A 57,671-nucleotide genomic window follows, 5' to 3' on the forward strand; every position below is an offset into this window, starting at 1 on the left:
AAAGCGTCTGCCTCTGCAAGAGCTACTGCACTTGAAGATCGAATAGCTGATTTAAGAAGATCAAACGAAAACTTAATTCAAAGTAACAAAGACCTGACTATTTTAACTTCAAAAGGTGCTTCAAATGTTGAAAAGACATTGGAAAGCATGAAGGAAAAAGACTTGAAAATATCGCGCTTACAAGACGCTATGAATAAAAAAGATAGTGTCATGTTAGCTTTAGTAACCAGTTTAAAGAAAGAAGTTGGTATCAACGACCCAGACATTGAAGTTAATGTTGAGAAAGGTGTTGTATTTATATCTATTGCAGACAAATTATTATTTAAGAGCGGTAGCTATGTTGTAAATGATCGTGCTAAAGAAGTATTGGGCAAAGTGGCTAAAGTTGTTAAGAGCAAGCCTGATTTTGAATGTATGGTTGAAGCGCATACCGATCCTGTACCTTATAACAAGCCACCTTTAATTGACAACTGGGATTTAAGTGTTAAACGTGCCACATCAGTGGTTCGTGTTTTGGAAGAATTAGGTGTTAATTCGGGCAAACTAATCGCTGCAGGTCGCTCACAATACGTGCCAATCGAGTCTAATGATACAGCTGAAGGTAGAGCCGCCAATAGACGAACACGAATCGTCATACTTCCAAAGATTGATGAATTCTATGATATGATCGAAAAGGAAATGAAAAACCTTGAAGCTGCTGGAAATTAATTCAGAAATTATAAAACATTTAAAGCTCAACCTATCGGTTGGGCTTTTTTTTTAGAAAATTTCCAAACTACCTTTCCCTTCTCTGATAATGGTCGGTACATCTTCGGATAAATCAATAATGGTTGATGCCACATTATCACCGTAACCAGCATCTATAACCAAATCCACAAGATTATCCCATTTTTCATAAATCAGTTCAGGGTCTGTTGTATACTCTAAAACATCATCTTCATCATGAATGGATGTTGAAATGATGGGGTTTCCCAATTGCTTTACTATTTCCAGTGCAATAGCATTCCCCGGAACACGAATTCCAACAGTCTTTTTCTTTTTAAAAACCGATGGTAACGTTTTAGCACCTGGTAAAATAAAGGTGTAAGGACCTGGCAACGCTCTTTTCAGAATTTTAAATGTAGAATTATCTATTTGCTTAACATAATCACTCAAGTTACTTAAGTCATGGCACACAAAAGAAAAATTTGCTTTTTCTAGCTTGACACCTTTTATTTGAGCTATCCGCTCTAAAGCTTTGACATTGGTAATATCACATCCCAATCCATAGACCGTATCCGTTGGATAAATAATCAATCCGCCACGTTTTAAAACCTCAACGACTTTTTTTATTTCCCTCGGATTTGGGTTTTCTTCATAAATCTTAATAAACTCTGCCATTGACAATTCTTTTAAGTGATTCGATACAAATTAAATATTTTTGGTTCAATTGATCGGTTATTTAGAAATAAAAATAAATACTGACTAAAAAAACCTGAATTTTATGTAACATTTACCGTCATTTTGAGTCTTTATAATATGCCAAGACTCTTGTTTTTCTTATTACTTGTTTTCTTTTCTTGTTTTTTAAGGGCCAATAATGTCATTAAGAAAAAGGCTATTATTTTTACAAAGTCCGAAAAAATTAATGAGCATACTACCCGAATACCATTCAAACTGGTTGACCACCTGATTGTTGTGGAAGCCGAAATTCATGGGCAGAAAGGAAACTTTATTATAGATACTGGATCCGAAGCCATGATTTTGAATAAAGTTCACTTTAATAATTTAAACAAACATCAAAAAAAAGATAACCAGTCCTATGGTATTTTAGAAGCAGTTGACAATCCTTACGAAAAACAAATCAAGGATTTTGTTCTTGAGAATTTCAAATTGGAATCTATAAATTCTGATGTCATTGATTTGTCTCATATCGAGCACAGTAAAAAAGTAAAGCTTTTAGGTATTATTGGTTTTTCAGTTCTCAAAGAATATGAAGTTTTTATAGATCTCTATCTAAATCAAATAACATTATCAAAAGTAGATCGAGATGGAAATAAGCTAGATAAAGATGTTTATTTAGAAGAAATAGTCGACAGTCTCAATTTTACCCTCAAAAACCATACAATCATCCTCTATGGCGATGTTAATAACCAAAAAGTAAAATTCGGATTGGATACGGCAGCGGAATTCAATCAAATAAGCAAAAATCTCAATAAAGAGATTTTAAAAAACTTTATACCTAAAAAACGATTAACTTTAGTTGGTGCTGGTAATCGAAAAATTGAAGTCATGGCTGGAAAAATGCATAGAGTTCGCTTAAGTGAAACACTATTCTTTGGACCTATGAATACAGTTTTGACAAATTTTAGTCAAATGAATAAAGCATTTGGTACAGATTTAGATGGTATATTGGGGTATGAATTTTTCAAAACAAAACGAACAATTATTAACTATCATAAAGAAATGCTTTATTTTATAGAGTATCCAATTACACAACATTGAGAAAAGGTTTAATACATATTGTACTTGGTTTCTTTTTTTGTTTTTCCTTTCTAGGTTTCTCCCAAGAACAAACAATTAAAGGATATCGCATTGATGGTGATGATGTGGTATTTACTTTTGATAAGCGGGATTATGAAAAAATAACGTCCGACAAACATCAATTTACTGATGATTTTGAAGACTTTAAAATACATGATGTCATTGTTTCCGGTCAGTTTAATAACTGGACTCGCGACGATTGGAAAATGGAGCGTATCAATGAAAATATTTTCGAATTACGGAAGAAAATAACGGATTTCACCGATGAATTTTCATGGGAATTTAAGTTTTTGATTAACGGTAAATTTTGGGCTGAACCTAATAACGAAATTGCAAATATTGTACCTGCCAAAACTGAAGAGGGGATTGAACTTCCTGTCTTTAATCTCAAACTTTATACAGCATACCAAGATCAAAATGGAAATGCCTGTTTTAGGCTGAAAGGTTTTAAAGATGCTGAAAAAGTTATTATTGCCGGTTCCTTTAATAAATGGGATGAAGATTATTTTAAAATGAATAAAACAGAAAATGGCTGGGAATTATCGCTACAAATTAATCCGGGAATCTATGAGTATCGCTACATTGTCGATGGAGAATGGATAGAAGACCCTGGTAATCCGAATAAAGTAGAAAATGAATATGGAGAATTTAATTCAGTCATCGATATTACCAAACTCGTCACTATTAATCTGAAAGGATTTACAGAAGCCCGAAAAGTCATTCTTTCGGGCAGTTTTAATGACTGGTCTGAAAACTCTTATAAAATGAAAAAGACAGACTCTGGTTGGACTTATAACTTATGGCTTTCAGGCGGGAAGCATCATTATAAGTTTATAATTGACAATGAATGGTTTGTTGATCCCTATAATCCAATAAAAGAATATGATGGCCGAGGCAACATCAATTCGGTTATTATGGTGAAATAAGTATTAACTGATCACTTTTAATTTGGCAAAGCGTAATAATAGTTTTTTTACACCCCCATTATCAAACTTAATTTCAGCTTTAGTATCGCCTCCAGCACCCTCAATTTTTATGACCTCTCCCTTTCCAAATCGCATATGTTCGACAATATTTCCAACGGCCAGCTTATTGTCAAACAAATTGGTATTGCTATTTGTTTGAGTCACCGGCTTTAGATTTTTAGGTGTTGTAACTGTTTTATTCTCTAATTTTTCAACAGGTTTACCCTTCTTTTTGAATGATGGTTGAACCGGTTTTTTAAATCTAATTTTATTGGGTTCAATATCTCCGAAAATATCAGCATCAAGCATGGGGTTAAACCGACGTTCCTCAATAGGGGTAATAACATCAAGATATTGGTCGTCAATTTCTTCAATAAAGCGACTAGGTTCAGAGTCAATTAATTTACCCCAGCGATATCGTGATAAGGCATAGGTCAAATACGCTTGTTTTTCTGCTCTTGTAAGTGCTACATAGAATAGCCTTCGCTCCTCCTCCAGTTCACTTCTCGTATTCATGCTCATAGCACTTGGAAACAGGTCTTCTTCCAACCCTACGATATATACATATGGAAACTCTAGCCCTTTTGCCAAATGAATCGTCATAAGTGCCACATTATTACTGTCTCCTTTATCGGCATCTAAATCGGTTGCCAAAGCCACATCTTCTAAAAATTCGGCTAGTGACGCTGTTGCATCCGCTAATTCTTTCTGACCTTCCACAAAATCCTTAATACCATTGAGTAACTCCTCAATATTTTCCATTCGTGCAACACCTTCAGGTGTGGCATCTTTATTAAATTCTCGGATAAGACCACTAGCTTTGACCACATGGTCGGCTAATTCAAAAGCATTAGCCGTTTGATTCAAGACCTGAAAACTCTTGATTAAAGTCACAAAATCTTGGAGTTTATTACGCGTGCCGGAATTGATATTGATTTCAAGTTTGTCAATATGTTCCATGACCTCAAAAATCGAGCGATTATAACCATTTGCAGCCACAATTAATTTGTCAATGGTAGTTTGACCGATACCTCGAGCTGGGAAATTGATAACACGCTTCAAAGCTTCTTCATCCGCTGGATTGATTATTAATCGTAAGTAAGACAAAACATCCTTGATTTCCTTGCGTTGATAAAACGACAGTCCACCATAAATTCGATATGGGATATCACGTTTTCGCAAAGCATCCTCAATAGCACGCGATTGTGCATTGGTGCGATATAAAACGGCAAAATCACTATTTTGTAATTGATTCTGCATTTTGTTTTCAAAAATTGAACTTGCTACATATCTTCCTTCATCACCATCCGTCAACGACCTGTTAACAATAATTTTGTTTCCTTCATCATTAGCAGTCCATACAACTTTATCTAATTTAGTTTGATTCTTGTCAATAATTGAATTGGCCGCATTCACAATGTTTTTGGTAGATCGGTAGTTTTGTTCAAGCCTAAATACTTTGACATCATCATAATCCCGTTGAAAATTCAAAATATTATTGATATTAGCACCACGGAAGGCATAGATACTTTGCGCATCATCTCCTACGACGCAAATATTCTGAAACCTATCAGACAAAGCTCTGACTATCAAATATTGTGAATGATTGGTATCCTGGTACTCATCCACCAAAATATATCGGAACTTATCCTGGTATTTCGCTAAAACATCAGGAAAACGGGTCAATAACTCATTGGTTTTTAGCAACAAGTCATCAAAATCCATAACTCCTGCCTTAAAACAGCGGTCTACATAGTTTTTGTAGATTTCACCCATTTTAGGTCGACGTGCCATGGCATCAGCCTCTATTAGTTCTGGATTTTGAAAATAAGCCTTAACGGTAATTAGGCTATTCTTATAGGAAGAAATGCGAGAACGAATTTGCTTGTATTTGTAAACATCTTTATCAAGATTCATTTCCTTGATAATGGACGCTATCAATTTATCAGAATCTTGAGTATCATAAATAGTGAAGTTGCTGGGATAACCCAGTCGATCTGCTTCAAATCGCAAAATTTTAGCAAACACCGAGTGAAAGGTGCCCATCCATAGATTTTTAGCCTCACTCTCTCCTACAATGGTTGCAATACGGGCTTTCATTTCACGCGCCGCTTTATTGGTAAATGTTAATGCCAAAATATTGAAGGCATCTACGCCCTGACTCATCAAATAGGCAATTCTATAGGTCAATACCCGAGTTTTGCCTGAACCTGCACCTGCAATTACAATCATGGGACCTTCCTTCTGTAAAGTAGGTGCCAATTGCGCATCATTTAGCTGGCTTAAATACTTCTCCAAACTTCAAATCTTTTAAAGTGTGAAAATAACCATTGCAAAACTTTTAACTCTATTGAATTATGAATAATTATAAACAATTTACGGGTTTAAACTCTAATGAAATTTAAATATCTTTACTTCAAAAATTTTTATAAATGAGTACTTTTTTCGAATTTCTGTGGCGTATTAATTGGTGGATGTGGATTTTAATTGTCCTCATCTTGGTAGCATTAAGAGATATTTTTATTCAGAAAAAGCACACGATAAGCCATAATTTTCCAATAGTCGGACACATTCGCTATTTATTTGAAAGCATTGGCCCAGAAATTAGGCAATATTTTGTTGCTAATAATCGCGAGGAACTTCCCTTTAACAGAATTGAAAGAGGCTGGATTTATGCTTCTGCCAAAAAAGAAAACAATTATGAAGGTTTCGGAACGGATAGGGACATTTATGCACACCAGCATATTTTTATCAATAATGCCATGATGCCTTACAAAATTGATAAAAATCATCCCAATGCTATAGACAAAAACTTTTTACCATGTGCCAAAGTTATGGGGCTTTACAATAAACGTAAAAAACCATTTCGCCCAGCTTCCGTTATTAATGTATCTGCTATGAGTTTTGGCTCGCTCTCTGCCAAAGCTGTTGAATCGCTTAATAAAGGCGTTAAAATTGCTCATGCTTACCATAATACAGGCGAAGGCGGTTTATCTCCTTACCATAGCCATGGCGGCGATGTGATTTTCCATTTCGGTACAGGCTACTTTGGTGTACGTGATGAAGAAGGGAACTTTTCAATGGACAAACTGGTGAAATTGGTTGAAAAAAATCCATTTATTAAAGCCATAGAAATTAAACTATCGCAGGGTGCTAAACCTGGAAAAGGCGGTGTTTTACCAGCAGCAAAAATCACAAAGGAAATTGCCGATATCAGACATGTCCCGCTCGGGAAAGATGTTTTGTCACCTCCCAACCATTCAGCATTTTCAAACGTTCCCGAAATGATGGAATTCATTGAATCTATTGCAGAACACACTGGTTTACCAGTTGGTATCAAAGCTGCAATTGGCAAACTGGATCAATGGGAAGAATTGGCAGATTTAATGATTAAAACTGGTAAAGGACCTGATTTTATAACGGTTGATGGTGGCGAAGGTGGTACAGGTGCAGCACCTCCGAGTTTTGCGGATCATGTTTCCCTACCTTGGGTTTATGGCTTTAGTGATCTTTATAAGGTATTTCAACGGAAGCAACTTACCGAGCGTATCGTCTTTATTGGAAGTGGAAAACTGGGTTTTCCAGCTAAAGCGGCTATGGCTTTTGCTATGGGCGCAGATTGTATTAATGTTGCTCGAGAAGCCATGATGAGCATTGGCTGTATTCAGGCACAAGTCTGCCATACCAATCGTTGTCCAAGCGGCGTTGCTACTCAAAATAAATGGTTACAAAGCGGTATCAATATCCCTTTAAAATCTGAACGGTTAGCCCAGTATTTTAAAACCTTCCGGAAAGAATTTATTGAGATAACCCATGCTGCTGGTTATGAACACCCATGTCAGTTTAAAATGAAGGACATCGATGTGAATGTAGATGACCACAACTTATCGGAAAATTTAAATAGAACCTACATGTACGAAAAAACAGAAGTTCCTTTTTCAAATATGAACTCTCTAAAAACATGCCCATATTTAGGTGGTAACTATTAAAAATGCTTCAAATTATCCTACAATAATAATTTGAAGCATCATTAACTAACACTCAAATAAAATATCTTTACTCCTTAATAATTTTTTTAATAGTACTTCCTGATTCAGAAATCAGTTTCAAGAAATAAACACCATCTGAAAGTTGTGAAAGATCAATGGATTTATTGCTTTGAATTAATTCTCCATTTAATATAATTTGTCCGTTGACACTTACTAAATTAAATTTCAAATCCTGATCCGTTAAAATTGTCACGATATCAGTTACTGGATTCGGAAACAATGAAATATCGCTAAAATCAACATTTTCTACTGATAAACTAGCACAATCTATACTGTATTCAGTCTGCTCGTCAATTAAAGTCCAACGTTGGGTACTATATTCTGGATCATCTACCTTTACACAAGTTAAAACAGCATTGTTATAAGCACTAAAATCCCTAATCGCTGTATTATTTCCGTTGGCAACATCTAAAAATTCGAGGTCATTATTCTCACATAGCAACCGTCTCAATTGGCTATTATTTGACAAGTCTAAACTTGTAATCTGATTATTGATACAGTTAAAGTAATTCAAAATACTATTTTGAGTCACATCCAAAGTTGTTAAAAAATTATTACCAACCGATAAATGTGTAATGGATACATTGTTAGTAATATCAAGTTCCTGAAGTAAATTGTTATATCCGTATAACTGCCTTAAGTAAATGTTTTCAGAAAGGTCTATATCACTTATTTGATTATCATAGAAGGATAAGTTGTTCAAATTCGTATTTCCCGTAACGTTTAATTCAGTTAATTGATTTTGTCCACATGACAGACTTAAAAGCTCTCGGTTTTCTTCTACAATTAAAGTAGTCAAACGGTTCATATTACAATTTAAAATTTCTAAAGCTGTATTACTTTGTAGATCCAAACTAGACAATTGATTATTGTTACAGCTGAATTCTTTCAACGAGGTATTTTGACTCAAATCAATACTCTGCAAAAGGTTGTACGACAAATCCAATATTTCAAGCGAACCATTAGAGCCAACATTTATTTCCGAAATCAAATTGTTTTTACAAATAACCTCCTCTAAAAAAGGGTTGTTGCTTACATCAATTTGATATATTTCATTGGCACTACAATTGAATTTCGTTAAAAGTATATTATTACTTAAGTCTATTTGCTGAAGGGCGTTATTGTAGCAATCTAATTCATCTAATAAACCAAGATTGGACAAATCTAACTCGGCTATATTATTGGAATGACATATCAAACTCGTTAAATTAGAATTAACTGGAAAGTCAATGGTTTCAAGTTGATTACTATAACATTTAACTTGAATTAAATTGTTATTTGAAGTTAAATCCAATTCGGTTAAATTGTTGCTGCTGCAATTTAAATAAATCAATGAACTAAAATCTGCAATGCCAGTAAGATCATTTATTCCACGACCACTAATATTGAGATAATTAACACTGGTAATGTTTTGCGACAGTACTTGTCCATCCAATGGATAAGAATCATATCCCAATTGAATTAAAGCCGTTTCAAACTGACTATCTGGAATGGCCGTAAACTGTGAAAAACCATTCATGCATGAAAGCATCATTACAACCAGACAAAAATAGTATAGTCGTAATTTCATATAAGTAGCTACGCTACGATTTAGGTTGGTCTTATTTTTCATTAGATTTGGGGTTACTAATTTTAAAATATTCAGACTTTAGAGTGCTAATATAAAAAAAACAATTCTATGAAATGCATATTTTTCCGATAAAATGCATTTTTATTTTTTATTTATCTGTTTTTCAATACTTTACAAAAGCATGTTTTTTCCGAAATTTTCTTCTTTTACAAAGTTTATAGATGATTTTGTTTAGTTTGCAAAACACATTATGTTTGCTATTGAAATATCAAACAATGGAAACAGAACAAATAATTGGTTTATTTTTATATGCTATTCCTGCACTTATAACAGGTCTGATTGCATATTATTTTTTTAAGGAACACACCAAAAATGAAGATGGCAGACGCCGTTTTCTATTGCAAAAAGAGATGCAAGTCAATGCTATGCCATTACGATTGCAAGCTTATGAACGTATGGCACTTTTTTTAGAACGAATTACACCTTCAAAATTACTTATTAGAGTTCATCCAAATTCTTCTGATAAAGATAGTTATGAGTCTTTACTTATACAAACAATTGAACAGGAGTTTGAACACAATCTATCACAACAAATCTACTTAAGTGACGAATGTTGGAACATTATTACAGCCGCTAAAAATGCTACCATTCAGCTCATTCGAAAAGCAGGACTTTTAGAAAAAACCGACTCTGCCAATAAACTACGAGAGGTTGTGTTAACAGAAATGATGGAGAAGCGCGCACCTAGCGATGCCGCTTTATCGTTTATAAAACAAGAAGTCAGCGAGATGTGGTAGCTCCACCATGCTTGCGTTTAGCATAGTCATAGCCTTGCTCCCACCATTTGACCATTAAGCGCCTGCTAAAAATCAATGAGTTTTCGGTTAGAGCAGTCGGTGTATAGTATAAATTAAGTTTAACACCTCTATTTTTTGCAGCCAATTGACCTATAATAATATCATTACGCTCTACCTGATCCAAAAGATGGCCGAATAAATTCAGCATGAGCGAAAATGGATTTTTACCCAATACCTTATTACGCTCCATATTTTCAGCTTCCAATACAACAGCATCCACTTCGGTAGCACCACGCTTGATAGCCTCCCTGATAGGCACTACACAACCCAATCCTCCATCAGCATATTCATAGCCGTTGACTTTGGCTATGGACATAAACGGAATATAATTACAAGAAATCCATATCCAATTGCAAAATTCCTCATAAGTGCAATCCTGAATCGATTTATACTCCACACTATTTTTAGACAGGTTCGATACAGTTACCACCAAATCGTGTTTGGTAGATTTTATCTGCTCATATTCTTCCCTAGTAAAATTCTTTTTAATGTTGCGCCTCAACGCTTTGCTTTCACCGAAGGTTCTTTTTAAACGAACAAACTGCCAAAGTGAATTAACAAAATCAATGGAAACATATTCGCGATCTCCTTTCTTTCGTTGCACAAATGGACTCACACTAAAAATATCATGTTGTTGTACATTGGTAAAAATATCGTAGAGTTTAGGGATATTGTTCACTGCCAAATGCGGTACCAACAAACTCCCAGTTGAAGTACCCAAAAACATATCATACCGCTTTCCTTGTTCTTCCATTAAATATTGGGCTACACCGCCTGCGTAAGCCCCTTTACTTCCTCCTCCAGATATCACTAGTGCTCTCATATTATGTTGTCATCTCTAATGGACTTGTTTTCTGGTTTTTATATTTGGCATAATCAAAGCCACTAGACCACCACTTGGTCATTTTTTCTTTATCAAAAATTAATGAATTTGTAGTCAATACGGTCGGCGTGTAATAAAAATCAATGATTGCTTCATGATTAGTGGCCACAAATTTACCAATTCTAATATTCTGGCTTTCAATTCTATCCAACATAAACGCAAACATATTGGTCAACAATGAAAACGCATTGAGCGATGGCATTCGGTTTAGCTGCGTTACTTCAGTCTGAAGAATAACCGCATCTACATGCGTTGCGCCACGTTTTATTGCTTCTTCTATGGGCACCATTGAACCTAAACCACCATCAGCATATTCACAACCATTTTTCTTAACCAAAGTCATAAAGGGCGTATAATTACAAGATATCCATATCCATTCGCAAAACTCCTCATACTCAAAGTCATTAATAGACTTATATTCCACTTGATTTAAAGAGAGATTGGAAACCGTTACCACAACATCTCTTGCACTGTTTTTTAGTTCTGCAAAAGCCTCTTCAGAAAAACTATTTATTATTAAACGCTTTAAACTATGACTTTCACCAAAAGTTTTTCGGCCTTTTAGAATGTTTCGCAACACATTAAAATGATTGATACCTATAGTTTCTAGTTCTTTTTTCTTTTTGATAATGAACGGACAACTATCAAAAATATCATCTTGGGTCACACTGGTATAAATTTGTTTGATAGTTTCTACTTGATTTAAAGCTAAATGTGACACTAACAAACTTCCTGTTGAAGTTCCGATAAACAAATCATATTTATGCTTCTGCTCCTCAATGAGATATTGCGCCACACCTCCTGCAAAAGCTCCCTTGCTACCACCTCCAGAAATCACTAATGCACGCATATTACGATTTGTTTTTTATGTTTTGAATTTTCTGGGCATAGCCATCATCATTGGATAGTTTATCCAACAATCTATTAGCAAACTGTTTGAATTGCCAACTGTGATGATGACTAGCTTCAACCAAATGCTCCAATGCCTGTTCTGGAAACAACCCAATGGCATCTAAATAAGAAAATGCCCCCATACGCACCTCAAAACCATAGTCAGGAGCAGTATAATTGACCAACTCATTAAAAAAAGCTTGTTTGTTGTCTTCAAAATAATCTGGTGTTGAAATAGCCAAAACCAGCCAGAGCAAACGCACATTCTTATCATTTAAACCAATTACTCTCTTTGTTTTATTTAGATATTTTGAACGTTCCTCTGGAAAGTTATTCCAAAGATTGTAGAGCGCATACTCAATAGTTACATAAGATTTATCATCTAAAAGTGATTCGTATACTGTTTTTAAAGAAATGGGTATATTCACAACATGCTTCGCAATAGCTTGCCTGACCTTTAACCCTTCTTGAAATACATCTACAGTAACACGCTCCGGAACCTGGGCTATAACTTTAGATTTAGCTTCATCAGACAATGGAGCCTCCATAAAATAATCGCATTTAGATGTTTTAGCTTCACAATCAGCCATGAGGTATTCTTGAATAAAAACTGAATTCTCCAAGCTTGCCATAGCCTGGTTATATGGAAAAGACTTAGCCTCAAGCCATTCAGAAGTAAAACCACCTAACGGTTTTTCGTACAGACCTTCTACTTCCTCAATAAAATTAGCGGTTTCCACATTTTTAAATTGATATTTATTTAAATAGTTCTTCACCGCTTGCCTAAAGACCTCTTCTCCAACAAGTTCTTTAAGAGCATGTAAAACCCAAGCACCACGTTTGTAAAATGTTGTGCTACTGGATTTCGGATCCAACAATGCAGTACCTGCACCACGATTGTCTTGATCCAATAATTCCTGTGCATATTCATACAAGCGCCAGTAGTAATAATTATCACCAAATACCTGCCTTTCAGCCAATAGCGCATAGTAAGTCGCAAAACCTTCCTGCAGCCAATGGTGCGTTCCAGATGTTTCCGTTACCAAATCACCAAACCATTGATGTGCCAATTCGTGGGCATTCACATTGACATAGTTTTTGTCATTAAACCCAATAGAATCTACCACAAATCCATCTGAAAATATGGTAGCACTGGTATTTTCCATACCTGCATATAAAAAATCATGAACAGGAACCTGCTTGTAGTTTTGCCACGGGTAAGCCACACCAATTTCTTCTTCCAAAAAATCAAACATCTGTTTGGTATAACGGTACGTAGGCTCTACTTTTAGGGAATCTTCTGGGTAATAATACATTTCAAGTGGAATACCGCTTTTAGAAGTCTCAACCCGCTTATCATACTTTCCAATTGCTAAAGCAATTAAATAGCTTGACATGGGTTTTTTCATATCATAATACCAAGTTTCCAGCCTTTCATCAGTTGCCTGCGACTTATGAGTTAAAACACCATTAGAAATTACCTCATAACCTTTTAATGTCGAGATACTAATATCGAATTCGACTTTTTCATTCATATCATCAAAACTGGGCAACCAATTACTCGTGTACTTGCCCTGCCCTTGGGTCCAAATTTGATTAGGTGCTTCATTATCCCAACCTACAAAATACAAGGCTTTTTTGGGCACTGTTTTATAACTCAAAATCAGCTCATAGGGTTTTCCTTTTAAAAATGAATTCTTAATCCAAATTTTATCCTTATCATTCACATAATCAATGGTATCCAATTGTTTTGAAGGCAATGTCATTAAGACAAGCGGCTTGGTTATTTGCATGTTTTTTGCATCAATGTAAATTGAGTCAACACGTTTTAAAATATCAAATTGAAAACGAACAGTGCCTTCAACAGATTTTTCAACCGTATCCAATTTTACCAAAGCCTTACAATGCTTAAAGTCAACATAATCAGTCTGTTGTGCCAACGAAAGTTCAAAAAAGAAAAGTAAGAGTAGACTTAATACGGGTTTCATAAGGTCTGTTTACGCAAAGATTAGTCCAAAATACAAAAAATTGCATTTCTCGAATTCCATGAAATGGCTTAATTTCGCTTTTATGAGTGTGAATCTGCAAACTCCCATAGATTATCTTAAAGGCGTTGGCCCCAATCGTGCGGAATTACTTCGTAAAGAGCTTGGCATACACACCTATCAGGATTTAATAAATCTCTTTCCCAATCGGTATTTAGACCGTACCACCTACTACAAGATAAATCAATTACAACAGAACAGCGCTGAAGTTCAGGTAATTGGTCAAATTATTAAGTTTGAAGAGGTAGCCCAAAAGCGAGGCAAACGTTTAGTAGCCACTTTTCAAGATGACACAGGGACTATGGAGCTGGTTTGGTTTCGTGGCCACAAGTGGATTCGAGAAAACCTCAAGCGCAACACTCCTTATGTGGTTTTTGGTAAAACCAACTGGTTTAATGGCAAGTTTTCAATGCCACATCCTGACATGGAATTGCTTAAGGACCATGAAAAAAGTCTGCAATCTGCCATGCAGCCCATTTACCCTTCCACAGAAAAACTAACCAACAAAGGTATTAGCAATCGTGTACTTATTAAAATCATTCAGCAGTTGTTTACCGAGACCAAAGGGCAGTTTACGGAAACCTTATCACCTGAACTTCTAGAGAATCTTCATTTGGTTTCCAAAAGTCAAGCGCTTTTTAATGTGCATTTTCCGCAAAACCAAGAGCTTTTAACCAAAGCACAATACCGATTAAAATTTGAAGAATTATTTTACATCCAACTACAACTTATTTTAAAAAACCTCATTCATAAATCCAAAATCAAAGGCCTTCCTTTTCATCATGTGGGTGATTATTTTAATACCTTTTTTAATACCCATTTACCCTTTGAATTGACCCAAGCTCAGAAACGTGTGCTTAAGGAAATTCGAACCGATTTAGGTAGTCAGGCACAAATGAATCGCTTGCTACAGGGCGATGTAGGTTCCGGGAAGACCATAGTTGCCTTCATGTCAATGCTCATGGCACTTGACAACGGTTTTCAAGCCTGTTTAATGGCTCCGACTGAAATTTTGTCAGTCCAGCACTATAACGGATTAATTGAATGGTGTAATAAATTGAATATCAGTATAAAAATATTAACTGGTTCAAGTAATACTTCAGAAAGAAAAGAAATTCATGAAAATCTTGAAAATGGTCAATTACAGATCTTAATTGGCACTCACGCCCTCTTGGAAGATACTGTAAAATTCAAAAATTTAGGACTTGCTATTATCGACGAGCAGCATCGTTTTGGAGTAGCTCAAAGAAGCAAGTTATGGCACAAAGGTCCAAATCAAAATCCTGAAAAAGCTCTTGCTCAAAATGCCGTTCCGCCACACATTTTAATCATGACCGCAACTCCTATTCCAAGAACTTTAGCCATGTCGGTTTATGGCGATTTGGACATTTCTTTGATTGATGAGTTACCTCCAGGACGACAAGCCATTAAAACAGTCCATCGATATGACAAAAACAGACTGAAGGTTTTTAGGTTCATACGCGATGAAATAGAAAAAGGTCGGCAGATTTACGTTGTGTATCCACTCATTCAGGAAAGCGAAAAAATGGATTATAAAGATTTAATGGATGGCTATGCCAGTATTGAAAGGGACTTTCCAAAGCCAAAATACCAAATATCGATAGTGCATGGAAAAATGAAAGCGGCTGATAAAGACTACGAAATGCAACGTTTTGTAAAAGGCGAAACCCAAATTATGGTAGCTACAACCGTAATTGAAGTAGGTGTAAATGTTCCCAATGCCTCTGTAATGGTCATCGAAAGTGCCGAGCGCTTTGGCCTCTCTCAACTTCATCAGTTGCGTGGTCGTGTTGGTCGTGGCGCTGAGCAGAGCTATTGCATATTAATGACCAGCCATAAACTGAGTAACGATAGTAAAACCCGATTAGAAACCATGGTACGCACCAATGACGGTTTTGAAATTGCCGAAGTAGATTTAAAACTCCGTGGCCCAGGCGACATTATGGGTACCCAGCAAAGTGGCGTCCTCAATCTCAAGATAGCGGATTTAATAAAAGATAATGATATATTAAAATCTGCACGATATTATGCGAAACAAATCTTGAATAACGACCCATCATTATCTTCACCAAGTAACAAAGCTATCTTGAATACTTACAGACAAATGGCCAAATACCGGAATATCTGGAATTATATCAGTTAAAAGGGCTCAACCGAATGTGGATGAGCCCTTTAAACAAACTATTGGTGATTGGATTGATGACCTTACAAAGCACCTAATTCTTTGAGATGTTTCTCGGAATTGGTTCTGACATTCGCAGGCGGGTTCATGGATAACGATTTTTTAAAGTTCTTTATTGCTTTTTGGTTTTCTCCCATAGTTTTGTAGCATTCACCTAAACTATCATATCCATTAGGGTCTTCAGGATAATTAGCTATATTTTGCTTAAAAAATTTCACAGCTCGGTCGTAGTCTTTCGCATTCATCATTTGATAGCCCAGAGCATTTAACTGTTGTTTATTAGCCAAAGCTGCAGCCTCATCCATTAAAGATGCATACTCATCAGTGCGTCCAAGCTTATTCAGTATTTGACCTTTGATTGCCAAATTATTAAACGTTTTTTGACTGTAGAAATTACCCGAAATAGCACCATCGATCCAGCCAAGAGCCTCATTTAAATCTCCGCCATTGTTTAGTGCATAGGCAGCCGCTTGTTCCCAGTTTTGGCGACTAAAACCAAATTGACCGTTGGTTTTACTACGAAATTCATCTAAAACCACATCGGCAACATCAACAGATATTTTAAATGGAAATTCCTTATCTCCCCAAATTAATGATGCCACCGCATCATTGGCATTGACAGTGTTGAACTCGAAAGTCAATAGCTCATGAAATGGCGCTGTTTTGGTTGTAATTTCAGCTCTTAATGCATCATTTTTTTTGTCATAATAAAAACTTCCCCAGGCCAAATAATCCCTCGAAAGGATTAATGTTGCAGTATCATTGCTTTTAACTTCAAAAAATAATCCATAAGTACCCGCTTTAATGGGTTTGCCTTCCACAAAAGCATCATGACTAAATGTAATGGTCGTATTTTCATCAGCTCCGGCTCGCCAAGGCGCAGCTGTAGCTGTTCCAAACCCTAAATTGTTCATACCATACGGTACTAAAGCACCCCAAAGGTCTCGACCATTAACACTAGGTCTAGAATAAGTAACACTTATATCAGTAATTCCCACACGTTGCACGATCGTGGCCTGCTGACTGGCACGTGGTGTGTTCAATTGCCCAAACGACATTGAGCTAATTGTCAAAAAAAGTAAAATGGTGAAAAAGTTGATCTGTTTCATAATAAAGTGGATTAATTAGTTGGTATGAAGTTAGATACAAACTGAACTGCAAGATGTTAGCGTTGTGTTAATTAACAGCAACCAATTGTTAATTAACTATTTATTAAGAAGCTATTTGCTTGTTAACTAAAAATTAATTAACTATTTTTGTCTAACTTTTTTATTTAAAAGTTAAACAAAATTATATTTAATTATGGCAAGAAAGAAAAAAATAACCCAGCAAGATATATTAGGTTTCTACATGGATTTCGTATTGGAAAATAATGAACGTCCGAAATCAGTTTATGCTCTAGCAAAAGCTTATAACTTTGAAGAACAAGCCTTTTACAATTATTTTGGAACTATTGAAGTTCTGGATCAACAAGTATTTCTCGAGTTCTTCAACAGCACTTTAGAAGTCTTGAATAAGAGTGAAGATTATCAATCATACGACTCCAGACATCAGTTATTGAGTTTTTATTATACATTCTTTGAGAACTTAACAGCCAACAGAAGTTTTGTCAAGTACATTTTAAGCCAACATTCCAATCAGCTTAAAAATCTCAAAATGTTATCCCATTTACGAAAAAGTTTCAAATCCTACGTTAAAGGCTTACATATTGATTTACCTGATTTTAAAAACAAGCAAATTGATAGTATTCAAACGAAAGGCCTTGAAGAAGCTGCTTGGGCGCAACTATTGTTTACCCTAAAATTTTGGATGGATGATCATTCAGCAAATTTTGAAAAAACTGATATTTTCATTGAGAAGTCTGTCAATGCTTCATTTGACCTCATGGACATCTCTGCTCTAAAAAGCTTAATTGATTTAGGCAAGTTTATCATAAAAGAAAAATCAATCATGAACTAAAACCTACCATGAAAACCATAGATAAAATACCAACTTCAAAATTACAACGTGCCTCCAAACTAGTGTCTACGGGAGCCAAAGTAGGTGTTAATTACTTGAAGTATTATGGTGATAAACTCACCAAAAGTGAAATTGAAGCCAAAGAACGGTTAAACGAAAACAACGCTTCCGATATTTATGATGGTTTAAAGCAGCTTAAAGGTAGTGCCCTGAAGGTTGCCCAAATGTTAAGTATGGAGAAGAGTATCATGCCAAGAGCATACGTCGAAAAATTTTCCTTGGCTCAATTTTCTGTACCGCCTCTTTCACCTCCATTAGTTATTAAAACTTTTAAAAAATATTTTGGAAAATTACCCAATGAAATATTTGATACGTTTCAGGCAACATCAGTCAATGCCGCCAGTATTGGTCAAGTACATATAGCCCAAAAGGACGGGAAAAAATTAGCTGTGAAAATTCAATACCCTGGTGTTGCCGAAAGTATCTCTTCAGATTTAGCAATGGTCAAACCCATAGCTATGAGTATGTTTAATATCAAAGGTGATGGTTCAGATAAATATTTTAAGGAGGTTGAAAGCAAATTGATTGAAGAAACTAATTATGTACTGGAACTCCAGCAAAGCCAAGAAATAGCAAATGCCTGTTCTCACATTCCAGGAATACAATTTCCAAGCTATTATGAGGATTTGTCGTCTGAACGGATTATCACCATGGACTATATGAAAGGTATTCATTTGTCAGAATTCACCAAAAATAATCAAGATTCAGATTTGGCAAACAAAATTGGACAAACCTTATGGGATTTTTACATGTATCAAATTCATGAACTAAAGAAAGTACATGCCGATCCACATCCAGGTAACTTTTTAGTCTCAGATTCCAATGATTTAATTGTTTTGGATTTTGGCTGTATGAAGGAAATACCAGAAGAATTCTATATACCCTATTTTGAATTGGCGCTTAAAGAAAACTTAAATAACAAAGAACGATTCACTCAAAAAATGTATGAATTGGAAATTTTAAGACCAGACGACTCTCCAGAAGAAATTGCCTTTTTTTCAGAAATGTTCCATGAGATGTTAAGTCTGTTTACGCAACCCTTGCATGAGGAATATTTTGATTTTTCAAATGCTGACTTTTTTGGGAATATTGCGAGATTGGGCGAGAAATACTCCAAAAACACCCAACTGCGTAAAATGAATGGCAATCGCGGTTCAAAGCACTTTATTTATATGAACCGCTCCTTCTTTGGTCTTTACAATTTGATGTTCGATTTAAAAGCTAATCACATTAGAATCAAAAATATCGCATTTTAATTGTTTATGGACTTAAGACAACTGGACAGGGTTATAGAAATGGCCTGGGAAGACCGAACACCTTTTGAAGCTATTGATTATCAGTTTGGGCTCTCGGAATCCGATGTCATTCAAATCATGCGTAGAGAACTAAAACCAAGTTCGTTCAAATTGTGGCGAAAACGTGTTAACAGTGGCATGAGTCAAAAGCACCTCAAACGCCGTAATGTGAACATAAGTAAATTTAAATGTTCAAGACAACGTGCTATTTCTAACAATAAAATTGCCAAACGATAGATTTCCCTACCACTATAGAACGTATTCAAGCGCGGATTAAACAGATTGATCCCGTGAGTTATGCTGCAACCCGAAACTATCAAAATGGTAAACTCACCTACTTAAGCCCTTACATTTCAAGAGGCGTAATTTCTACGAAGCAGATTTTTCACAATTTAAAAAGCAATGGCTATACATGGGAACAGGCTGAAAAACTCATTCAAGAATTAGCCTGGCGCGACTATTGGCAATTGGTGTGGAAAAATAAAGGCGATGACATTTTTCAAGATTTAAAACAGCCTCAAAACCCGGTTTCAAATCATGGTATACCACAGGCTATTGTTGATGCAAAAACAGACATTTTTGTAATAGATGATGCTATTCAAAGTCTATATCGCGATGGGTATATGCATAATCACATGCGTATGTACGTGGCGTCGATATGTTGTAATATAGTGCAATCGCATTGGTCACATCCTTCCCAATGGCTTTACTATAATCTGCTTGATGGCGATTTAGCAAGCAATACCTTGAGTTGGCAATGGGTGGCTGGTAGTAATGCCAATAAAAAATACTACGCCAATCAAGACAATATAAACAAATACTTTGACAGCCATCAGAAAGACACATTTTTGGACGTCAGTTATGAAGAGATAGATACGTTGGATATCCCCAGTATCTTGAGGGAAACTATGAATTTAAATTTGACGACCTCACTCCCAAAAATAGAGACACTAGAGATACACGATACCAAAACCTTGATATACAACTATTATAATCTAGATCCTTTTTGGTATCAAGACGAAGATGTGCAGCGCATTTTATTACTAGAACCCCAGTTTTTCGAAAAATATCCCGTTAACGATTTATGTGTTGACTTTATACTCAATTTGTCAAAAAATATCCCGAATCTCAAAATTGTTGTGATGCCTTTTGCAGATTTACTGGATTTTGTAAAACCTGAACACATTTATTTCAAAGAGCACCCAACAAACACGCATTACACAGGGCATCAAGAACCTAGAGATTGGATGACCACCTTAAGTGATTACTATCCATCTTTCTTTGCCTATTGGAAACGGGCCAAAAAACAACTGCAAGCAGCATGGTCAAACTAATATGATGATGAAATTAAACACCAAGGACATTGATAAATTAGAACATAAATTCCGATTGAATTTAATCAATTCCATTTCCGGAATAAAACCTGCCAATCTCATTGGTACGCGCTCAAAAAATGGGATGGATAATTTGGCCATTTTTTCTTCGGTTGTGCATTTAGGTTCCAATCCCGCGCAACTTGGGTTTATAGTGCGACCGTTTGCTGAAAATCCACGAGATACATACTCTAACATTCTTGAGACTCAACATTACACAATAAATGGCGTTCCTCTGGAGCTGACTAAAAAGGCGCATTATACGTCGGCAAAATTAGACCAAGGCGTTTCTGAATTTGAAGTCATGAACATTGAAAAGGAATTCATGGATGATTTTTACGCACCATTTGTAAAATCAAGCCCTATAAAAATTGGGATGAAACATTTGGACAGCATTCCCTTGCCAAATGGCTGTACGATGGTCATAGGGTCTGTGGAGTTATTAATGGTTCCTGAAGGAAGTATGAATGACCTTGGGCAACTGGATTTATCACATATCAACAGTGCAGGAATCTCTGGTTTAAATAGTTATTACAGCTTGAATAAACTTACGACCTACCCCTATGTTCGTACTTCTGAAATACCCGAATTTGAATGAAAAAAGGTGATCTTCCTCAAAAAACTTGCCCAGTTTGCGACAGACCATTTTCCTGGCGCAAGAAATGGGAGAAAAATTGGACTGATGTAAAATATTGCAGTGAAAAATGCAGAAGAAATAAAAAATGAAAGCTGTCAATCTTATATTCCCGCATCAATTGTTTTCTCAATCGCCATTGTTTGAAAACGATTATCCTATATATCTGGTTGAAGAATATTTATTTTTCAAACAATATGCATTTCACAAACAGAAAATTGCCTTTCACAGAGCAACCATGAAATGCTATGAAGACCGATTGAAAAAAGAAAAAAAATCTGTCTTTTATGTTGATAGCGAGAACAACCTATCTGATATCCGATTACTGATTCAGCATCTAAATAATGAAGGCGTAACCGAATATCATGTTATAGATCCCGTTGACAACTGGCTGGAAAAACACCTAAAATCCAGTTTGGATGGTAACAAACTGGTTACTTATAACAGCCGTTTGTTTATTAATACTCCAGATGAACTCAAGCATTTTTTTAAACCGAATAAGCAGAACTTCTCCCAGACCGTCTTTTATAAACAACAACGTAAAAAACGACACATTCTGTTAGATGACAATCAGAATCCCAAAGGTGGCAAATGGACTTTCGATACCGAAAACCGAAAAAAATATCCAAAGGATAAAACGCCACCGAGTATCCATTATCCAGACGCATCCGAATACTGGAATGAGGCTGTAAATTATACCGAAACCCATTTTAAAAATAATCCTGGTGAACTGACTAAAGAACGCCTCTACCCGATTACCCCTGAAGAATCTAAATATTGGTTACAGCAATTTTTAGAATTCCGCTTTTATGATTTTGGGGCTTATGAAGATGCCATTGTCAAACAAGAAATTATTTTAAACCACAGTGTCCTCACTCCCATGCTTAATGTGGGTTTGATAGCGCCAAACGACATTATTGAGGCCGCCATTACCTTTGCAGAACAAGAGCATATTCCCATAAATTCTTTGGAAGGTTTTGTGCGTCAAATATTGGGATGGCGCGAATTTATGCGTGGCATGTACAAGCACAAAGGCAGTTTTTCGCGTACCAAAAATTTTTGGGGATTTAAGCGGGAACTACCTACCTCGTTTTACAATGGGACCACAGGTATTAAACCCGTTGATGATGCCATTAAAAAAGTGCTTAAAACCGGATATTGTCACCATATTGAACGCCTAATGGTATTAGGTAACTTTATGCTTCTTTGTGAATTTCATCCGGATGCTGTTTACCAATGGTTTATGGAACTGTTTATTGATGCCTATGACTGGGTTATGGTACCCAATGTATATGGTATGAGCCAGTTTGCCGATGGCGGATTATTTGCAACAAAACCCTATATATCGAGTTCTAACTATATTAAAAAAATGAGCAATTATAGTAGCGGTGATTGGGAAGCCATTTGGGATGGTTTGTTTTGGAATTTTGTAAACAAGCAACAAGATTTTTTTAAATCCAATCCCAGAACCAGTATGATGGTTCACAACCTCAACCGACTGGATACTGAAACCAAACAAGCTCATTTTAAAGCGGCTCAAAACTTCCTGCATAGTTTATAACTATATATAATTACGTATAAGTACGTATTGAAATTGTGAATTGAAAAAACTAAATTCGATAAAAGTCAACTAAAATAGTTAATGAAGTATTGGACAATTTTTATAATGATATTTCTTTTAGGGTGCAATTTTAGAAACATTCCTAAAGAAAAGATATTTCAGTATGAACTTAACAATAGCTATAAATTTAATGGTGATGAATTGAAGATTGAGTTAGGTAATACTTTGCGTTGTCCAATGAGAATATGGGTTCAATCAAACGATAAAGAAATAAATGAATACTTTAATAAAATTAATCCAGTTATCCTTGGACCACTTAAGGACACAATAATTAAAATGGATATAAAAAAAATAGAGGTCAAAGAAGTACATTTCGCATCTAGGTTTGGAGATATTAATAAAATAGTAAATGACAAAAAAGTCAATTTACCATTCAAGAAAAATAAAAGATATTCCTTAATTCAAGGCAATAACTCTTCACCAACACATAACACTGATTGGTCTCGATATGCCTTTGATTTTGGATTGGAAATAGGGGATACAATATGCGCTGCAACTCCGGGATTTGTAGTTGGTGTTGTTGAAGATTATAAGTTTGGAGGATCACAACAAGAGTGGAGAGATTTTGCAAATCTTATCACCATCTATAATCCCAATACGGGATTGTTCACTCAATATGTCCATCTTGATTATAAAGGTAGTTTAGTAAAAGTTGGGGATAGTATTGTAATAGGTCAAAATATTGGAATTGCGGGTATTACAGGATTTACAAATATTGAACATCTACATTTTAATTGTCTGAAGCCAATACATTCCCAAGATGGACTTATTTCTATTCCAATTGATAGTATTGGAAATTACAAAGTTTCAGAGTTGAAAAGAAATCAAATGGTAAAGAACTAAAATTGAGCCTAATAAGGCGAGAAGCTTATGATGAATGAATAGAGGCCAGCGAAGCCTTTCAACTAGTCTAGTTTCCATCAGTCAGGAAAGCGCTCCAAAACTGTCACAATACAAAACCAAAAGATAAGCGAACTTCATTACTCTGCCAACAATTCTCCTACAAACCCTTCAAATTCTGTTGTAAATTGGGTGTATTTTTCACTAGTGGCTGGGCCATTAAAACCCGTGTGTATTTTTCGAACCTGTCCCGTTTTATCAATAAAAATAGTGGTTGGGTAGCTCAATACCTGGTTCAACATCGGTAATTTTTCTTGCGCCTTGGCTTTATTAGAAGTTCCTGTTTGTGCCAATAGAATAGGATACGTAATCCCAATGCGTTCTTGCAGTCTTTGAATGTTCTTAAAGGCCTGGTCTTCAGTTTTGACATATTCAAATGCCAAAGCCACTATTTCCAGTCCGTCGTCTTGGTGTTCCTGGTAATATTTGGATAGATATTTGCTTTCATCCAAACAATTGGGACACCAGGTTCCCATAAGTTGTACTAACACAACTTTATTTTTAAAACGGTCATCTTCCAGTGACACTAGGTTTCCGTTAGCATCTGGAAAGCTAAAAGCGACTTTGTCATAACCTTCTTTTAAATAGGTCAAGCTATTGGCATCAGGCAATTCGTAATTAGCGTTACGCTTAGCCGTAAAGGGTTCTTGCCAATGGTTACCAGAATAAAACGTTCCAGTCATGGTAGAATCGGTTACGGTAGCTTTAAACATAAAGGCATGGGCACCATCAAAAGTTGATAATTTCAATTCAGTACCAGAAACCACACCTTCTAAAAATCGGTAATCGCCTGTGGTGGTTTCAAATGTTCCTGTAACCTTATTACCTGTTTGTTTAAAAACACCTTTGGCTATATAACGATTGTCATCAGAATCGGGACTAAAAACCGTTTCCCAGTTTCCAGAAACATCACTTTTCGATGGCTCATTCGTTTTAAAACGCACATCCGATTGGGTTGCTACAAACGGTACATAGCGATTAAGCGCTTCTTTTACATAATTACCAGTTAATGAACCATCCTCATTAATTTTAGCTACCAAATAGGCCTGAAAAACAGGCGTTTTTATATAAACCGAATCGTTTTCATAGGCTATTTCATCAATTTCTATAACCTCGTCGGCATTATAAACTTTGGCTGTAGTAGAAGAAGTTACTTCCATTAAAAATGGCAGTTCAACCCCATTATTCAAATCTAAAGCCACACGATACGTAACAGTTTCCAGAGTTTTAGATTTATTTTTGGCTTCCGTTTTGTTATCCGTTTTACAGGAAAATAGTGTTATAAAAACAAGAGAAAAAATAAGATAGCGCATAATGAATTTTTGATGTTAGTCGAAGAAACAAAAAATAATTGCAACAAAAAAAAAGGTGTTAACACATTAACACCTTTTTATCATTTTATTGAAAGTTTTCTAATTATTACCTTCTAACTCGGCATGTTTTTCTTTGATAACTCTTCGTTGATTTTTTAAAGCCTCTTTTGCCTCCTTTAATTCTTTATCAGCAGCTCTTAACTTGGCTTCTTTTTCAGCTATTTCCTCTGCAGTCAGTGATTGATCTCTTTTAGCTTTCTCCAGACGTTCATTAGCTTCTTTTATTTTCAAATTACTTTCTTCAAGCTTTTGTTCTACAGCATTGGTTTCTTCGTAAGCTTGCTTCAATTGATCCATTTTAGATAACTCGGAACGCGTTGATTTTAGCTCCTGCTTCTGCATTTCCTCCGATTTTCTTCGCTCAAGTGTGTTATTGTTCCGCAAATCTTCGTAAGCAGCTTGTTTCTTATCAATCATACTGCGCTCTTCGTCAGATTTTGCTTCAGCACGGGCTTTATCAAACATTTCTTTCATTCTGGCATCTTCTGCAGTCGCTTGTGTTTCCAGTTTTTGATTTGGTGTTTTATCCTTTAAAGTTTTTGTTTTTTCTTGGGCTTGCATTACTGTACCAACAAACATGGTTAGTGCAATAGCTAAAAACGTGCTTTTTAAATTTTTCATGATTTCTTTTTTAGTTCTTAAATAGTATCGAGTTCATTTAGAGCATCATCCAGTTCTTTAACCTCCTTATCCAGCTCCTCTGTAGCTTTATCTACTTCTGGATCGATGTAATTGTCTGTAGCTTCTGTTCCTGAAGTCTCTTGCTGCACTTCCGTTTCAACAGCCTCGTCAGCTTCTTTGGTGTCTCTACAAGACCAAAAACCTATGAGCAATAATAAGATTAAAAGTTTAGATATCTGCCTCATGTTAATTAATTCGTCTTAAAATTACAATTTTTATACCAATGTTTGAATGCTTGTGGCAATATTTTATCTTTGCACACTTAAACAGCGACTCGCACATGAAGATTTCTCTCAATTGGATTAGGCAATTTATAAAAACTGATTGGAATTCAGAACAAATAAGTGAACTTTTAACGGATTTAGGCCTTGAAGTTGAAGGCGTTACACCGTTTCAGTCGGTTAAAGGCGGCTTGAATGGCATTGTTGTAGGTGAAGTGTTAACCTGTGAACAACATAGTAATGCTGACCGTTTGAAGGTAACTACTGTTTCCATTGGAGCCGGTGAGCCCTTACAAATTGTTTGTGGCGCACCCAATGTTGCCGCTGGTCAAAAGGTATTGGTAGCTACAATAGGCACAACGCTTTACACACCTGAAGGTGAAGCCTGGACTATTAAAAAAGGTAAGATTCGTGGTGAAGAAAGTCACGGTATGATTTGTGCCGAAGATGAATTGGGATTAGGATCTTCTCATGACGGTATCATGGTGCTTGATGCAGATACCAAAGTAGGAACTTTAGCTTCTGAATTATTTGAAGTAGAAGATGATCAGGTTTTTGAAATTGGTTTAACGCCCAATCGTGCTGATGCCATGAGTCATTACGGTGTGGCTCGCGATTTAAAAGCAGGTTTACTCCAGAAAGAAATCAATTTGGAGTTAATAACTCCTTCAGTTAGTGCTTTTCACGTAGAAAAACGTGCGTTGAAGATTGATGTCGAAGTGAAAAACAAAAATTTAGCACCACGCTATTGTGGTGTGACTATTTCTGGTCTTAAAGTTGAAGAATCTCCGGTTTGGATTCAAAACAGGCTGAAAGCCATTGGCTTGGCACCAATAAATAACATCGTTGATATTACCAACTATGTATTACACGAGCTAGGACAACCCCTACATGCTTTTGACGCATCCAAAATAAATGGTAACATGGTGGAAGTTAAAACCCTAAAATCGGGCACTAAATTTACCACATTAGACGGTATAGATCGCGAGTTACATGAGGATGATTTAATGATATGCAATGCCGAAAAACCGATGTGTATTGCTGGTGTTTTTGGAGGATTGGAATCAGGTGTAACTGAAGATACAACCAGTATCTTTTTAGAAAGTGCTTATTTTGATCCTGTAAGTATAAGAAAAACGGCTAAACGCCATGGATTAAATACTGATGCCTCTTTCCGCTTTGAGCGTGGCATTGATCCAAACATTACAGAATATGCTTTAAAACGAGCTGCCTTAATGATTGAGGATATAGCTGGTGGCGAAATTACCAGCGATATCATTGATATCTATCCTAAAAAGATTGAGGATTATCAGGTTCGCTTAAGTTTCGAAAATGCCAAAAAATTAATTGGTGAAGAAATTCCACGTGAGACCATCAAGCAAATTTTAATGTCCTTGGATATTAAAATTAATAATGTTACCGAAACGGGATTAGGTCTTACGGTTCCAGCCTATAGAAATGATGTTCAGCGGGAAGCCGACATTATAGAAGAAATTTTACGTGTTTACGGTTATAACAACATTCAAACCACCGAAAAATTAAATGCATCCATATCCAATACGTCAAAGTATGAGGATTACAAGCTTCAGAATATTATTGGTAATCAATTGGTTTCGCAAGGATTTTATGAAACAATGACCAATTCATTGACTACACCAAATTACGCGAATTTAAGTCAGGATTTAAATCCAGAACAGCATGTCGAGATGTTGAATCCGTTAAGTAATGATTTGAGTGTCTTAAGACAATCAATGTTATTTTCAGGTTTAGAAAGTATCCGTCATAATATCAATAGAAAACAGGAGAACCTGAAACTATTTGAATTTGGTAAGACCTATCATGCTTATAATGATAAGCGAGAGGAATTTAAACATTTAGCACTTTTTATAACTGGAAACAGACACACCGAACGTTGGAACTCATCTGTACAACCGAGTGATTTTTATTATCTGAAAGGAATAATTGAATCTGTTTTCAATCGCTTGGGCATTAACAACTTGAAAGCATCACCCATTTCTTCTGATGTTTTTGGCGAGGGACTAAAATTGTCTCAAAAGAAAGTAGCGCTGGTGGAATTTGGTTTGGTAAAAAAATCCATTTTAAAACATTTTGGTATTTCCCAGAATGTATTGTTTGCCAATTTTAATTGGGATGCCGTCATCAATACAGCTAAAAACAATAAAGTTTCCTTCACAGCTATACCAAAATATCCAGCTGTTCGTCGTGATTTTGCATTACTGCTTGACGAATCAGTAACTTTTGCTGAAATAGACACTATTGCCATGCAAACTGAAAAGCAACTGCTAAAAGATGTAAACCTCTTTGATGTCTACGAAGGCAAGAATTTACCTAAAGGCAAAAAAAGTTATGCTGTGAGTTTCACGTTGCAAGATGAAAACAAAACGCTTACCGATAAGCAAATTGATAAAATCATGAATAAGCTTCAAGTTAATTTTGAAAAACAATTGGGAGCTGAGTTGAGATAAAAGCACTATTGCTTAAAAATAAAAAAGCCTCGAGTGTTCGAGGCTTTTTGTTTCAATAAGTTTAAAATAATATATATTATAATACTTTAACGTTTACTGCGTTCATTCCTTTTCTACCTTCTGTTAGATCGAATTCTACTACATCACCTTCACGAATCTCATCGATTAATCCAGAAATGTGAACAAAATGTTCTTTTTTTGTGTCGTCTTCAACAATAAATCCAAATCCTTTTGAATCATTGAAGAATTTTACTGTTCCTTTACTCATTGTAATAATTTAAAAATTTTAATAAAGTACAAATATAGACTAATAATGTTATCTAGAAGTTTTTTTAGGGTTAATTTTTAATTATCGTATTTTCAGGTAGTTACAATCCGCTTTTAAAAACTCATTATTATACATAAATTTTGTATCTTTATTAGGAAGCTAAATCATGTAAGTTATGGATTCAGACTATAAAAAAATATACACGGGAAGTTTTATCGTAGTCCAATTAATCATTGATAAATTAAACGCATTAGGAATCACTGCCATAATTAAAGATGAAACGGAATCCGCTAGATTAGCTGGATTTGGTTCTTCAGTACCAGGCTATCAAGACATCTATGTCAATGTTGACGAATTGGAAAGTGCTATTCCTGTTGTTGAAAGTGTCAAGTCTGAATTAGAAGCTTGATTACACCGTAACAGCATACATTTTATTTCGCAACTCCTTAATTTTAGAATCTTGCATGTACTCGTCGAACGTTGTATATCGGTCAATAACGCCATTTGGTGTTAATTCCACAACGCGATTGGCAACTGTTTGTGCAAACTCATGGTCATGGGTCGTAAACAATACGGTTCCTTTAAAGTTTTTAAGCGAGTTATTGAATGCTGTAATACTCTCCAAATCCAGGTGATTTGTTGGCTCGTCCAGCATCAATACATTGGCACGCATCATCATCATGCGGCTTAACATACAACGTACTTTCTCACCACCAGACAATACATTTGATTTTTTGAGAGCCTCTTCACCACTAAAAATCATTTTACCTAAAAAGCCACGAATATAAACTTCTTCACGTTCTTCCTCGGTTTTTGCCCATTGACGTAACCAATCGACCAAGGTTAGATTGTTTTCAAAAAATTTACTGTTATCCAATGGCAAATATGACTGGGTGGTTGTGATACCCCAGCTAAACTTCCCTGAATCGGCTTTTAGGTTATTATTCAAAATTTCATAGAAAGCTGTTGTAGCTCTAGAATCTTTAGAATAGACCACAACCTTATCACCTTTGGCTAGATTTAAATCTATATTTTGAAATAATAATTCACCATCAATAGAAGCCGAAAGCCCTTCAACATTCAAAATTTGATCACCTGCTTCACGCTCACGCTCAAAAATGATGGCCGGATAACGACGACTAGTAGGTCTAATCTCGTCAATGTTCAATTTATCAATCATCTTTTTTCTACTGGTAGCTTGCTTACTTTTAGCCACATTTGCCGAAAAACGACGTATAAACTCTTCCAGTTCCTTTTTCTTTTCTTCAGCCTTTTTGTTTTGTTGTGCACGCTGTTTAGCAGCTAGTTGAGATGATTCGTACCAAAAGGTGTAATTTCCTGAATAATGGTTTATTTTCCCAAAATCAATATCCGAAATATGTGTGCAAACAGCATCTAAAAAGTGACGGTCATGTGAAACAACAATGACACAGTTATCATAATTGGCCAAGAAATTTTCTAACCAAGAAATTGTTTCATAATCCAAATCGTTGGTAGGCTCATCCATAATCAATACGTCGGGATTACCAAAAAGGGCCTGCGCCAAAAGCACACGGACTTTTTGCTTACCATCTAAATCAGCCATCATGGTGTAATGCAAATCTTCTTTAATACCCAAATTGGATAATAAAGCAGCAGCATCGCTGTCAGCATTCCAGCCGTTCATTTCTTCAAATTCAACCTGAAGCTCGCCAATTTTTTCTGCATTTTCATCAGAATAGTCAGCATATAAGGCATCAATTTCTGTCTTAATCTTAAACAAGGGTTTGTTACCCATTATAACTGTTTCCAATACGGTTTTATCGTCATACAAGTTATGGTTCTGCTCTAAAACGGACATGCGTTTTCCGGGCTCCAAATGCACATGACCAGATGTAGGTTCCTGCTTACCAGATAAAATCTTCAAAAAAGTAGACTTACCAGCACCATTGGCGCCAATAATACCATAGCAATTGCCTTGATTAAAACTCGTGCTAACCTCATCAAATAGGACACGTTTTCCAAATTGAACTGATAAATTAGAAACTGATAACATATAATCCTTGTTAAATTTTTTGCAAAAGTAGACAATTGCAGGCATTTTGTAAAACAAAACCCATGTATTTAATATTTAACAACGTATTAACAAGAGGTTTTGAATACAACATTTATTTTTGTTAGCAGAATATGCTAGATACAAGTATGATGGGATTTATAAAACGATTGAGCCTAATTTTATTTATGGCTTTAAGTTTTGTATCATGTAAAGATGACACAACGGCTTCGGAAAGTGATTACGCCTACCTAGGGGGTGAGGTAATTAATCCAAGGAAAAACTTCGTTATTCTATCGAAGTCAGATCGCGTATTGGATACCGTTACATTAGATGCCAACAATCGATTTTTGTATAAAATTGACAATCTGGAAAACGGTCTTTACACCTTCAAATTGCCAGCTGCCGAAGGACTAGAGTACCAAATGGTGCTTTTAGAACCTCGTGACAGCATCATGTTTCGCTTAAATACACTTGAGTTTGATGAATCTTTAGTCTATACAGGAATTGGTGCAAAAAAAAACAATTACCTCATTAATTTGTTTCTTGACGGTGAAGCAGAAGACAAAATTATTTTGGGCTTTAGCCAATTACCTGCCGCAGAGTTTGAAAACCGTTTAGACTCCATCAGAAATCATAAATTCAAAGAATTAAAAAAGTTTACTGTCAATAACACAGTGTCTCCCATGTTCAATGAACTAGTTGAAGGTAATATCAATTACGACTACTACTTAAGTAAAGAAGTATATCCATTTGTAAATTACTCGCAAAGTGAGCGCAAAAACATGGAATCTTTGCCTAATGGATTTTATGATTATCGTAAGCAAATAGATTATAATTATTGTAATCTAATGGACTATTTCCCATACTATTCGTTTTTAAAACACCATTTTGAAAACATTGCCTTGGCAGAGCATTTTAAGCTATCTACGGATAGTGTCTATAATGTAAAATCATTAGATTACAATCTGATTCGATTAAAATTAATTGATAGTTTGGTAGTCAATGACTCCATTAGAAATTCGTTATTAACGCAAACGGCTATTGAACACATTAGTAATAGTCAAGATATTGACACATACGACACTATTTTACAATCCTTTCTAAACAAAAATAAAAACCAAAAACAGCGTACTTACGTCAGTAGTATTGTTGAATCACTTAAAGGGCTCAAAGCAGGCAATAAATTGCCGTTGGTAAATATTATTGACAACACTGGGAAAGAAACGACCTTAAGGTCTATTATTAACAAACCCGCTGTAATTTATTTTTGGTCCTCTACGTACCGTTCGCATATCGATAGCCATAAAAAAGCCAATGAACTAAAAATGAAATACCCTGAAGTTCAATTTGTAGCAATTAATGTAAACAATGATGACGAAAATTTATGGCGTAAAATTGTTAAGGAGTATCGTTATGATCCACAATCTGAATTTTTATTTGCCAATCCTAAAGATGCGAGACATAAATTAGCTATCTACCCTATTAATAAGGTTATGATAGTCAATCAGAAGGGTGAAATTGCCAATGCGCACACAAGCATGTTTAATATTCGTTTTGAAGAAGAACTATTAGGCTTACTCAACCAGTAGTAACGTCCAATCTATGAAAAAGAAAAAGCCTCAACTAGTGTTGAGGCTTTTTTTATCGCTAATAGGGTATTAATTACCCTTTTTAAAGTCTTCTAAAAATTTGGCTAATCCAATGTCCGTCAATGGGTGCTTTAATAAGCCTTCAATAGCACTTAATGGCCCAGTCATGACATCGGCTCCCAATTTAGCGCAATCGATAATATGCATCGTATGACGAACCGAAGCCGCTAAAATTTCAGTGTCAAAAGCATAGTTATCATATATGTGACGAATTTCAGATATCAAATTTAAACCATCAGTTGAAATATCATCCAAACGACCAATAAATGGCGATACATAAGTGGCACCAGCTTTAGCAGCCAATAAAGCCTGACCAGGTGAAAATACTAAAGTTACATTAGTTTTAATACCTTTATCCGAAAAGTATTTACAAGCTTTCACACCATCTTTGATCATGGGTAATTTAACCACAATCTGTTCATGCAATTCAGCTAGAGCTTCTCCTTCACGAATCATGCCTTCAAAATCGGTAGCAATAACTTCGGCACTTACATCACCATCTACAATATTGCAAATGTCAACATAATGCTTCATAATATTATCGTGACCCGTAATACCTTCTTTAGCCATCAAAGATGGATTGGTAGTTACACCATCTAAAACACCTAAATCCTGTGCTTCACGAATTTGATTAAGGTTAGCTGTATCAATAAAAAATTTCATAAAAAAAGTATTGTTATAAGTTGTGTTTGTTAATGGCGCAAAAGTACAACTAAATGGTAGTTTAAGTATTGTCTTTTTATTAAAAATAATTAACATTGACTGCATTTATGTAACTAGAAAATACTTTTATCCATAATTTCATTACCTTGTAATTGAAAAAGAAAAACAGCTTTGAAAAAAATACTATTCCTTTTCGGGATTCTCTTTCTATTTCTTAATTGCCAAAACGACGATGACAATCAAGAAAACAGTCTAATTCCAGAAGAAGCCTGCGACATGCAATTCGATGATTTAGGTCTCACAGAAGCTAATGCATTAATTACAGTTGACAACTATTATGAAAATTTAGAAGTTACTTGGACAGCCAAATATTCAGAGAAAACGCTAGAGTTGAGCTATGAACGCATTTGTGGAGAAGAATGTATTGGAAAAGATGTATATGTCTTCAAAAAAATAAATGATTGTATAAAATATGAATATTACTATAATACTTATACAATTTTAATGACTCCTACTGTAACAAGTATAAAAGAGGTTTTTTCAGAGCATGATTTTATTATCCAAGAATATATACCAAATGAAAAACTCGTTGGAAGGTTAATTGGTGAATATGGAGGTATAACTGAAAATATAGATTTTTGGATCGATTTTACTACTGATGATTTTTTTATTGAAGAAGTTCCCAATTACATATCATTTCAAAATTGTTTAAATAACCAGTTACCTCTCGTTATTGATGTAAACAACGATGGTACTAATGATTTTAAATTTACATATTATGATGAGTTACTTGATGGTTCAAGCTCATCAGATAACAGATGGATATCAAAATTAAGTAGTTATGTAAATATTGAAGGAACAAATAGTAATAATGTTATTTTATGTAATGAATTTGATGGAATTTATCGTGGTGCTGGCATTTCTCCAAGTGAACTTCCTTTTTCATCTGATGAGTTCACCACATCCAGTGACTCCTACTTAAGTATTTACTATGTCGACTTTGTTCATGAAGATAACTATCCCTACAAACAGTATAATTTTTGGACAAGTCGTGATGGCGATGCTTTTTACACCTCAAATCTTTCAAATTTCCATTATATCATTAAAATGATTTTAAATGGCGAACCACATTACGGCTATATTAACTTTAGTATTTTGGGTAATGATTGTGAAATTATTATTCACGAGACGTATCTAAATCCAACACCAAACGAACATATAGTTATTGAATAGCCTATAATTTATAGTGGTTCATAAGCATTTTTTCATAAACCGTATCAGGCAGAATGCGTTTTAGTACTATAGAGAATTTCTGCATAAACTCCCCTACTTTATAATGTACTTTAGGGTTAGAAGTATTAATAATAGCCAAAATAGCTTTAGCCATTTCCAGTGGATCTTTACCAGCATCTACATGCTCGTTCATCAACTCTAATGATTTTCCGTAGGTCTCTTTGTATGGCGAGTTATCTAAAACTGGTGCGTGATAACGACCAGCCGCAATATTCGTCGCAAAATCACCAGGTGCTACATTGGTCATTTTAATGTTAAACGGTTTTAACTCCATTCTAAAAGCTTCGGTTAACAACTCCAAAGCGCCTTTACTGGCACTATAAATCCCACGGTATGGCAAGCCCATATAACCTGCAATAGAGGTCACATTAATGATTAATCCTGATTGCTGCTTACGCATTTGTGGCAACACAGCTTTAATAACATTTATAGGTCCAAAAAAATTGGTTTCAAAGTTGTTTTTTATTTCAGCCTCGGGAATTTCTTCAATCGGCCCAGTAATACCAACACCTGCATTATTAATCAGCACATCAATTTTTCCGGCCTTCTCTATAATATGATTAACGGCGTTTTTGATAGATTCAGGTTTTGTAACATCGAGTCCAACAATTGAAAACTTATTGTTTGAATACTTTTCCGGTGACCGACTCGTGCCATAAACCTCAAATCCTTTATCAGTTAAAAATTCACCAATCGATTTTCCAATTCCAGACGAACCGCCGGTTATCAATACAACTTTAGACATAAATTTTGAGCTTTTGCTGGTTAAAAATACAATAAAAAAGGAAAGTTTTGGGTACAAAAAAAGGCAAGCTACCTACATCACACCGCTACGACCGCTTACCCTTGCTGCGTTCCCGCCCTGGGGGATTCAGCAGGAGCTGGTTGTGTAGGACTTGCCGGGTGCAAAGATACAACCCTTTTAAATTTCTCACAATGATTTTTTAAACTGAATTTTAATAAATATCTTGGTCAAAATTTACATAAAATCATGACTTCTTATAAGTATCTTACTATCATATTTTTAGGCTTAATCGTTATCTCCTGCGGTTCCAATGTAGATGTCCTAAAAAAGGATATTTCCATTGTAACCAATTCGGCAAATAATGCCATTGAAATTGGAAATAAACTGGAATTAACTTTAAAAAACCCAAAAAACCACGAGATAAAAGGTCTGACGTTTACTCTAGATGGTAATCCTGTGTCGTCAAGTTCCAATCTTACCGATTTACACTTGGGGACACATGATGTCATTGCCAATTTTAAACTGGAAGGTGAAGATGTCAGTATTTCAGAAAGTATAACAGTGCTCAACAATCAATCGCCCACTATTTATACCTTTAATATCATCAACGAATACCCTCATGATATGAATTCCTACACACAAGGATTAGAATTTTATAAGGGTGAACTTTATGAAGGCACTGGTCAGTATCGCGCATCAAAATTGCGAAAAGTGGATTATAAAACGGGTGAAGTACTTAAAAATATTGATCTAGCTAACGAATATTTTGGCGAAGGTATTACCATTCTAAACGATAAGATTTACCAATTAACCTGGAAAAAAGGTACTGGATTTGTCTATGATGTCAATACATTTGAAAAAACAGGTAGCTTCAGATATGGTAATAGCTTGGAAGGCTGGGGCATTTGCAATGATGGCACCAAATTATACAAAAGTGATGGCACTGAAAAGATTTGGACCCTAAATCCTGAAACCTTGGTTGAGGAAGGTTTTATACAGGCATATCATAATAAAGGTAAGGTGGTTGAATTAAATGAATTAGAATGGATTAATGGGAAAATTTATGCTAATCGTTGGAATAAAAATGGTGTTGCCATTATTAATCCAAACAATGGTGCTGTAGAGGGTGTTATTGACTTTACGCCTTTAAAAGATCAGGTAACCCAACACCCAAGGTTGGATGTTCTTAATGGATTAGCTTACAATCCTGAAACGAAAACCTTATTTGTTACTGGAAAGTACTGGGATAAACTTTTTGAAGTGGAAATTGTTGAAAAATAAGCCACATCATGCAAATCTTTGAAGTTCTTAAAACAGTTTCTAAAACGGATTTAGATGCTTTAAATCATGTTAACAATGTACAATACGTACAATGGGTTCAAGATATTGCTGAAAAGCACTGGTTAAGTCAAGCTTCTGAAACAATTTTAAAGGATTATTTCTGGGTTATGCTTTCACATCATATTCAATATAAGCAACCTGCCCTATTGGATGATGTCATCACCATTAAAACTTATGTGGTCAAGTCAGAAGGTGTCACATCCACACGAATGGTGGATTTTTATAAAGGTGATTCGCTATTAGCAAAATCAGAAACGCAATGGTGTTTTATGAGTAAAACAACTTTAAAACCCACCCGAATAACTGAAGCAGTCAAAAAATTATTTGAGTAATTTTTGCCTTGGCATACGAAATCATCAATTCAAAAGTTATATTTTTGAACAAACCGAAATCCACATGAAACATGTCCTTTACGCACTTATAACTTTTACTTTCCTTGTAAGTTTAAGTTCTTGTCGAAAAGATTTGGAGTTTTCTCCTAGTTCAGGAAACCTACTGTTTTCAAAAGACACTGTATATCTAGACACCGTATTTACAAATATTGGATCTAGCACCTACACTCTTAAAGTTTACAACCTTAATAACGACGATATTAATATTCCAACCATCAAATTAGGTTTGGGTGAGGATTCTGAATATCGCTTAAATGTGGATGGTATCCCAGGAAAATCCTTTCAGAATGTTGAGATTTTGGCGAAGGATAGTATGTTTGTATTTATTGAAACTACAATTGATATTGATAATTTACCGGATACCAACGGTGAATTTTTATATACTGATAAAATAGAGTTTGATTCAGGGTTCAACCAACAGGAGGTTGATTTGGTTACTTTAGTTAAAGATGCTGTTTTTATCTATCCTGATCGTGATAATACCACAGGAATTATTGAAACACTCACTTTAAATATTGGTGGTGAACAGGTGGAAACGGATATTCAGGGTCGTTATTTAATGCCAGATGAGTTGACATTTACCAATGAACGACCTTATGTTGTTTATGGCTATGCTGCAGTTCCAAACGGCGAAACGCTAACGGTTGAAGCAGGTGCTCGCGTGCATTTCCATGCCAATTCAGGTCTATTGGTAGCCGAAGGGGCTTCACTCCACGTCAATGGAGCGTTCAGTCCCGACCAAGATCTTTTAGAAAACGAAGTTATTTTTGAAGGTGACCGACTAGAACCTTCCTTTAGTGACATACCTGGACAATGGGGAACTATTTGGTTGCTTGAAGGCAGTGTCAATAATATTATTAATTATGCAACCATCAAAAATGCTGGTGTAGGTGTTTTAAGTGATGGTAATCCAGATGAATCTGGTTCTAAATTACAAATCAGTAATTCGCAAATTTACAATTCCAGTAATTTTGGAATTTTGGGTAGAAACACATCCATTACAGGTGAGAATGTGGTTATCAATAACTCTGGACAATCCTCGTTTGCTGGAACTTTAGGTGGACGATACAATTTTACCCATTCTACCATTGTCAATTACTGGCGAAACAGTTTCCGACAGTTTCCAGCCCTTTTATTGAATAATTTTACAGAAACTCAAGATGCTGTTTTGATTGCAGATTTAAACGAAGCGAACTTTAATAACTGTATTATTTACGGAAATGATAATCCAGAATTCATTTTAGATGAAGTAGAAGACAATTCGGTGGTATTCAATTTTAAATTTAACAACTGTCTGATTCGTTTTTCAGATCCGAACAATAATTTTACGGATGACAACTATGATTTCAACAATCTTGACCTGTATGACGGAATTGTGCGTAATGTAGATCCTCATTTCATGGATACTGAAAACAACAAACTGATTATTGGTGAAAATTCTGGAGCTATCAATATAGCTTCGCCAACCTATGTTATCGGCACTACACAATTTGATATTCTAAATGTAGATAGATTATCTGCTGAAACCCTAGATGCTGGCGCTTATCAACATATCACTTTTTAGATTAACGTCTCGTTAACAACTACTTACTGTTTTAATAGTTACATTTATTCTGAACTAAACGGTTCCTAATTTTAATCAAACTAACGAACAGCATGGAAAAATTTATCACAATTGCCCTTTTTATTACTTCAATGGTTATTGGGCATGCGCAAACCGAACACGAAAAGGTTGAAAAAGCCTGTTACAATTACATTGAGGGGTTTTATGAAGGCGATACGGCCAAACTAAAAGCAAGTCTACAACCAGAACTCAACAAATTTGGTTTTTGGAAGGACAAGGAAACAGGAAACTACAAGCAGGTGGACCATATGTCCTACGATCAAGCATTGGCGTATGCCGAAAATGTAAAAGCCAAGAAAAACTTTGCAAAACCTAACTCTCCTAAAGAAGTTGAAGTACTGAACATGGGTAACAGCATCGCTGCTGCAAAAGTTTTTGCCTGGTGGGGCATTGATTATATTTTGTTGTCCAAACGCGATGATAAGTGGATGATTGAGCAAGTACTCTGGGAAGGACCCTATGAAGAAAAATCTTAAAATAAAAAACCTGCTCATGAGCAGGTTTTTTATTTTCTGGTCATAGTTATTTTATGCAAACAACGGTAAACCTTCCATCATGGTATTCACCTTATTGGCTACCTGCTCTAATTTAGTGTCATCTTCATAGTTTAAAATCACCTCATCCACCAATGCTACAATAGCCTCCATATCGGCTTCTTTTAATCCCCTTGTAGTAATTGCTGGCGTTCCTACTCGAATTCCAGAAGTTACAAATGGGCTCTTATCATCAAAAGGCACCATGTTTTTGTTTACGGTAATTTCAGCTTTTACTAGAGCCTGCTCCGCATCTTTACCAGTGATGTTCTTATTTCGTAAATCAATTAACATCATGTGATTATCTGTACCACCCGAAATAATATGATAGCCTCGTTTTACAAAAGCTTCTGCCATAGCTGCAGCATTCTTTTTCACCTGCAACATATAATGTAAAAATTCATCCGTAAGCGCTTCACCAAAAGCCACAGCTTTAGCCGCAATAATATGTTCTAATGGACCGCCTTGATTACCTGGAAAAACTCCTGAATCCAACAACGAAGACATTTTACGTAAACTACCGTTTTTCAAGGTCAATCCAAATGGGTTATCAAAATCTTTACCCATCATAATCATACCACCTCTTGGACCACGTAAAGTCTTATGAGTAGTAGTGGTTACAATATGACAATGAGGTAACGGATCGTTCAAGATACCTTTTGCAATCAAACCAGCGGGATGCGAAATATCGGCCAACAAAATCGCTCCAACCGAATCAGCTATCTCACGAAATCGTTTAAAGTCCATATCACGTGAATAAGCCGAAGCACCCGCAATTATTAATTTAGGCTTTTCTGTTTGCGCCATTTCAGCAACATGATCATAATCTATTAAACCCGTCTCCTTCTTAACACCGTAAAATACCGGATTGTATAACTTCCCTGAAAAGTTCACCGGTGAACCATGCGTTAAATGTCCACCATGAGACAAATCAAATCCTAGAATGGTATCTCCTGGTTTTAGACAAGCAGCAAACACAGCAGTATTAGCTTGACTTCCTGAATGTGGCTGCACATTAACATATTCAGCATTAAACAAGGTTTTAGCTCTGTCAATGGCCAATTGCTCAACCTCATCAACTACTTCACAACCACCATAATAGCGTTTGCCTGGGTAGCCTTCAGCATATTTATTGGTCAAAACCGATCCTGCAGCTTCCATCACCTGGTCACTAACAAAATTTTCTGATGCAATAAGTTCTATACCGTGAAGCTGACGCTCTTTTTCAGCCTCTATCAATTCAAAAATTTGTTCGTCGCGTTGCATAAATTTTGGTTATCGTTAAATTGAACCCAAAAATAACAAAACCATTAGTTTAATTATTCAAAAAACATATATTTACCTTAAGAAGTTTTACACAGTTGTAAATAACTTCTTCAAGCCTATATTTTATGTTTAAAATTAGTTTAGAAATAAAAAGTTATGTAGGTTTGACTAGATTTAACAACCATTAAACTATTACAATACTATGCCACTTTCAGCCAATAATCCAGATAGAAAGTCTTGGTTACACGTCGATAAAAATTCCGATTTTCCTATTCAGAACATACCCTTTGGGGTGTTTTTAACACGCGATGATATCATCACCATTGGTACACGTATAGGTGATACGGCTATTGATTTGGGTGCCTTGCACCAATTGGGGTATTTTGACGATATACCTTTGACCGATGATATTTTCTTGCAGGATTCCTTGAATGACTTTATTGCCGATGGCCGAAAAACCTGGCGTTCAGTTCGTAATCGCATTGCCCAGATTTTTGATGCTGAAAACACGACTTTAAAAAACAATAAACAACATAAGGAAATTGTATTATTCCGTTTGGATGAAATTGAAATGCAATTACCGGTTCAGGTTGGCGATTATACGGATTTCTACTCGAGCATTGAGCATGCTACAAATGTGGGCACTATGTTCCGTGATCCTGAAAATGCTTTAATGCCAAACTGGTTACATATTCCTGTGGGTTATCATGGTAGAAGTAGTTCTATTATTCCATCAGGCATTCCCATCCACAGACCGCAAGGACAAACCCTTCCTGCTGGTAGTGACACGCCTGTTTTTGGACCTAGTAAATTGGTGGATTTTGAATTAGAGATGGCTTTCATTACCACAGATGCTAATGACTTGGGTGAACCCATTCCTATTGAAGAGGCTGAAGAATATATTTTTGGACTGGTCTTATTTAACGATTGGTCAGCTCGTGATATTCAAAAATGGGAATATGTACCATTGGGCCCATTTTTGGCAAAAAACTTTGCATCATCCATTTCTCCATGGATCGTAACATTAGATGCTTTAGAACCATTTAGAGTGGCTAGTCCAAAACCCAAGAAGCCACAACTACCCTATTTACAGTATAAAGGGAAAAAGAGCTACGACATAAATTTAGAAGTTGCCATAAAACCTAAAAAAGCTAAGGAAACCGTGGTGAGCAACTCCAATTTTAAATATATGTACTGGAACATGTGCCAACAACTGGCACACCATACGGTTAACGGTTGCCCAGTAAATTCTGGTGACATGATGGGCAGTGGCACCATTTCTGGACCGACTCCTGACTCCTACGGTTCTATGCTAGAACTCACTTGGCGTGGCGAGAAACCCTTAAAAATGAACGATGGTACCGAACGTAAATTTATAAATGATTACGATACGGTAATTATGCGTGGTTACTGCGAAAAAGATGGTACGCGCATTGGTTTTGGCGAGGTATCTACACAACTGTTACCTGTTTATAATCCGAAGAAGAATAAGTAATTTTAACTTGATATAAATTGAGAATTCCCATTTCGGTCATAAAGCATGTCTAAATATGGGAGTTTTTTCTTGTTACGCTTATTGGTGAGATAAATTCTGTTTTAATTGAATTTTATCGATTGTTAAGCGAATTTAATATTTTAAACCAACAAATTCAATACGTACTCATACGTAATTTTTTTTTACTAAACTTGAACAAACTGCTGTAAATCCATGGCATTAATAGCTCCATGACTGGCATGTGCTACAGTAAAACCATTTTTGATGACCAATAATTGAGGTGACTCATGCATGACCTGAAACTTATAGCTAATTTCATTCGAAACATCCCTATAGGACAATAAATCTACATAATATAAATCCAGATCTTTTTCAGTAAACTGATAGTTTTCAATAAACTGATTCATAACCATTCGGCTGATACCACAACGTGTTGAATGTTTAAAAATTACTTGAGTTTTGGTTTTGGATTTTTCGGTTATATGATCAAGCTGTTGGGTGTCATTTAATGGAATCCAAGGCAATTGCTTCGTTTCTTTGGGTTCAGAAGATCCAAATAGTTTATTTAGTATTCCCATAATAAGTCATCATTTCATCAATTATTTTAAATAGGTCGTTCACATTCCAAAATCTTACATTCTAGCTACTCATAAATGTTAAGCCTATTTTGCAATTTTCTGACTTCATCCTGTAGGGCCTCCATTCTATCCAGCATATTCTTAATAACTTCAATACCTTCCATATTAATATCCAAGTCATAATGTAATCGGATAATTTTTTCCATACGAGGCATCTCGTCAGCTATTATAAATTTTTGGGAATTTTTAATAACAAATGATACCAATTGATAGTTTTCTACTTGATTTATAAAAGTATCATCAAGTTGATGATGAATCATAATTTCGTTCACGCTTACCAATACTCTATCTCTCATATCAAGCTAATTTAGAGAGTTTAACAAATAGTTCTCGTTGTTCATCAGTTAGTTTTTTTGGTATCTCAACCTTAAATGTCACATACAAATCTCCAAACTGACCTTCTTTTTTATAGACTGGAAAACCCTTTCCTTTAAGTCTTACTTTAGTGTCATTTTGCGTACCTTCCTTAACCTTTAACTTTACTTTACCAGTAAAGGTGTTGATATGTACATCGCCACCCAAAACAGCCGTGTAAAGATCTATGGTTTCTTCAGTATACAAATTAGCACCATCTCGTTTAAAGTTTCTATCTGGTAAAATATCGAAGGTAATATATAAATCGCCTTTAGGTCCACCATTGACACCCTCGCCACCATAACCATTTATTTTGATGGTCTGACCATTTTCAACACCAGCTGGGATGGTTAATCGGATGTTTTTACCATTGACAGTCAACACTTGTTTTTGGGAGGTGTAAACATCCTTCAAATGTAGCTGTAAAGTAGCATTAAAATCCTGACCGCGAAACCTCACCGATCTACCTTGAGCACCTCGTGTTCCTCTGGCTCCGCCAAACATGGAATTAAAAAAATCGGAAAAATCAGCTTCATTGAAATCTTCCGACGAATAACGCTGGTAACTTCCTGTGCGTTGACCTCCAAAACCACCTCCTTGGTGAGCACCTTGTCTTTTGGCTTCCTCAAAAGCGTCAGCATGTTGCCAATCCTTACCATATTGGTCATATTTTTTACGTTTTTCTGGGTCACTTAAAACTTCATTCGCTTCATTGACTTGTTGAAATTTCTTTTGGGCTGCATTGTCATTGGGGTTGACATCAGGATGATATTTCCGTGCTAATTTCCTGTAGGCCTTCTTGATATCAGCCTGCGAAGCCGACTTATCGACACCTAAAATTTTATAATAATCTATAAAATCCATAGCATTCTCTAATATTTAGTGTAAAAAATTCTTTATTCTGATTAATTATTGCTGTCACTTAAAATCGGTACAAGCAATTTAAAGATACGAATTATTCATGATCAAAATTGTTACCAAAGTTACTAATCCACACTAGAAATTCACGTCGTAATAGAGCTAATCCTTAAGAATTAATCAAACTTTATCCAATAACACAAACTGACGAAAAGTCACTAAATAAAGGCTTCGAGCAGACATTTTGTCTTATGATTTAAAGTGGTAGGATAATTGACATTATTCTCATAAACAACGCAACATTATTAAGAAAAAAATAAATCAATGAACTTTAACAATTATACAATAAAATCGCAAGAGGCTATTCAGCAAGCGCAGCAGCTTGCTCAAAGCTTCGAGAATCAACAAATTGAAAATGAGCATATTTTTAAGGCTCTTTTCAATGTTGATGAAAACGTATTACCATTTCTTTTAAAGAAACTGAATGTCAATGTCAATACTTTAGAATTAGCGTTAGATAAGCAAATAGAGAGTTATCCTAAAGTATCAGGTGGTGATATCATGTTGTCACGAGAGGCCAGTAAAACTTTAAATGAAGCATCCATCATTGCCAAGAAAATGAAAGATGAATATGTTTCTGTCGAGCATTTAATACTAGCTGTTTTTAAATCCAACAGCAAAGTAGCTCAAATGCTCAAAGACCAAGGGGTCACTGAAAAAGCTTTAACTGCCGCTATTGAAGAACTGCGTAAAGGAGACCGCGTAACGTCTCAAAGTCAGGAAGAAACCTATAATGCTTTAGGCAAATACGCCAAGAACCTCAATCAGTTAGCTAGAGATGGTAAACTAGATCCTGTTATTGGACGTGATGAGGAGATAAGACGTATTTTACAAATCCTGTCTCGTAGAACCAAAAACAATCCCATTCTGGTTGGTGAACCTGGTACAGGGAAAACAGCCATAGCAGAAGGATTAGCACACCGAATTATAGATGGTGACGTACCCGAAAATTTAAAGGAAAAACAAATTTTCGCTTTAGATATGGGAGCGCTTATCGCAGGTGCCAAATACAAAGGAGAATTTGAAGAACGTTTGAAAGCTGTTATCAAAGAAGTGACTACGAGCGAGGGCGACATCGTGCTCTTTATTGATGAAATCCATACACTAGTAGGTGCTGGAGGCGGACAAGGCGCTATGGATGCTGCTAATATTTTAAAGCCAGCTCTGGCCAGAGGTGAATTACGCGCCATTGGTGCAACGACACTCGATGAATACCAGAAATATTTTGAAAAGGATAAAGCTTTAGAGCGTCGTTTCCAAAAGGTAACAGTGAATGAACCAGACACAGAAAGTGCTATTTCAATATTGCGTGGCATCAAGGAGAAATATGAAACTCACCATAAGGTTCGTATTAAGGATGAAGCCATAATAGGTGCCGTAGAATTATCAGAGCGCTACATCACCAATCGTTTTCTGCCTGACAAAGCTATTGATTTAATGGATGAAGCTGCTTCAAAATTACGCATGGAGATCAATTCCAAACCAGAAGAACTGGACGTTTTAGATCGTAAGATCATGCAATTGGAAATCGAGATTGAGGCTATTAAACGCGAAAAAGATGAGGCTAAATTAAAATCATTAAGTTCTGAATTAGCCAATTTGAAAGAAGAGCGTAATGAAATCAATGCGAAGTGGAAAAGCGAAAAAGAAGTGGTCGATAACATTCAGATGACCAAATCCAATATTGAAAACTTCAAACTGGAAGCCGAACGTGCCGAACGTGAAGGCGATTACGGTAAAGTTGCTGAAATCCGTTATGGCAAAATAAAAGAAGCCCAAGAAAATTTGGAAAAGCTTCAAAAGGAATTACAGGAAAATCAAAGTGGCAGTTCACTTATCAAAGAGGAAGTTACCTATGATGATATCGCTGAAGTGGTGGCCAAATGGACAGGCATTCCGGTAACTAAAATGCTGCAAAGTGAACGCGAAAAACTATTGAAGCTAGAAGATGAATTGCATAAACGTGTGGTTGGCCAAGAAGAAGCTATAGAAGCTGTGAGTGACGCCGTAAGACGCAGCAGATCTGGTTTACAAAATCCTCAAAAACCTATTGGAACTTTCTTGTTTTTAGGAACAACAGGAGTTGGTAAAACAGAGCTAGCAAAAGCCTTGGCAGAATACTTGTTTGACGATGAGAATGCCATGACACGAATTGATATGAGTGAGTATCAAGAGCGTCATGCTGTTAGCCGTTTGGTTGGTGCGCCTCCAGGTTATGTTGGTTATGATGAAGGTGGGCAATTAACAGAAGCTGTTAGACGTAAGCCGTATTCTGTAGTATTATTGGATGAAATCGAAAAAGCTCATCCTGATACATTTAATATCTTGTTACAAGTTTTGGATGAAGGCCGCTTGACTGACAACAAAGGTCGAATTGCAGACTTCAAGAACACCATTATTATTATGACCTCTAATATGGGCAGCCACATTATACAAGAACGCTTTGATGCCACTAAAGATATTGATGCTGCTATGGAAGCCGCTAAAATAGATGTGCTAGCCTTATTAAAGCAATCGGTTAGACCCGAGTTTTTGAACCGTATTGATGATACCATCATGTTTACACCTTTAACCAAGGAGAACATTAAAGATATTGTTGGTTTACAACTAAAAAGTGTTACCAAAATGATTGCAAAACAAGGCATCACATTCGATGCTACTTCAGAAGCCATCGAATATCTAGCTGAAAAAGGTTACAACCCAGAATATGGCGCTCGACCTGTTAAACGGGTCATACAAAAAGAAGTACTCAACCAGTTAAGTAAAGAGATTTTATCTGGTCGGGTGACAACAGATAGTATTATACTTCTAGATGCTTTTGATGACAAACTCGTGTTTAGAAATCAAGGTGATCTAGTGACTGAAGAAATTTAATGAAACGACGTAATAAATTGTAAACTATTCCGTTTTCATTAATAGTTGGTTAGTTAGTTTGAAAGCAATGCAAATCTTTTAATTAAGAAGCGCATTGCTTTTTTTATTGAAACGTTAAATAAACCCTAAATTCAATCCAATATTTTATCAAAATCGTACTTATATAAACAAATATGTAATAAATTCATATTCAATAAATTGAAAAAAAACGCTTACCGTTCGTCTAAAAATTGCCTAAAAGTGCAATAAAACGTGCAGTTTATCGTATTTTTACAACATCTTAACCTACATTTACTATGAAAATTAATAATTATATAGACCATACGCTTCTGAAACCTTCTGCAAGCCAAAAGGATATCAAAAATTTATGCGCAGAAGCCAAAAAGTATCGGTTTTATTCAGTTTGTGTTAATGGGTCCTATGTTGCCTATGCCAAACAGCTGGTGTCAAAATCCAATGTCAAAGTTTGTACCGTAGTCGGATTTCCGTTGGGAGCTTGCACAACTGAAACGAAAGTTTTTGAAGCTAAACAAGCCGTAGCATTAGGTGCTGATGAAATTGATATGGTCATGAACATTGGGATGCTCAAAAGTGAAAATTTCGTAAGTGTCTATAAAGATATTCGTGATGTTAAGTTAGCCATTGGAAAAATTCCTTTGAAGGTCATCATTGAGATTAGCGAGCTGTCAAAAAACGAAATCGTAAAAGCATCACAAATATGTGTAGATGCCAAAGCTGATTTTGTAAAGACTTCAACTGGATTTGCAAAGAGTGGTGCAACATTAACCGCTGTGAAAATGATTAAAAAGACAGTTAAAAATCAAGCCAAGATTAAAGCGTCTGGTGGTATTAAAGATTTGGAAACTGCAAAAAAATATATAGATTTGGGAGCCGATAGAATTGGCACTTCTTCTGGTGTCAATATTGTATTGGAAAGTAAAACACGATATCAAGAACCTGCAGCGTGAGCGTACATATTGAAGCAAAAAAAGGCGATATAGCCGAAACCATTTTATTACCTGGCGATCCACTTCGAGCTAAATGGATTGCCGAAACATTTTTAGAAAACCCCTTTTGCTTCAATAAAATTCGGAATATGTATGGATACACAGGTACTTACAACGGAAAGCGTGTATCTGTTATGGGAACTGGTATGGGTGTACCCAGTATCTCTATTTATGCACATGAATTAATTAATGAATTTGATGTTAAAAACCTGATTCGAGTCGGAAGCGCTGGATCTTATCAAGAACATGTGAAAGTACGTGATATTGTTTTAGCCATGGCTGCCTCTTCAAATTCTGGAGTTAATGAATTACGTTTTGGAGGTGCCGATTATGCACCTACTGCAGATTTTGGTTTATTTCAAAAAGCCGTTGAGGCTGCAAAAGCCAAAAATATCCCTTTGAAAGCTGGAAACGTTTTTACTTCGGATGAATTTTACGCCGATAATTTTGAATCCTATAAAAAATGGTCCAAATTCGGTATTCTTTGTGTCGAAATGGAATCTGCCGGATTATATACGGTTGCAGCAAAACATAATGTGCATGCATTGTCCATTTTAACCATTTCAGATTCTTTGGTTACTGGAGAACGCACCACCAGTCAAGAGCGTGAATCCACTTTTAGGGAAATGATTGAAATTGCTTTAGAACTGGCTTAAACGAACCATTATTTGGTATCTTTATTGCAAATCATAACCACATGAAGTATTTGTTTTCATTTGTTATTCTACTGGCATTGACATTTAAATCTCAAGCTCAAAACACCTTAAGCGAAGGTATTACTACTTTTTATCTCATTCGTCATGCTGAAAAAGATCGAAGTGACTCAAGCAACAAAAACCCTCATTTGACTGAAAAAGGACATGAAAGAGCACAGCACTGGAGTAACATTCTAAAACATGTGAAATTTGATGCCATTTATTCAACTGATTTTCATAGAACTCGAGAAACTGCTATGCCAATAGCAAATAGCAATCAATTGGAGATCATGATTTATAACCCAAGACAATTAGATATTCAAGCTTTAAAAAATGTAAATAAAGGAAAAAATGTTCTTATTGTAGGCCATAGCAACACCACACCATCTTTAGTTAATAAACTATTAGACACTCATAAATATGACGATATCGATGACGACAACAATGGTCAATTATTTATAGTTACCATGTCTGAAAGTCATACAGCCGATGTCCTTTTAGAAATTAATTTCCAGTAGTAACTTAATTGGTTACCTTTGAACTTATGCAGAAAAAGATTAACATACTTAATAAAAAAGCTAAATTTCAATACGAAATTCTAGATAAGTATACCGCTGGAATTGTTTTAACAGGCACAGAAATAAAATCGATTCGAAACAGTAAAGCCTCAATTGCCGAAAGTTTTTGCGAATTTAATGACCGTGGCGAGCTATTTGTTATCAATATGACCATTGAGGAATATCTTTATGGAACCTATTACAATCACAAACCCAAGGCCGAACGCAAATTATTGCTTAATAAACGGGAACTAAAAAAATTAGAAAAGGAAGTCCAAAATACCGGTTTAACCATTATTCCGTTACGGTTGTTCATTAATGAAAAAGGGTTCGCCAAAATGGATATCGCCCTGGCCAAAGGTAAAAAGCTTTATGATAAACGCGAAACCATAAAAGATCGAGAAAACAAAGTTCGTTTGGATAGAATAAAGAAAAGCTACTAATAAAAATCACTATGAAAAAAGTATTAATTCTTTCAGTCATTCTATTAGCTACATCAATTACTTATGGGCAAGACAAAACTAATATGTATGCTGATAATGTATCTACTTTAGACGCCACAATTAAAACATTATATCAAGTTATTTCGGGTGATAAGGGAGAAGAACGAAATTGGGATTTATTCAAATTTTTATTTCATCCAGATGCTAAATTAATTCCCACTGGTAGAAATCAAGAAGGAAAGTATAGTGCCAGATATATGACACCAAGTGATTATATTAAATCTTCAGGGAAATGGTTGGTTGAAAACGGATTCCACGAAGTGGAAATCAATAGAACCACTGATACTTTCGAGCAAATCACTCAAGTGTTCAGTACCTATGAATCCTATCATAATAAAACAGATGAAAAACCCTTTATGCGTGGCATCAATAGTATTCAACTTTTGAATGACGGAACTCGTTGGTGGGTTATAAACATTTATTGGAAGCAGGAAACCGCTGAAAACCCTATACCAGAAACCTATTTGCCGAAAGATTAATTTTTATCCTCCAAAAGAGGTACAAATCGGAATTCACCGAACTCATGTTTTTCAAACTCCTTGGGTCCCTTTCTAATATAAAGGGTCATGGTTTGAACAGCATCACCTACAGGAATAACCAGTCGACCACCAATAGCCAATTGACCTAAAAGTGGTTTTGGCACAAATGGTGCACCTGCAGTTACAATGATACCTTTAAAGGGAGCTTCTTCTTTTAATCCTTGATAACCATCTCCAAAAATTAATTTTTTCGCCCTATAGCCTAATTTTGGCAAAAATTTACTCGTTTTCTTAAACAATTCGTTTTGTCTTTCAATACTAAAAACTTGTGCTCCCAACTCACATAAAACAGCTGTTTGATAACCGCTTCCGGTACCTATTTCTAAAATTTTATCGCCTTTTTCGACTTGCAATAATTCCGTTTGAAAAGCTACGGTATAAGGTTGTGAAATGGTTTGATCGGCGGCAATAGGAAACGCCTTGTCTTGATATGCATGATCCAAAAATCCAGAATCCATAAACAAATGTCTTGGTATTTTGCCAATGGCTTGCAAAACATTTTTATCAGTAATTCCTTTGGCTTCAATCGTCTTGACTAATTTTTGACGCATGCCTTTGTGCTTAAAAGTATCTTTCAATGGGTGCCTTTTTTGATGGTTAAAATTAATCAAACATTTTGACCCTAAAAATTAAAAATTGACCATTTTTTTATCGAAACTGACTAGCCGGATTTTATATCTTAATTCATGCAAAAAAATGGTTAAAAACCTTATTTTTGTTGAAAACGAAAATACGATGATAAAAGCTGGTGTTCTTGGTGCTGGTCATCTTGGAAAAATACATTTGCGATTACTGCAACAGTCTGATAAATATGAATTGGTCGGATTTTATGATGCTGATGAAGCTAATGCCAAAAAAGTAGAAGCCGAATTTGGCTATAAATACTTTAACTCTATTGATGATTTAATCATGGCTGTAGATATGGTGGATATTGTAACTCCTACACTATCGCACTACGATTGTGCCAAACAAGCCATTGCACATGGTAAGCACATATTTATTGAAAAACCTATCACGAATACGGTTGAAGAAGCCGAAGAGATTCGTGAACTGTTGGCACAACATAACATTCGAGGGCAAGTTGGACACGTTGAGCGTTTCAATCCAGCCTTTATAGCAGTCAGGGATAAAATTGAAAATCCCATGTTTATTGAAACACACCGACTAGCTGAATTTAACCCTAGAGGAACTGATGTTCCAGTTGTATTGGATTTAATGATTCATGATATTGATATCATTTTGAGTGTGGTAAAATCCAAAGTCAAACAGGTTTCTGCTAGTGGTGTATCAGTAATCAGTGATACTCCTGATATTGCCAATGCACGCATAGAATTTGAAAATGGTTGCGTGGCCAATCTGACTGCTAGTAGAATTTCGTTAAAAAATATGCGAAAAACACGTTTCTTTCAAAGAGATGCTTACATTTCAGTGGACTTTTTAGAAAAGAAATGTGAAGTAGTCAAAATGAAAGATGCTCCAGAAGTTCCTGGTGATTTTGATATGGTGTTACAAAATGCCGAAGGAGTTAAGAAACAAATTTATTTTGATAATCCTGAAGTAGCTGCAAACAATGCTATTTTAGATGAATTGGAAACCTTTGCCGAAGCCATTACAAATAATACCAAACCAGTTGTAACACTGCATGATGGTACGGAAGCACTTCGTGTTGCGACTATGATAATCAATCAATTTAAAAACTAAATAAAATCAAATAACCACAACTCGTGGAAAAATTCTTTTAATATGAAAAATGTAGCTGTTATTGGAGCAGGAACGATGGGAAATGGTATTGCACATACCTTTGCCCAAAACGGATTTAAAGTGCAATTAATTGACATTAGTGAAGCCTCCCTAAAAAGAGGTATGGATACCATTGCCAAAAATTTGGATCGCATGGTAGCCAAAGAAAAAATAACAGAAGCTCAAAAAGATGAGACCCTTGGAAACATCACCACATTTACAAGTATCACAGAAGGTGTTGAATATGCCAGTTTGGTAGTCGAAGCTGCTACTGAAAATGTGGATTTGAAATTAAACATCTTCAAACAATTAGATGAGGCTTGTCCTGATGATACTATTTTAGCCACCAACACCTCCTCTATTTCTATTACCCAGATTGGTGCCGTTACATCCAGACCTGATATGGTCATTGGTATGCATTTTATGAATCCTGTGCCTATTATGAAATTGGTTGAGATCATTAGAGGCTACAACACAAGTGATGACGTAACCAATACGATTATGGATTTATCAAAACAGTTAGGTAAAGTTCCAGTAGAAGTTAATGATTATCCAGGGTTTGTTGCCAATAGAATCTTAATGCCCATGTTAAATGAATCTATTGAAACCCTTTACAATGGTGTAGCCGGTGTCAAAGAAATAGACACGGTTATGATGTTGGGTATGGCTCATCCAATGGGACCACTGCAATTGGCCGATTTTATTGGATTAGATGTTTGTCTGTCTATATTAAATGTCATGTACGAAGGATTTAAAAACCCAAAATATGCGCCTTGCCCTTTATTGGTAAATATGGTACGAGCTGGTAAATTGGGTGTGAAATCTGGCGAAGGATTTTATGATTACTCTGATAATAGAAAAGCCGAAACCGTAGCCAAGCAATTTTCTAAATAAAATAGTTTGGCTAAAATCATTCCTTTTAATGCCGTACGTCCAACCAGGGATAAAGTGAGTCTGGTTGCTTCACGATCTTACCAAACTTATACCCAAGCCGAACGGGAAGCCCGTCTGGATTACAACCCGTTTTCATTTTTACATATTGTAAATCCGGGTTACAAATACGATCGCGAAATAACTGGTGTTGAACGTTATCAGCTAGTTAGAAATCGCTACATGGAATTTAAAGAGGATGACATTTTTATAAAAGACCCATCTGCTTGTTATTACGTTTATAAAATTGTTGATAGAGACAACCAGGAATTCAATGGCATTATTGCTGCTGCAAGCGCTGAAGATTATGAAAATAATATTATTCGAAAGCACGAAGACACATTAGCTTATAAAGAGCTCATTTTTAAGGATTATCTGAAAACCGTAGGGTTTAATGCCGAACCTGTTTTACTTACCTATCCAGACAATCAGGTAATAGAAACCATTATTAGGAAAGCGCAACAAGAACGCGCTGAATTTGAATTTACGACGACCTATCGCGACACACATTATCTGTGGTTAATTGATAACAAAGATTCCATTGAAATTATTCAAAAAGAATTTGAAGACATGTCAACCATTTACATAGCTGATGGTCATCACCGTTCAGCATCTTCCTATTTGTTGTATAAGGATGAAAAATCTCAAAATCCAAATCATTCTGGAAAAGAATCCTACAATTATTTTATGAGTTATTTAATTCCGGAATCGGATTTAAGAATCCATGAATTTAATAGATTGGTTAAAGATTTAAACGGTTTGACAAAAGAAGAATTTCTGATAAAGTTAGATACCATCTATCGAATAGAAAATCGTGGTAAGATGCCCTATAAGCCCTCTAAAAAGCATCATTTCAGTATGTATTTAGATGGTGAATTCTATTCACTGTATCTTCGAAAATCACTATATTCCTTTGAATCGTCGTTAGATGCATTAGATGCCCAAATTCTTTTTAAAACCATTTTGGAGCCTATATTGGGCATTACCGATCTTCGTAATGATTTACGTATTATGTACAGTAATGGTAAAAAAGATGTGATTAATGTAAAAAGTCAAGTTGATAGTGGCGATTTTGCCGTTGGCTTTGGTATGGTCCCTGTAAACATTAATGAGATGAAACAAATAGCGGATGAAGGTCTTAAGATGCCACCAAAATCTACTTTCATTGAACCCAAGTTACGAAGTGGCGTAACCATATATGAGTTTTAATATGTCTATTTCAGAAAATCTTAAAAAAATAAAAAGCAAACTACCTGCAGATGTTACTCTCGTTGCAGTTTCCAAGACGAAGCCTATTGACTCAATTATGGAAGCTTATAATGCTGGTCAACGTATTTTTGGTGAAAATAAGATTCAAGAAATGGTTGAAAAACATGAACAAATGCCTAAAGATATTCAATGGCATATGATTGGTCATGTTCAGCGGAATAAGGTAAAATATATGGCACCTTTTGTGAGTTTAATTCATGGTGTTGAAAACTTTAAGGTCCTTAAAGAGATAGACAAACAAGCCAAAAAATACAATCGCGTTATAGATTGCCTGTTACAAATAAAAATTGCCGAAGAAGATTCCAAATTTGGTATGAATTCATTGGATGCTAAAACAATTTTAGAATCTAATGAACTCAAAGACCTGAACCATATCAATATTGTTGGTGTTATGGGAATGGCTACCTTTACGGAAGACACGAAACAAATTGAAAAGGAGTTCAAAACCTTAAAAAACATTTTTGAAGAATTAAAAAACATACAATCCAAAAACTGCCATTTAAAGACTATTTCAATGGGCATGAGTGGCGATTATGATTTAGCCATATCTTGTGGTAGCACTATGGTTAGAATAGGAAGCAGTATTTTTGGAGAACGGAATTATTCACACTAAAACACATCAATAGAATCACTTTTTGTACGCAATATTAGACATAGAAACCACTGGAGGCAAATACAACGAAGAAGGTATCACTGAAATTGCAATCTACAAGTTTGACGGCCATAAAGTGGTAGATCAATTTATCAGTTTAGTTAACCCAGAGCGAGAAATACAACCATTTGTGGTCAACCTTACAGGTATTAACAGCAATATGTTGCGAACTGCTCCAAAATTTTACGAAATAGCTAAACGCATAGTCGAAATTACTGACGATTGTATTCTAGTAGCGCATAACGCTCAATTTGACTATCGGATTTTAAGAACTGAATTTAAACGTTTAGGTTTTGGATTCAAACGCAAAACACTATGTACAGTTGAATTGGCCAAGAAACTCATACCTGGTCAGGATTCCTATAGTTTGGGCAAACTGGCAAGATCTCTTGGTATTCCAGTAAGCGACAGACATAGAGCCAATGGTGACGCAGTGGCTACAGTAAAACTATTTAAGATGTTGCTTTCAAAAGATTTGGAAAAGTTTATTGTTCAAGATGCCATCCGCGTAGAGCCTAAGTATCAAATGGAGCCTAATCTGAAGCAAATCATCAATGAATTGCCCAATGAAACTGGTGTCTATTATATTCACAACGAAAATGGTGATGTGATTTACATTGGTAAGAGTAAAAATATCAAAAGTAGAATCAGTCAGCATTTTACAAATACCAGCCCTAAATCCAAAAAATTACAGCGTCAAGCATCAACTGTAACTTACGAAAAAACAGGTAGTGAATTGGTTGCGCTCTTGAAAGAAAGCGAAGAGATAAAACGAATCAAACCACTATTCAACAGAGCTTTACGTCGAAGCTTGTTCACCCATGCCTTATATAGTTTTCAGGACGACCAAGGATACATTAATTTGAAAATTGACAAGGCTGATGGTAGAAAAAAACCTATTACCACCTTCTCAAATAGACAAAGTGCCAAAAGCTTTTTATTTAAAGTTGTAGATGATTTTAATCTTTGTCAAAAGCTTGTTGGCCTTTACCCAACTAAAAAAAGCTGCTTCAATTACAATATTGATTTGTGCCAAGGCGCCTGTATTCAGGAAGAACATTATGAGGCATACAATTCTCGTGTATTGGCTTTAATTTCAAAAAATAGTTATGACAAGCAAAACATGGTTGTCATTGACAGAGGTCGTGATATTGAAGAGCGAAGTGCCATATTGATTGAGAATGGTATTTTTAAAGGGCTAGGTTATTTTGATTTAAATTATCAGATAACTAATATTGAAGTGCTACGTACCGTCATTACTCCTATGCAAAACAATCGTGATGCCCAACACATCATTCAAAGCTATATAAGACGTAACAAAAAACTAAAAATCATTCAATTGAATTAATTATGAAAGTATTTTATTTATTTATCTTCTTGATTTCAGGATTATCCATTTATGCTCAAGATAGTTTTAATTCAGAAAGCTATATTGTAACAAAAAATGATTTAGAGTTGAACAGTTATTCAAAGGATTCAACTGCTAATGCATTGGTCATTTATGAAAAGGGCAATAGTTACATCGATAAAAATACTTTCAAATTAATTTTTGAACACCAACAAAAGCTAAAAATATTAACACGGGATGGATTTGACAAAGCTACTATCACGCTTTATTTATATAACAATGATGGTAGAAAAGAAAAAGTAGAGGACATAATGGCTATAACCCACAATAGTGTTAATGGACAAGATGTTAAAACGCAGCTTGATAAAAGCCAAATATTTACCGAAAAATACAACGACAATTACACATTAGTCAAATTTACGCTCCCGAAAGTTCAAGAAGGTTCAGTTATCACCTATAGTTATTCAATTGAATCTCCTTTTATTTACAAATTTAAAGGTTGGGATTTTCAGGATGACATACCAAAACTTTATAGCGAATATAATACCAGTATTCCTGCAAATTATGAATACAATATTAAGCTTGTAGGCAGTCTTCCTTTAGTTAAAAACGAATCCGGTCGTCATATTGAGTGTATAAGATTAAACAATGGAGGTTCAGCAGATTGCTTCACCTCCATATATGCCATGGAAGACATACCAGCCTTTATTGATGAAGACTATATGACTACGCGAGAAAACTATTTGGCAAGTATTGATTATGAACTGAAGATATTTAGAGGGTTTGATGGAACCGTTGAAAATATTACCAAAACATGGAAAACTGCAGATGATGAATTAAAATCAGACCCTAACATTGGTAGACAATTGATAAAAAATGTTTCTTCTAATGTTTCCATAGCTGATAGTGTTCTCACTGAGTCCAATTTGTACAAGAAAGCAAAAGGTATTTTTGAATATGTCCAATCTAATTTTGTTTGGAACGGTGAATACAGTATATATAACAACTCATCGGTAAAGGATTTAATAAAAAATAAAAGTGGTAATGTTGCCGAAATAAATATTCTTCTGCATAATCTACTTGATGACAATGGAATTAATGTTTATCCAGTGCTTGTCTCAACAAGGAATCATGGTTTACCAACCAAAATATATCCAGTCATTTCTGATTTCAACTACTTAATCGTTCAAGCTGAAATCAATAATAAAATTTACCATTTGGATGCTACCGATCCTTACTTGAGTTTTGGAATGTTACCATTTAGATCTTTAAACCAATATGGCAGAAAATTAGATTTTAAAAATGGGAGCGATTGGATTGATATTATACCTAGTAAAAGATCTACAATTTCAAGAAAAGTTCAATTAGAAATCAATTCTGAAGGACTCATTTCGGGCTCATTGAATGCCAATTCAACTGGCTATCATGCACTATCCAAAAAAGAAGCGTATTTTGATAATCCTACAAACTATTACAAAACCAATAAAGACGACCATCCTGATTTAGATATCCTTAATCATGAAGTAGAACACAAAGATAAAACGAGTTTTAATTTTGTCGAGGATATGGAATTCGAATATGTTGCTGAAGATTTAGGAGGTGTTTTTTATTTAGATCCTTTTGTTTTCAAGTTTTTCAAAGAAAATCCATTTAAACTTCAAGAAAGAACTTACCCAATAGATTTTGGCTATAAAGATTCTTTCCTATACAATCTAAATTTATTTGTTGACGAAAGCTACGAGATTATTGAAGTT

At 35.4% G+C, this 57,671-nt stretch carries 54 protein-coding genes and 1 other RNA gene (2 of these 55 cut by a window edge); 35 read left to right on the forward strand and 20 right to left on the reverse strand.

The window, feature by feature from the left end:
• Nucleotides 1-708, forward strand: partial view of an OmpA family protein gene (locus C1T31_RS10775; protein ID WP_103052505.1) — the 3' portion only. 153 nt of this gene lie to the left of the window's left edge; 708 of the gene's 861 nt are visible here — the last part of the coding sequence; the start codon falls outside the window, past its left edge; the stop codon is at nt 706-708.
• 51 nt (nt 709-759) lie between these two features.
• Here the strand turns inward: C1T31_RS10775 and C1T31_RS10780 are convergent, their stop codons facing one another.
• Entirely contained in the window at nt 760-1,380 is a 621-nt protein-coding gene (locus tag C1T31_RS10780) for an L-threonylcarbamoyladenylate synthase (RefSeq protein WP_103052506.1), read from the reverse strand.
• 138 nt (nt 1,381-1,518) lie between these two features.
• On the opposite strand from C1T31_RS10780, the gene C1T31_RS10785 reads away from it, so the two are divergent.
• Together C1T31_RS10785 and C1T31_RS10790 are read left to right on the forward strand one after the other, a co-directional pair.
• Nucleotides 1,519-2,484 carry an aspartyl protease family protein gene (locus tag C1T31_RS10785; protein ID WP_103052507.1) on the forward strand — a complete coding sequence of 322 codons (966 nt, stop codon included), beginning with the start codon at nt 1,519-1,521 and terminating at the stop codon, nt 2,482-2,484.
• A complete protein-coding gene (locus tag C1T31_RS10790) occupies nt 2,481-3,449 on the forward strand; it encodes a hypothetical protein (RefSeq protein ID WP_103052508.1) in 969 nt (322 codons plus the stop codon). Before C1T31_RS10785 ends, C1T31_RS10790 begins: the two co-directional genes overlap by 4 nt.
• Nucleotides 3,450-3,452: 3 nt before the next feature.
• On the opposite strand, the gene C1T31_RS10795 is transcribed toward C1T31_RS10790, so the two are convergent.
• Nucleotides 3,453-5,786 carry an ATP-dependent helicase gene (locus C1T31_RS10795; protein ID WP_103052509.1) on the reverse strand — a complete coding sequence of 778 codons (2,334 nt, stop codon included), beginning with the start codon at nt 5,784-5,786 and terminating at the stop codon, nt 3,453-3,455.
• 134 nt (nt 5,787-5,920) lie between these two features.
• Between C1T31_RS10795 and C1T31_RS10800 the strand changes: the two genes are divergently transcribed.
• Nucleotides 5,921-7,477: an FMN-binding glutamate synthase family protein gene (locus C1T31_RS10800; protein WP_103052510.1), complete on the forward strand. Its 1,557-nt coding sequence runs from the start codon at nt 5,921-5,923 to the stop codon at nt 7,475-7,477.
• Nucleotides 7,478-7,544: 67 nt separating this feature from the next.
• Here C1T31_RS10800 and C1T31_RS10805 read toward each other — a convergent pair whose 3' ends face one another.
• On the reverse strand, nt 7,545-9,149 hold the full coding sequence (locus C1T31_RS10805) for a T9SS type A sorting domain-containing protein (protein ID WP_103052511.1): 1,605 nt from the start codon (nt 9,147-9,149) through the stop codon (nt 7,545-7,547).
• Between the two features lie 233 nt (nt 9,150-9,382).
• On the opposite strand from C1T31_RS10805, the gene C1T31_RS10810 reads away from it, so the two are divergent.
• Nucleotides 9,383-9,904 carry a DUF7935 family protein gene (locus C1T31_RS10810; protein ID WP_103052615.1) on the forward strand — a complete coding sequence of 174 codons (522 nt, stop codon included), beginning with the start codon at nt 9,383-9,385 and terminating at the stop codon, nt 9,902-9,904.
• On the opposite strand, the gene C1T31_RS10815 is transcribed toward C1T31_RS10810, so the two are convergent.
• The 3 genes from C1T31_RS10815 to C1T31_RS10825 are packed head-to-tail and all read right to left on the reverse strand — an operon-like array spanning nt 9,888 to nt 13,726.
• Complete coding sequence (locus tag C1T31_RS10815; RefSeq protein WP_103052512.1) at nt 9,888-10,787, reverse strand: patatin-like phospholipase family protein; 900 nt, start codon at nt 10,785-10,787, stop codon at nt 9,888-9,890. The two genes, C1T31_RS10810 and C1T31_RS10815, sit on opposite strands and share 17 nt — an antisense overlap.
• Nucleotide 10,788: 1 nt before the next feature.
• Entirely contained in the window at nt 10,789-11,697 is a 909-nt protein-coding gene (locus C1T31_RS10820; RefSeq protein WP_103052513.1) for a patatin-like phospholipase family protein, read from the reverse strand.
• Nucleotide 11,698: 1 nt separating this feature from the next.
• Entirely contained in the window at nt 11,699-13,726 is a 2,028-nt protein-coding gene (locus tag C1T31_RS10825; RefSeq protein WP_103052514.1) for a M1 family metallopeptidase, read from the reverse strand.
• 58 nt (nt 13,727-13,784) lie between these two features.
• Here C1T31_RS10825 and recG point away from each other — a divergent pair, with 58 nt between their 5' ends.
• Nucleotides 13,785-15,947 (forward strand): ATP-dependent DNA helicase RecG, encoded by a 2,163-nt coding sequence (recG, locus tag C1T31_RS10830; RefSeq protein WP_317047294.1) that lies wholly within the window; start codon nt 13,785-13,787, stop codon nt 15,945-15,947.
• 62 nt (nt 15,948-16,009) lie between these two features.
• Here recG and C1T31_RS10835 read toward each other — a convergent pair whose 3' ends face one another.
• Nucleotides 16,010-17,095 carry a DUF2911 domain-containing protein gene (locus C1T31_RS10835; protein WP_103052515.1) on the reverse strand — a complete coding sequence of 362 codons (1,086 nt, stop codon included), beginning with the start codon at nt 17,093-17,095 and terminating at the stop codon, nt 16,010-16,012.
• 193 nt (nt 17,096-17,288) lie between these two features.
• Between C1T31_RS10835 and C1T31_RS10840 the strand changes: the two genes are divergently transcribed.
• The 8 genes from C1T31_RS10840 to C1T31_RS10875 all read left to right on the forward strand — a co-directional run bounded on the left by C1T31_RS10840 (nt 17,289) and on the right by C1T31_RS10875 (nt 23,771).
• Nucleotides 17,289-17,945, forward strand: a complete 657-nt coding sequence (locus C1T31_RS10840; protein ID WP_103052516.1) for a TetR family transcriptional regulator C-terminal domain-containing protein — start codon at nt 17,289-17,291, stop codon at nt 17,943-17,945.
• Nucleotides 17,946-17,953: 8 nt separating this feature from the next.
• Nucleotides 17,954-19,261, forward strand: coding sequence for an ABC1 kinase family protein (locus tag C1T31_RS10845; RefSeq protein ID WP_103052517.1), 1,308 nt, complete (start codon nt 17,954-17,956; stop codon nt 19,259-19,261).
• 6 nt (nt 19,262-19,267) lie between these two features.
• Nucleotides 19,268-19,537, forward strand: coding sequence for a TIGR03643 family protein (locus C1T31_RS10850; RefSeq protein WP_103052518.1), 270 nt, complete (start codon nt 19,268-19,270; stop codon nt 19,535-19,537).
• Between the two features lie 53 nt (nt 19,538-19,590).
• A complete protein-coding gene (locus C1T31_RS10855; RefSeq protein WP_243398937.1) occupies nt 19,591-20,634 on the forward strand; it encodes an FAD-binding domain-containing protein in 1,044 nt (347 codons plus the stop codon).
• 4 nt (nt 20,635-20,638) lie between these two features.
• On the forward strand, nt 20,639-21,271 hold the full coding sequence (locus tag C1T31_RS10860) for a flavin reductase family protein (protein WP_243398938.1): 633 nt from the start codon (nt 20,639-20,641) through the stop codon (nt 21,269-21,271).
• Complete coding sequence (locus C1T31_RS10865; protein WP_103052520.1) at nt 21,268-21,399, forward strand: DUF2256 domain-containing protein; 132 nt, start codon at nt 21,268-21,270, stop codon at nt 21,397-21,399. Before C1T31_RS10860 ends, C1T31_RS10865 begins: the two co-directional genes overlap by 4 nt.
• Nucleotides 21,396-22,868, forward strand: coding sequence for a cryptochrome/photolyase family protein (locus C1T31_RS10870; protein ID WP_103052521.1), 1,473 nt, complete (start codon nt 21,396-21,398; stop codon nt 22,866-22,868). Before C1T31_RS10865 ends, C1T31_RS10870 begins: the two co-directional genes overlap by 4 nt.
• An 81-nt stretch (nt 22,869-22,949) precedes the next feature.
• Nucleotides 22,950-23,771, forward strand: coding sequence for a M23 family metallopeptidase (locus C1T31_RS10875; protein ID WP_103052522.1), 822 nt, complete (start codon nt 22,950-22,952; stop codon nt 23,769-23,771).
• Between the two features lie 137 nt (nt 23,772-23,908).
• Here C1T31_RS10875 and C1T31_RS10880 read toward each other — a convergent pair whose 3' ends face one another.
• The 3 genes from C1T31_RS10880 to C1T31_RS10890 form a co-directional block, all read right to left on the reverse strand.
• Nucleotides 23,909-25,141, reverse strand: coding sequence for a TlpA disulfide reductase family protein (locus C1T31_RS10880; protein WP_103052523.1), 1,233 nt, complete (start codon nt 25,139-25,141; stop codon nt 23,909-23,911).
• 99 nt (nt 25,142-25,240) lie between these two features.
• The gene (locus tag C1T31_RS10885) at nt 25,241-25,822 is read right to left on the reverse strand and encodes a hypothetical protein (protein ID WP_103052524.1); all 582 of its coding nucleotides are present in this window, start codon (nt 25,820-25,822) and stop codon (nt 25,241-25,243) included.
• A 17-nt stretch (nt 25,823-25,839) separates the two neighbouring features.
• Entirely contained in the window at nt 25,840-26,067 is a 228-nt protein-coding gene (locus tag C1T31_RS10890) for a hypothetical protein (protein ID WP_103052525.1), read from the reverse strand.
• A 95-nt stretch (nt 26,068-26,162) separates the two neighbouring features.
• Between C1T31_RS10890 and pheT the strand changes: the two genes are divergently transcribed.
• Nucleotides 26,163-28,589, forward strand: a complete 2,427-nt coding sequence (pheT, locus tag C1T31_RS10895) for a phenylalanine--tRNA ligase subunit beta (protein WP_103052526.1) — start codon at nt 26,163-26,165, stop codon at nt 28,587-28,589.
• A 76-nt stretch (nt 28,590-28,665) separates the two neighbouring features.
• Here pheT and C1T31_RS10900 read toward each other — a convergent pair whose 3' ends face one another.
• The gene (locus C1T31_RS10900; protein WP_103052527.1) at nt 28,666-28,857 is read right to left on the reverse strand and encodes a cold-shock protein; all 192 of its coding nucleotides are present in this window, start codon (nt 28,855-28,857) and stop codon (nt 28,666-28,668) included.
• Nucleotides 28,858-29,032: 175 nt separating this feature from the next.
• Here C1T31_RS10900 and C1T31_RS10905 point away from each other — a divergent pair, with 175 nt between their 5' ends.
• On the forward strand, nt 29,033-29,266 hold the full coding sequence (locus C1T31_RS10905) for a DUF2007 domain-containing protein (RefSeq protein ID WP_103052528.1): 234 nt from the start codon (nt 29,033-29,035) through the stop codon (nt 29,264-29,266).
• Here C1T31_RS10905 and C1T31_RS10910 read toward each other — a convergent pair whose 3' ends face one another.
• Nucleotides 29,267-30,892, reverse strand: a complete 1,626-nt coding sequence (locus tag C1T31_RS10910; RefSeq protein WP_103052618.1) for an ABC-F family ATP-binding cassette domain-containing protein — start codon at nt 30,890-30,892, stop codon at nt 29,267-29,269.
• 131 nt (nt 30,893-31,023) lie between these two features.
• Here C1T31_RS10910 and C1T31_RS10915 point away from each other — a divergent pair, with 131 nt between their 5' ends.
• Entirely contained in the window at nt 31,024-32,481 is a 1,458-nt protein-coding gene (locus tag C1T31_RS10915) for a TlpA family protein disulfide reductase (protein ID WP_243398939.1), read from the forward strand.
• A 69-nt stretch (nt 32,482-32,550) separates the two neighbouring features.
• Here the strand turns inward: C1T31_RS10915 and fsa are convergent, their stop codons facing one another.
• Nucleotides 32,551-33,204: a fructose-6-phosphate aldolase gene (gene fsa, locus C1T31_RS10920; protein WP_103052619.1), complete on the reverse strand. Its 654-nt coding sequence runs from the start codon at nt 33,202-33,204 to the stop codon at nt 32,551-32,553.
• A gap of 171 nt (nt 33,205-33,375) precedes the next feature.
• Here fsa and C1T31_RS10925 point away from each other — a divergent pair, with 171 nt between their 5' ends.
• The gene (locus tag C1T31_RS10925) at nt 33,376-34,437 is read left to right on the forward strand and encodes a hypothetical protein (protein WP_103052530.1); all 1,062 of its coding nucleotides are present in this window, start codon (nt 33,376-33,378) and stop codon (nt 34,435-34,437) included.
• A gap of 1 nt (nt 34,438) precedes the next feature.
• Here C1T31_RS10925 and C1T31_RS10930 read toward each other — a convergent pair whose 3' ends face one another.
• Together C1T31_RS10930 and ffs are read right to left on the reverse strand one after the other, a co-directional pair.
• Nucleotides 34,439-35,242 (reverse strand): SDR family oxidoreductase, encoded by an 804-nt coding sequence (locus C1T31_RS10930; RefSeq protein WP_103052531.1) that lies wholly within the window; start codon nt 35,240-35,242, stop codon nt 34,439-34,441.
• Nucleotides 35,243-35,300: 58 nt separating this feature from the next.
• Nucleotides 35,301-35,399: signal recognition particle sRNA small type (ffs, locus tag C1T31_RS10935), an RNA gene on the reverse strand.
• A gap of 89 nt (nt 35,400-35,488) precedes the next feature.
• Between ffs and C1T31_RS10940 the strand changes: the two genes are divergently transcribed.
• The 4 genes from C1T31_RS10940 (at nt 35,489) to C1T31_RS10955 (ending at nt 39,075) form a co-directional block, all read left to right on the forward strand.
• Nucleotides 35,489-36,523, forward strand: coding sequence for a glutaminyl-peptide cyclotransferase (locus C1T31_RS10940; RefSeq protein WP_103052532.1), 1,035 nt, complete (start codon nt 35,489-35,491; stop codon nt 36,521-36,523).
• An 8-nt stretch (nt 36,524-36,531) separates the two neighbouring features.
• On the forward strand, nt 36,532-36,915 hold the full coding sequence (locus tag C1T31_RS10945) for an acyl-CoA thioesterase (RefSeq protein WP_103052533.1): 384 nt from the start codon (nt 36,532-36,534) through the stop codon (nt 36,913-36,915).
• 64 nt (nt 36,916-36,979) lie between these two features.
• Nucleotides 36,980-38,539, forward strand: a complete 1,560-nt coding sequence (locus tag C1T31_RS10950; protein ID WP_103052534.1) for a hypothetical protein — start codon at nt 36,980-36,982, stop codon at nt 38,537-38,539.
• A 92-nt stretch (nt 38,540-38,631) separates the two neighbouring features.
• Complete coding sequence (locus tag C1T31_RS10955) at nt 38,632-39,075, forward strand: nuclear transport factor 2 family protein (protein WP_103052535.1); 444 nt, start codon at nt 38,632-38,634, stop codon at nt 39,073-39,075.
• A gap of 51 nt (nt 39,076-39,126) precedes the next feature.
• Here C1T31_RS10955 and glyA read toward each other — a convergent pair whose 3' ends face one another.
• Entirely contained in the window at nt 39,127-40,398 is a 1,272-nt protein-coding gene (gene glyA / locus C1T31_RS10960; protein ID WP_103052536.1) for a serine hydroxymethyltransferase, read from the reverse strand.
• 202 nt (nt 40,399-40,600) lie between these two features.
• Between glyA and fahA the strand changes: the two genes are divergently transcribed.
• A complete protein-coding gene (fahA, locus tag C1T31_RS10965; protein ID WP_103052537.1) occupies nt 40,601-41,893 on the forward strand; it encodes a fumarylacetoacetase in 1,293 nt (430 codons plus the stop codon).
• A gap of 185 nt (nt 41,894-42,078) precedes the next feature.
• Here fahA and ytxJ read toward each other — a convergent pair whose 3' ends face one another.
• The 3 genes from ytxJ to C1T31_RS10980 all read right to left on the reverse strand — a co-directional run bounded on the left by ytxJ (nt 42,079) and on the right by C1T31_RS10980 (nt 43,749).
• Nucleotides 42,079-42,471 carry a bacillithiol system redox-active protein YtxJ gene (gene ytxJ, locus C1T31_RS10970; protein ID WP_103052538.1) on the reverse strand — a complete coding sequence of 131 codons (393 nt, stop codon included), beginning with the start codon at nt 42,469-42,471 and terminating at the stop codon, nt 42,079-42,081.
• A gap of 65 nt (nt 42,472-42,536) precedes the next feature.
• Nucleotides 42,537-42,827, reverse strand: coding sequence for a chaperone modulator CbpM (locus C1T31_RS10975; protein WP_103052539.1), 291 nt, complete (start codon nt 42,825-42,827; stop codon nt 42,537-42,539).
• A gap of 1 nt (nt 42,828) precedes the next feature.
• A complete protein-coding gene (locus C1T31_RS10980) occupies nt 42,829-43,749 on the reverse strand; it encodes a DnaJ C-terminal domain-containing protein (protein ID WP_103052540.1) in 921 nt (306 codons plus the stop codon).
• Between the two features lie 318 nt (nt 43,750-44,067).
• On the opposite strand from C1T31_RS10980, the gene clpB reads away from it, so the two are divergent.
• The 6 genes from clpB to C1T31_RS11010 all read left to right on the forward strand — a co-directional run bounded on the left by clpB (nt 44,068) and on the right by C1T31_RS11010 (nt 49,918).
• Nucleotides 44,068-46,677, forward strand: a complete 2,610-nt coding sequence (gene clpB / locus C1T31_RS10985) for an ATP-dependent chaperone ClpB (RefSeq protein WP_103052541.1) — start codon at nt 44,068-44,070, stop codon at nt 46,675-46,677.
• 296 nt (nt 46,678-46,973) lie between these two features.
• Entirely contained in the window at nt 46,974-47,645 is a 672-nt protein-coding gene (deoC, locus tag C1T31_RS10990; protein ID WP_103052542.1) for a deoxyribose-phosphate aldolase, read from the forward strand.
• A complete protein-coding gene (gene deoD, locus C1T31_RS10995) occupies nt 47,642-48,340 on the forward strand; it encodes a purine-nucleoside phosphorylase (RefSeq protein WP_103052543.1) in 699 nt (232 codons plus the stop codon). Before deoC ends, deoD begins: the two co-directional genes overlap by 4 nt.
• A gap of 41 nt (nt 48,341-48,381) precedes the next feature.
• Nucleotides 48,382-48,897: a SixA phosphatase family protein gene (locus C1T31_RS11000; protein WP_103052544.1), complete on the forward strand. Its 516-nt coding sequence runs from the start codon at nt 48,382-48,384 to the stop codon at nt 48,895-48,897.
• 26 nt (nt 48,898-48,923) lie between these two features.
• Entirely contained in the window at nt 48,924-49,379 is a 456-nt protein-coding gene (gene smpB / locus C1T31_RS11005) for an SsrA-binding protein SmpB (RefSeq protein ID WP_103052545.1), read from the forward strand.
• Between the two features lie 11 nt (nt 49,380-49,390).
• Nucleotides 49,391-49,918, forward strand: a complete 528-nt coding sequence (locus C1T31_RS11010) for a hypothetical protein (RefSeq protein ID WP_103052546.1) — start codon at nt 49,391-49,393, stop codon at nt 49,916-49,918.
• Here the strand turns inward: C1T31_RS11010 and C1T31_RS11015 are convergent.
• Complete coding sequence (locus tag C1T31_RS11015) at nt 49,915-50,556, reverse strand: protein-L-isoaspartate(D-aspartate) O-methyltransferase (RefSeq protein WP_103052620.1); 642 nt, start codon at nt 50,554-50,556, stop codon at nt 49,915-49,917. The genes C1T31_RS11010 and C1T31_RS11015 overlap by 4 nt on opposite strands.
• A gap of 157 nt (nt 50,557-50,713) precedes the next feature.
• Here C1T31_RS11015 and C1T31_RS11020 point away from each other — a divergent pair, with 157 nt between their 5' ends.
• The 6 genes in view from C1T31_RS11020 to C1T31_RS11045 are tightly spaced (at most 42 nt apart) and all read left to right on the forward strand, a layout consistent with a single transcriptional unit that may run on beyond the window.
• Nucleotides 50,714-51,679 (forward strand): Gfo/Idh/MocA family protein, encoded by a 966-nt coding sequence (locus C1T31_RS11020; protein WP_103052621.1) that lies wholly within the window; start codon nt 50,714-50,716, stop codon nt 51,677-51,679.
• Nucleotides 51,680-51,721: 42 nt separating this feature from the next.
• Nucleotides 51,722-52,612, forward strand: coding sequence for a 3-hydroxyacyl-CoA dehydrogenase family protein (locus tag C1T31_RS11025; protein WP_103052547.1), 891 nt, complete (start codon nt 51,722-51,724; stop codon nt 52,610-52,612).
• 6 nt (nt 52,613-52,618) lie between these two features.
• Nucleotides 52,619-53,857, forward strand: coding sequence for a DUF1015 domain-containing protein (locus C1T31_RS11030; RefSeq protein WP_103052548.1), 1,239 nt, complete (start codon nt 52,619-52,621; stop codon nt 53,855-53,857).
• 1 nt (nt 53,858) lies between these two features.
• Entirely contained in the window at nt 53,859-54,530 is a 672-nt protein-coding gene (locus C1T31_RS11035) for a YggS family pyridoxal phosphate-dependent enzyme (protein ID WP_103052622.1), read from the forward strand.
• Nucleotides 54,531-54,552: 22 nt separating this feature from the next.
• Entirely contained in the window at nt 54,553-55,917 is a 1,365-nt protein-coding gene (locus C1T31_RS11040) for a 3'-5' exonuclease family protein (RefSeq protein ID WP_103052549.1), read from the forward strand.
• Nucleotides 55,918-55,919: 2 nt separating this feature from the next.
• Nucleotides 55,920-57,671, forward strand: the 5' portion of a protein-coding gene (locus C1T31_RS11045) for a DUF3857 domain-containing protein (RefSeq protein WP_103052550.1). It continues 207 nt past the right edge of the window; only the first 1,752 of its 1,959 coding nucleotides appear in the window; its start codon is at nt 55,920-55,922; its stop codon lies off the right edge, out of view.

This window comes from Hanstruepera neustonica (assembly GCF_002895005.1).
GTDB lineage: Bacteria > Bacteroidota > Bacteroidia > Flavobacteriales > Flavobacteriaceae > Hanstruepera > Hanstruepera neustonica.

Coding starts and splice junctions, on each gene's coding strand:
- C1T31_RS10980 (WP_103052540.1), bottom strand. CDS start 43,749: ATGGATTTTATAGATTATTATAAAATTTTAGGTGTCGATAAGTCGGCT.
- C1T31_RS10885 (WP_103052524.1), bottom strand. CDS start 25,822: ATGAAAAATTTAAAAAGCACGTTTTTAGCTATTGCACTAACCATGTTT.
- C1T31_RS10815 (WP_103052512.1), bottom strand. CDS start 10,787: ATGAGAGCACTAGTGATATCTGGAGGAGGAAGTAAAGGGGCTTACGCA.
- recG (WP_317047294.1), top strand. CDS start 13,785: ATGAAATGGCTTAATTTCGCTTTTATGAGTGTGAATCTGCAAACTCCC.
- ytxJ (WP_103052538.1), bottom strand. CDS start 42,471: ATGGGAATACTAAATAAACTATTTGGATCTTCTGAACCCAAAGAAACG.
- C1T31_RS10840 (WP_103052516.1), top strand. CDS start 17,289: ATGGCAAGAAAGAAAAAAATAACCCAGCAAGATATATTAGGTTTCTAC.
- C1T31_RS10810 (WP_103052615.1), top strand. CDS start 9,383: ATGGAAACAGAACAAATAATTGGTTTATTTTTATATGCTATTCCTGCA.
- fsa (WP_103052619.1), bottom strand. CDS start 33,204: ATGAAATTTTTTATTGATACAGCTAACCTTAATCAAATTCGTGAAGCA.
- C1T31_RS10915 (WP_243398939.1), top strand. CDS start 31,024: ATGCTAGATACAAGTATGATGGGATTTATAAAACGATTGAGCCTAATT.
- C1T31_RS10825 (WP_103052514.1), bottom strand. CDS start 13,726: ATGAAACCCGTATTAAGTCTACTCTTACTTTTCTTTTTTGAACTTTCG.
- C1T31_RS10880 (WP_103052523.1), bottom strand. CDS start 25,141: ATGCGCTATCTTATTTTTTCTCTTGTTTTTATAACACTATTTTCCTGT.
- C1T31_RS11025 (WP_103052547.1), top strand. CDS start 51,722: ATGAAAAATGTAGCTGTTATTGGAGCAGGAACGATGGGAAATGGTATT.
- C1T31_RS10835 (WP_103052515.1), bottom strand. CDS start 17,095: ATGAAACAGATCAACTTTTTCACCATTTTACTTTTTTTGACAATTAGC.
- fahA (WP_103052537.1), top strand. CDS start 40,601: ATGCCACTTTCAGCCAATAATCCAGATAGAAAGTCTTGGTTACACGTC.
- clpB (WP_103052541.1), top strand. CDS start 44,068: ATGAACTTTAACAATTATACAATAAAATCGCAAGAGGCTATTCAGCAA.
- C1T31_RS11020 (WP_103052621.1), top strand. CDS start 50,714: ATGATAAAAGCTGGTGTTCTTGGTGCTGGTCATCTTGGAAAAATACAT.
- C1T31_RS10860 (WP_243398938.1), top strand. CDS start 20,639: ATGATGAAATTAAACACCAAGGACATTGATAAATTAGAACATAAATTC.
- C1T31_RS10955 (WP_103052535.1), top strand. CDS start 38,632: ATGGAAAAATTTATCACAATTGCCCTTTTTATTACTTCAATGGTTATT.
- smpB (WP_103052545.1), top strand. CDS start 48,924: ATGCAGAAAAAGATTAACATACTTAATAAAAAAGCTAAATTTCAATAC.
- C1T31_RS10805 (WP_103052511.1), bottom strand. CDS start 9,149: ATGAAAAATAAGACCAACCTAAATCGTAGCGTAGCTACTTATATGAAA.
- C1T31_RS10950 (WP_103052534.1), top strand. CDS start 36,980: ATGAAACATGTCCTTTACGCACTTATAACTTTTACTTTCCTTGTAAGT.
- C1T31_RS10910 (WP_103052618.1), bottom strand. CDS start 30,892: ATGTTATCAGTTTCTAATTTATCAGTTCAATTTGGAAAACGTGTCCTA.
- C1T31_RS10785 (WP_103052507.1), top strand. CDS start 1,519: ATGCCAAGACTCTTGTTTTTCTTATTACTTGTTTTCTTTTCTTGTTTT.
- C1T31_RS10865 (WP_103052520.1), top strand. CDS start 21,268: ATGAAAAAAGGTGATCTTCCTCAAAAAACTTGCCCAGTTTGCGACAGA.
- C1T31_RS10820 (WP_103052513.1), bottom strand. CDS start 11,697: ATGCGTGCATTAGTGATTTCTGGAGGTGGTAGCAAGGGAGCTTTTGCA.
- C1T31_RS11035 (WP_103052622.1), top strand. CDS start 53,859: ATGTCTATTTCAGAAAATCTTAAAAAAATAAAAAGCAAACTACCTGCA.
- C1T31_RS10890 (WP_103052525.1), bottom strand. CDS start 26,067: ATGAGGCAGATATCTAAACTTTTAATCTTATTATTGCTCATAGGTTTT.
- C1T31_RS10780 (WP_103052506.1), bottom strand. CDS start 1,380: ATGGCAGAGTTTATTAAGATTTATGAAGAAAACCCAAATCCGAGGGAA.
- C1T31_RS10905 (WP_103052528.1), top strand. CDS start 29,033: ATGGATTCAGACTATAAAAAAATATACACGGGAAGTTTTATCGTAGTC.
- C1T31_RS11010 (WP_103052546.1), top strand. CDS start 49,391: ATGAAAAAAGTATTAATTCTTTCAGTCATTCTATTAGCTACATCAATT.
- C1T31_RS10845 (WP_103052517.1), top strand. CDS start 17,954: ATGAAAACCATAGATAAAATACCAACTTCAAAATTACAACGTGCCTCC.
- deoC (WP_103052542.1), top strand. CDS start 46,974: ATGAAAATTAATAATTATATAGACCATACGCTTCTGAAACCTTCTGCA.
- C1T31_RS10945 (WP_103052533.1), top strand. CDS start 36,532: ATGCAAATCTTTGAAGTTCTTAAAACAGTTTCTAAAACGGATTTAGAT.
- C1T31_RS10850 (WP_103052518.1), top strand. CDS start 19,268: ATGGACTTAAGACAACTGGACAGGGTTATAGAAATGGCCTGGGAAGAC.
- C1T31_RS11000 (WP_103052544.1), top strand. CDS start 48,382: ATGAAGTATTTGTTTTCATTTGTTATTCTACTGGCATTGACATTTAAA.
- glyA (WP_103052536.1), bottom strand. CDS start 40,398: ATGCAACGCGACGAACAAATTTTTGAATTGATAGAGGCTGAAAAAGAG.
- C1T31_RS10930 (WP_103052531.1), bottom strand. CDS start 35,242: ATGTCTAAAGTTGTATTGATAACCGGCGGTTCGTCTGGAATTGGAAAA.
- C1T31_RS10940 (WP_103052532.1), top strand. CDS start 35,489: ATGACTTCTTATAAGTATCTTACTATCATATTTTTAGGCTTAATCGTT.
- C1T31_RS10875 (WP_103052522.1), top strand. CDS start 22,950: ATGAAGTATTGGACAATTTTTATAATGATATTTCTTTTAGGGTGCAAT.
- pheT (WP_103052526.1), top strand. CDS start 26,163: ATGAAGATTTCTCTCAATTGGATTAGGCAATTTATAAAAACTGATTGG.
- C1T31_RS10870 (WP_103052521.1), top strand. CDS start 21,396: ATGAAAGCTGTCAATCTTATATTCCCGCATCAATTGTTTTCTCAATCG.
- C1T31_RS10800 (WP_103052510.1), top strand. CDS start 5,921: ATGAGTACTTTTTTCGAATTTCTGTGGCGTATTAATTGGTGGATGTGG.
- C1T31_RS10900 (WP_103052527.1), bottom strand. CDS start 28,857: ATGAGTAAAGGAACAGTAAAATTCTTCAATGATTCAAAAGGATTTGGA.
- C1T31_RS10975 (WP_103052539.1), bottom strand. CDS start 42,827: ATGAGAGATAGAGTATTGGTAAGCGTGAACGAAATTATGATTCATCAT.